This window comes from Candidatus Symbiopectobacterium sp. 'North America' (genome assembly GCF_015762685.1).
In the GTDB taxonomy this organism is placed as follows: Bacteria; Pseudomonadota; Gammaproteobacteria; order Enterobacterales; family Enterobacteriaceae; genus Symbiopectobacterium.
The window spans coordinates 1-57,671 of record NZ_PEHF01000054.1 but is presented as its reverse complement, the minus strand read 5'-3'; the positions used below and the strand labels follow the sequence as shown (position 1 = coordinate 57,671).

The following is a 57,671-nucleotide window of genomic DNA, read 5'->3' as shown; positions in this document are numbered from 1 at the left end:
ATGCCTGCGGCGAACCCGACAAAGAACAGAGAGCCTGATGTATGGCTGAAACCATGTGCATCGATCATCAACAACGGCAGCCAGTCATTGGCAGAACCTTCCGCCAGCGCCATCGCTAAAATCACTACGCCCAGAAGTACCAGACGCGTGTCTTTCAGTTCATGAATCACCTGCGCTTTATAGCTGCGGTTTTCACTGTGCTGCTCTGCCACAAGGGTGCTTGCCCACGGCATATGGGTAAATTGCAATGCAAGCGTCAGCGCAGTCAGGCCAATAATTATGCCAAAATGGAGGTTGATGCTGATGTTCAGTGCGGTCATCCCCATGCCGATCAGCGCGCCAACCAGCGTGCCCAGGCTGAAAAAACCGTGCAGTGTGGTCATGATGACCTGCTTGATATGCTGTTCAAACGCGGCACCTTCAATATTTAAACCAATATCAATCATGCCCAGCCCCATGCCAAACAGCGCCAGCGCACAAAACGCGACAGGTTGATTTGCCAGTAAAAGTGCTACCGCCAGCAGCAGGAAACCGATAGCCAGCAGCATAAAATCCGCCAGCGTAACGCGACGAATGCCGTACTTGTTGATCAGTTTTCCTGACCAGAGTATTCCCACCATGGAGCCGCAGGAAAAACCAAACAAAATCAATCCGAAAACTTCAGTAGACGCATGCTGCGTATCTCGTATCAACGGCGTTCGGGTGATACAGGAACTCCAGGCAAAGCCGGGCAAAAACATCAGAGAAAATAACGCCATTTTCTGGCGTAGAACGGATGAAGACATAACAACCAACCTTGCTCACATTATCGGGTAGCACAGTACGCACAGCAGTGAGTGTGATTATTGACCGGTAATGAATATTCACCACCAATAATCGTTTCTTGCGTGTCGTACATTTGTACGAAAGAGTGTTGCATATCCCTCTGCGGTTGTCAGCTATCAGGTATTTTTATTTGTTATGCCATGAGGTGAAAACACGCGGGTGCGATGAATGACCCGCGTGTTTGCCGCGTTACAGGCGTGCGATTGTGGCGGGTAACCCTTGCCGCACCGATGCGCCAGAAACCCAATCAAGCCAGGTATTGGGGATCTGGCGCGTAGGATCGGTAAAACCTAAATCATTGAGATTGATCCCTGCGCCTACCTGCGGATTGACGGGCAGTGCAACACCGTCCAGATAATGCTGCGCCGCGCCCATTTCCTTATGCCCATAGCAGTGTTCAATGGCGATAACGCCGGGCATGACGCCGCTTAATAGACTGATCTGGGCGATGGCGCTGCCGCCTGGCGTAGTGATGCGCGCCCGATCGCCGTGTTGCAGGCCATAACGCTGTCCATCCGCTGGATTGAGTGCCACCAAATTGCTTGGCTTAACCTGATGTAGCCGTGGGATCACCGCAGACGCGCTAGCCATGGTATTGGATTTAAACGAGATCAGCTTTAATGGCCAGTGAGTGGCAGGGTAGAGCTGTTCAATGGCGCGACCATCGGATAAGCGTGCGGGATACCAGGTTGGGCAGCCGCTGAAGCGTTCACCGGTAATGGCATGGCGATGAGAAGCGACCTGTGCGTTCCAGATTTGCAACGGTGTGTCCAGGCGATTACCCACGCTGTCATCAACGCGTCCGCTGGCATCGGGGGCGAAGCGGCCGCCGCGCGTGTAGATAAACGCCACGCGGTCAACTTCATCGGCGCGAAGCGTTTGTCTAAGCAACGGCATGATGCGATCGACGCCGCACAGTTGAATATCTTGTTGCGTCGCGGCGGCTACCGGTGCTTTACCGGCAAAAGCAATGTTGGCTGCAACGCGTAGGTAATAGTCTTCTGCACAATGCAGCGGGTAGCGATTGCCTTGCGTATCACTGAGGGCGTTTTCACCAAAACCGGGTAAATCGAGCCGTTTTGCTACGGCAATACAGAAGGCCTCCATGCCGATCGCTTGCCCATCGGCAGTGCTTGCGGTTGCTGGCGTGACGATGGGCCAACGTGCTGTGGAGGCTTTGCTGGCTACACCTGCCCAGGGAGCGCTGAATCCCCAGCTTTCAAAATTATGGGTGTCGGGCACCAGGTAGTCTGCCAGTGCGGTGGTTTCGTTCATGAAGGCATCAATGGCGATAAACAGCGGTAAGAGCGCCGGATCTTTCAAGCGGGTTTCCGCGACGCCGCGTAAGCCTGGGATGCCGTACATCGGGTTGGTCATGTTGGAAATCCAGGCCTTGAGCGGGTAGGGATAACCCTCCAACGCGGAACTGAGCAGTTCCGTCAGTTGCCCGGCAACGAACGGATACCAAGGCGCTTTAACCGGCCAGGGCGAGACGCCAGCGGCGACCTTTTTCCCGGTATTCATCGGAGGTTTCATAGGCGGTATTGCTGCGCGCAATATTGAGCCCTTTCGGCTTGACCTGACCGGGAAAGCTGACCAGGTTATAGCGCGGCCCGTCGCTGACGCCGTTGAACTGACCGCCGCCGAGGAGTACGCCGCCAGACAGGCTCATGTTACTGATTAGCACATTGAGCATCATGGTCGCCCAGGCTTTATAGAAACCGTTGCCCGCCATCATGCCGCCGTGGGTGATAACTGCCGCTTTGCGCCCATAGCGGGTGAAGGTTTCCGAAAGCTGCTGGATCTGTGCAACTGGCACACCGCATTGCGTGCTGTATGCCGCCAATGTCATCTGCTCCGACGCCTCTTTCAGGCGCTGGAAGCTGCTTTTCACCGTCATTTGACGTCCATCGTGCAGGGTGACCAGCTGATGCACCAGCAGCGTCGCCGTATCGCAGCGATCCGCCACAACCAGCGCACCGTTGGCATCAACCACGACGGGTATGGCCGGGGTTGTGCCGTCGTCGCGGAGGTGTGCGGTGGTGAGGTGCTGGCCTGCTTGTGGGTGATCTTCATCAACGATGACCAGATGCGTAGCATTGGTCCAGCTCTTTTCTCCTTGGCGCTGCATCGCCGCCACACTGGGAATGGCGAGGTAAGTGGATTGATAACGCTGGTTTTCAATGATCCAACGGATCATCCCCATGGCTAACGCTGCATCGCTGCCGGGATTGACTGGCAACCAGTGGCCGTTATCGTCTGCCAACACGGTGGTTAATGGCAGTGCCGGGGCGACCACCACGTAACGAAACGCTGCGCGCAGCCTTGCACTGGCTAACTGCCTGGCCTGACGTTTAAACGGGTTACCAGATTGTGCCGGAGACGTGCCCATGAAAAGCGCAAATTCGACGTTGTCCCAGTCTGGTTTTACATGCGGGTTTTTATCGAGATTGCCTAACAGGGCGCCTGAACCGGTGCGGTAGGCGAGGCCACAGTAAGCACCGTGTGCCCCGAAGTCCTTGCTGCCAAAGCTGTTTTGTGCGAAACGGCGCAGAAAGGTATCGCGCCCATCATCAGCGGCGTTTGTCACCAGTAGCTGATTGGTTTTAGGTCCGTAGCTGGGATGGCGCGGATCGATGGGAGTGTCGGGCGCATGGATGGTGCGTAGACCGTCAACCTGTCCTTCACCAAACAGATCGCCATCTTCGACAATTTCATTGATCAACTGTTCAAAACTGATCCGTTGCCATTTACCTTCGCCGCGCTTGCCAACGCGCTTCATCGGTTCGAGGATACGCAGCGGGCTGTAAAGGCTCTCTACCTGGGTGGCACCACGGGCGCAGACGGTAGAACGCCCATCAAGGCCGCTTTCGCCGGATAAACGAGCCAGCGCCTGAGCCATCGGGATGGCCGCGTCGATCTGGTGTTCGTACGACAGCGAATGATAAGGGTCGCCCGCGATGCGCAGTACTCTCCCCGATGTCCGATCGAGCCTGACGCGCACACCGCATTGCGTCCAGCAGCCGAAGCATTGTGTCATCGATACAGTTTGTTGTGGATTGGCTTGCCAACCGTTCAGGGCTAGCCCTTCCGGCTCCAACGCATTACCGACGATACGATCGCGGGTGATGGTGCCCGAAGTGCCCTTCATTAGACCATCAATGGCGCGCTTTGCGACATCGCGATAGCTTAACCCAAACGCGGAAAGTCCGCCGATCGTCAGGCCCACTTTCAGCCACTGGCGCCGTGTCAATTTAGCCATGTTGTTTTCTCCTTGCGAGCCAGCCGAGGGCTTATCGAACCATAATCAGCAGTGCTACCCAGAGTCCAAAGGTGCCGATAAGGGCTTGCAGGCCATCGGTGGTGCTCGGTAGCGTATAAGGGATGAGGTGCGCGTTATATTTAGGAACGGTTTGGACCTGAATCAGCAGTGTCCAACGAATCAGCCAGGCGAGGGCCATGGTACAGCAGACACCGTACAGCAGGATGCGCGTTGCCCGAGCCCGAAAGCTTACCGCGATGGCTAACACCGTTGTGCATAACCACAGCGCCCCCATGCACTGGCATACAGGCGCGCGGAGGCACTGTTTGTCAGCCAAAGGCGAACCGCGTTGCCAGAGACAGTATCGCCAGTTGCCCAAAGCGTAACGGTGCCTGCTAATACGAGGAGCGACAAAAGCTGTGCGCGCCCTAATCGGCGTCGCCACAGGTCGTCTTGTCGTATGGCGAAAATCAGTAAAGCGAACAGTGTTTGCAGTGCGCTCAGAAATAGGGTGATGGGAAAGGCATAGCTAAACCATATTGGCCGCGCTTTAAGAACAAAGGCTTCTCTGCCGGTGTAGATCAGCAATCCGATAGCGGCCAGTGCGCTGAAGAGCGCCAGCCAGCGCGTGGCAGCAAACGATTTTCCTGTCTGTGTGTTGTATTGTACTGCGATAAACCATAGTCCGAGTAACAGGGTAAACAGCGGTAAAAACACCGCCCCCACGGCATCCATGACCAGGGTGTTGGATAGGCGTAGAAATGCCACACGCGCGCGGGTTGGTGCAGATCGGCGGTCAGTGCCAAGGGGGCCGTAATGGCACAGGTCAGGGTAATGATGAGCGTGATATTTTCCAGCCGTGCGCTATGGGCATCGCCACGCCAGCGTAGGTCGCAGGCAAACAGCGCGCCGCAGGCGGCAATGCCAATAAAGAAGAAATACTGTACGGCCCAGGGTAACCAGGTGATGGATTGAGACTGAGTGACCAACTTTTCGATCATAATCTGTTATGTCATTTAAACCTCCTGATGCAGTGCAGGCTGCACACGCCCCAGTAGTGGGGTGACGAAGGCCTCATCAAGGCCGAGGTAAAACACGTGAGGCGCAGTACCCTGTTCCCGCATCAACACCTTGATGTCACTGTGATGTTGTGCCAGCATGCGGCTGATTTTGCTGTTGGGATCGCGCAGATTGCCGATGATGCGAGCGCCGCCGACGCAAGACTCAACGCAGGCGGGCAGTAATCCTGCTTCAAGGCGATAAACGCAAAACGTACATTTATCTACGGTCTGGGTCTCATGGTTAATAAAACGTGCGTCGTAAGGGCAGGCTTGTACGCAGTAGGCACAGCCAACGCAGCGTGTGTTATCCACTACCACGATGCCATCCTCGCGTTGAAAGGTGACTTGCACCGTGCATATGGGCACGCAATGCGGTTGATCGCAGTGGTTGCATAATCGCGGCAATAGCACATTGGTGACCGAGTGTGTCTCGGTTAACACCACCTGATACTGGCTAACATGGGTGCGCAAGGCGTCATGCGGGGCATGATTTTCAATGGCACAACTGACGGTGCAAGACTGGCAGCCAATGCAGCGGCGCAGGTCTATAAACATCGCATAGCGATGTTTATGGGAGCCCCCTTTGCGCAGAGGGGCTAATGTCATTCCAGCCTGTGCCAGTGGAACCAGCGATGCACCTGCGGTAATCATGCCTATACTTTGCAGAAATTGTCGTTTACTGCTGTCCATGGTGTTCTCCCATCACGTCGTAACGGCGTAACCTGTGTCACTCTGTCAGCCGGTGAGCGATGAATTAACAATGTCGATGATTTACAGTGTAAAATGGCGGCGGGTATGGCTCTATTGTGGTTAACCACATACCCGAAGCGTTGTTGATCTAAAACAACAATAACGACAGGGGCATTGCTTGGGAGGTGGGGTGAAACAGGTTGTGGTCGCGGTGTTGTGCCTGCTGCTGTGCCCAATGGTGCTGGCGGGAGAGTGAACTGTGGGGGTTTTAGCCATGCGCGGTGAGGCCAATACCCGGGAGCAGTGGCAAGCATTGGAACAGATGTTAAACCACGCGATTCCTGAAGAACGCTTTCATATTCAGCCGCTGGATTTGCGGCAAATGGCCGAGGCCGTCAACTAGCGAAGTGTGCAATTTCTGGTGACCAATCCGGCGCAATTTGTCCAGCTTAACAGCCATTATCATCTGCGCTGGCTGGCGTCGTTACGCTCACGGCGCGGAGGCATGGAGGGCGGGAACCTTATTGGCAGCGCCATTCTGGTACGGCGTGACAGTGATATTGTCAGCCCGCAAGCGCTGATAGGAAAAACAGTGGGCGCGATTGATACACAGGCGTTTGGTGGCTATTTATTAGGTTATAAAGTGCTTAATGACGCCGGGTTGCGGCCGGAACACGATTTCCAACTGCGTTTTACCGGGTTCCCTGCGGATGCCTTGCTGTATCTGCTGCGTGAGCGCGCCATTCAGGCCGCGATTGTGCCGGTATGCTTGTTAGAAAACATGGATGAAGAGGGGCTGATCAACAAGGCGGAATTTCGTCCGTTGCTGGCGCAAGCGCAGCCCTTTCCGTGTGTAACCAGCACGGCGCTCTATCCCAACTGGTCGTTTGCCGCTTTTCCTGAGGTGGATAACGTACTGGTCGATCGCGTGGCGCGCGCATTGTTGAATGCGCCCGAGACGGCGGAATATCAATGGAGTGCGCCAGCCTCCACCAACCAGGTTGAAGCGTTACTGCGTGACGTGAATCAACACCCGGAACAGCGGCGCTTATGGCTGGATATTAAAAGCTGGCTGATTCAGCACCAGCTTGCGATGAGCATCCTGGCAATGGTACTGGCGGTACTGACTGTGAATTATGTCTGGGTGATGCTGCTGGTACGACGGCGTGGCAAGCAGTTGGAAACGGCCAGTGCGCAATTGCATCAGCAGGAACAGGCCTTGACTACGGCGCGACAAATGAGCGTGCTGGGCGAAATGGCATCCGGTTTTGCTCATGAATTAAACCAGCCGCTTGCGGCGATACGCTACTATGCGCAAGGGGTGCTGATTCGTTTACGCAATGTGGATGCACACCATCCGCTGATCCCGGCGCTGGAACATATTGACGCTCAAGCGCAACGCGGCGGTGACACCCTGAATAATTTACGCATGTGGATGACCCAATCACAAGGAACGGCAGCAGGGGATTGGCAATCGGTGGCGGTGACTACGGCGGCACAGCATGTCTGGCACCTGTTGCGCATGGAACAACAATACCCGCAGGTTCGGCTCTGGTTGGATGTCGATAATGACTTGACGCTGAGGCTGCCGCCCGTGTTGCTGGATCAGGTCTTGGCGAATCTGATGCTGAATGCGGCTCAGGCAGGCGCACAGGATATCTGGCTTTGCGGGTGGCGTGATGAGGCCACCGTGGTGCTTGAACTTCAGGATAATGCGGGTGGCATGAGTGATAATGCACTCAGTCAGGCTTTTACGCCGTTTACCACCAGCAAAGCAACGAGCATGGGGTTAGGCCTGGCGATTTGCCAGCGTTTGATGCGGCAATGCGACAGCGAGATTACGCTGGAAAACCGTCTCAGTCCCAAAAATACGTAGGGGATATGCGCTACGCTTCATGATTGTTGACGGAGAGAATAAATGCCAATGATCCACCTGGTGGATGATGACGTTGCGGTGACCGAGGCATGCCAGTTTTTGTTAGAGAGTATGGACTATAGCGTGACCTGCTGGCACAGCGCGGAGCCCTTTCTTTCGCAGGCCGCACTGCATGACGTCGGCGTCGTGTTACTGGATATGCGCATGCCGGAAATGGATGGGCAGCAGGTCTACGCCGCCATGCGGCAACAGCGCAGCACGCTGGCCGTGATTTTTTTGTCCGGGCATGGCGATGTGCCGATGGCGGTCACACAAATCAAACAGGGGGCCGTGGATTTTTTGCAAAAGCCGGTCGCCGTTGCGCCGTTGACCACCGCGTTGGCCCAGGCATTTACCGTCTCTACCGACCTGTTTGTATGCCACCAGATCCGATGCTGTTACGCTGAACTGACGCCTAAAGAACGGGAACTGGCCAGTTATGTGGTGCAAGGGCTGATCAATCGGGAAATCGCGGAAAAGATGCATATTGCGCTGCGCACCGTTGAAGTGCACCGCGCCCGCGTGATGGAGAAAATGCAGGCGGACAGCCTTGCCAGTCTGGTCAACAAATTCTATAAAACCGCGCTGGCATAGCCGCCAGATTAACCGTCTGCGCGGGGTTATCAGTAATTCCTTTGTTTTGAGATCCGAGGCAAGCCTGGTCGCACTTGCCAAGGTATAAACGCCACTATCGTGTTTGGCCTGCGTTATTACAAACGCGTTATTTCCAAGCCAGTTGTAACATACCGAGTAATTGATCGTAGGTTAACTGCACTGGATTGGCTTTCATGGATGATGCACTGCTGGCCGCCAACGCAGCGGATTGCAACGCGTCCTGAGTGAGCCTAAACCAGCTTGGTGACGCCAGTCGCGGAGTGCCTCGAAGGCCTGCATCGGAGGAACACCGAACGCACTGGCAAACCAACGGCGTATTTCATCAAAGCGTACCAGTAACGTTGGATCGGTGACATGGGCATTATTCAGCATCAAGCCAAAGGGGAGCAGACTACCGCATAGTGCACCGTTTGGGGCATCGCATAATCCACTCAATGGACCCGCCAAGCCATGAATAACGCCAAGCCCGGCATTCGCCAGCGCCAGACCGCCACACAGGCTTACCCACGCCATGGTATCCCGGCTCTGTGGACATTCTTGTTTCATCAATTGCATTAACGCGCTGATGCCCTGCGGGATTGCGGCTCGACACAGAGCGTCCGTGTAAGGCGTTGCGCGATTGCATATATAAGGTTCAATCACCTGCGTCAAGGCATCCAGCCCAGAGGCGAGCGTCACACTGCGAGGCGTATTGTCTGTCAGAACTGGATCAATGATGGCGAGGTCTGGCAGCATGCGGTTATCACGCAGGCTGACTTTTCGACGGTGCGCAGGAACGTTGATAACGGCATTTTTGGTTACCTCGGCACCTGTCCCGGCGGTAGTGGGCAGCGCAACGAAGGTTAAGAGGGCTGACTCCAGTATTCGGCCATTACCGACCACTTCCAGATAGTCAATCAGCGGCCCGTGTGCTTTCATCAGTGCAGCGATTGCTTTACCTGCATCGATAACCGCGCCGCCGCCAAGGCTGACAACGGCATCTACCCCATACTGTCGCGCGAGTTCAACCCTTTGTTCAATGTTGGCAAGCGTGGGTTCGTGAGCGATCGTGAAGGTACTGACGCGCACCTGTGCCGCATGAAGTTTGTCGACAAGAAAAGCGGCGCGTTGCGGGTTGGATCCCTGAACCAGCAGGACGTGTTGCGCGCGCGGCCAGCCAGGTGGCGGCACCCGCAGCTTCTCCGCGTCCAAAACGAATTTCACCGGGGCTTACCACAGAAAATGACAGGGGCATTGAAAACTCCTTTATCGCGTCAACCTGCACACACCTGTGCGGCTCATTAAAATAAGTAATGTATCCATTTTCAAGCGGTTCACAAGCCAAATTGCTTAATTGTGCTCAACATGGCAGAAAATTTTCACAGTCTTGATGCCTGCTGGCGTGCGATGAAAAAGTGTAGGGGTGGCGGAATTATGCAATTTTGGCCTACGCTTATCTCTGTAACGTTTTTTTGTAAGATTTTCTGTATGGTTTGGTATTAAGGAGACTCTATGAAGTGTCCGAGTATTCCTGATGATGATCCACAAAGACTGAAAGCGCTCTGCGAATATGCGCTTGATCCTGGAGCTACCTTATCCAGTTTGTCGCCAGTCGTGCGCATCGCGTCCCGTATGTTCGATATGCCCATTGCCGCAGTCAATATGATCGGCAGCGATCGTGTGTTCTTTGCCGCGAGCCATGGGTTGGGTGATGGGTCTGTTGACATGACCCGAGATGCCTCTTTCTGTGCGCATGCCATTCTGACCGAAAACGGTATGATTGTGCGTGACGCCGAACGGGATGAGCGTTTTCATGATAATCCTTTGGTGACCGGGCCGAGCCATATCCGTTTTTATGCGGGTGTGCCGTTACGTTCCCCCGAAGGGTACGCACTGGGTGCGTTGTGTATTCTGGATAACAGTCCCCACCAAAACTTTACCGCTGAGGATCACGCTCGCCTGACCGAGCTGGCCAGAATGGCGTCCGATCGTCTTGAACTGCGACGCATTGAAGTAGCCAGCGAACATCGCGCCGAAATGGACACTACGGTATTGACGGGGGACGCACCGGTTATCCACTTTGATCGGGCCTTGCGCATTACCGGTTGGAACGAGGCGACATCACAGCTATGGGGCTACGCAGAGGATGATAGCGCCGAACTGGTGATCAGCGGCCTTTTTGTTTTGGTATTGATGAAAATACAGAATTCTGGAACGCCATCCGCCGTGTAATTGCAGACGGTACATGCAGTGAAACACCGCCTTTTGAGGTCAGTGGACGGCATAAAAACGGCAGCAAATTGTTCCTTGTTTTATCGCTGTTTTGTGAATGTTGTGGTGGCAATTTGCAGTTTACCGCCGCATTACGAGACATGACGCGTTATCGACAGGATAAAAAGGCCATTGCCATCAGTGCCGATTGCGATCCGCTAACCGGGCTGAGAAATCGACGCCGCTTTTATCGTTGTGTCGAAGACGCCGTATTGCGAGACCCTAATGCTGCCATCATGATGATTGATATTAACGGTTTCTCGGATGTCAATGCCGCTTTTGGGCATGCTGCCGGTGACGAAATTTTATGTGAAATCACCCATCGCCTGCTGACATCAACCAAGGAAACGCAGATTGTTGCGCGCATTGGCGGTGATGAGTTTGCTGTGCTGCTGCCGGATATTTACGAACAGGCTGAAGCTGGGTTTTATGCCCAGCAAATCATGTCGCATATCGCTCAGCCGATTCTGGTACAGGGCAGTCCGATAAGTATAACGGTCAGTGGGGACATTTCACTGGCACCGAAACACGGCTATGAAGCGCTGGAGCTGATTGCCAATGCCGATTTGGCCTTATCAAGGGCGAAGCGGACAGGGCGTAATCAACTCTATATCTTTACGCCGGAGTTGCGTCAGGAGTCAATGGCGCGCCGCCATCACGCCATGGAGCTATTACGTGCAACGGACAACAGCGAGTTTGTATTGTTTTATCAGCCGCAAATAAAACTGAGTGATGGCTCATTGTCCGGCGCGGAGGCGTTAATCCGCTGGGTATACCCCAAGCGTGGGCTATTACCTCCTTCGGAATTTTTAACCACATTAGCACGCGGACCAATGGCGGTTAGCGTGGGGTTCTGGATCCTCGATGAAGCCTGTGTGCAGGCGGCCTATTGGCGTCTGTGTGGTGCACCTGATTTTCGCATCGGCGTGAATTTGTTCGATGTGCAACTGACGACAGGGGATCTGGCCGCAGAGGTCGCGGACGTGCTGAAACGCCACGGTCTTCCCGCAGAAGCCCTGGAAATTGAATTAACGGAAAATATCGCCCTGAATAATAACAATGATTCAATCATGTCGGACACACTGCAAAAAATTCGTGATATGGGCGTTTCTATTGCCTTCGATGATTTTGGTACGGGCTATGCGTCGTTGAGTATGCTAAATCAGTACCCGGTAACGCGCATAAAAATTGATCGCTCATTTATTCAAAATTTGCTCACTTCACGACGCGATGCCTCTGTTGCTTATGCCATTCTTGATATTGCCCGTAATTTCGAGATTGAAACGATTGCGGAGGGAATCGAAACCGCAGAGCAGTGGCATGACTTACGCCAGCATGGCTGTCAGGAAGGACAAGGCTATTGGTTTGGTAAGCCGTTGGAGGCGCAAGCATTTGCCTCGAAATTCGGGCTTGTTCCGCAGACGTTTAGGCAGAAGGTTAATCCATAATCAGGCTTTTAGGGTAAAAGAGGGGAGTATTTACGATGATCCACATACTGTTTTGAATAAGATAAATTGCCTGCCTTAACACTACCTTCAATTTGTGCCCAGCCAGTGTGACCCAATGGCTGGGTGTTATTATTTTGGACCGTCCTTATTACAGCGGGTTTAGGCCTTGCGGTGCTGTTCTGGCGACGGGGGGTAATCTGGCGATACCAAACCCGGTGAAGCCGTATATCAGTGCGAAGAAGATCGCCGCATAGCATTGGATTGCCCATGGGACAAGATCCAATGTGCTAACCTCCAGGGTGCTGGCCATATACACCCCAGCCGAGGTCCAGGGCAGTAATGGCTCAGTCACTGTACCCACGTCCTTCACCGTTCGCGACAGGTTCTTGGTGTCCAGCCCCATACGCAGATAAGATTCCTTAAACAATTCAGCGGGAATAAGCAGCGCCAACTTCCCGTCACTGGTTGCTCCCGTGACCAATAGGGTGGTTGCCACGGTAGCCGCAATCAACTGACCCACACTGCGAATCGCCTTTAGCAACCGGTTAATGATTACGGTCAGGGCCCCTGTCAACGTTAAGGCCCCTGAAAAGGAAAATGCGCAAAGCACCAAGAGGATGGTGCTCATAATGGAGAACATCCCTCCACGATCGAGCAAACGGGGAATGTCGCTGATCAAGCCGGTTACCTCTGTACCCTGTGCGGCAAACATTGATGTGGTGAACCAGTGAATCAATGAAATACACCCTTGTTGCAGGGTAAATCCCTGTAGGCCTACGCCGATCCCTATTGCCAAGACAGACGCTGCCAACATAACGGGTATCACAGGGCGTTTGGTGATAGGCACCCCACAATACCAGGATGGGCGGCACGAGCAGGATCGCGTTAAAGTGATACAAACTCGCTATCGACGTTACAATTTGATTCACCTTATCCAGATTGGCCGCGTGGCTGGGGAGATGGGTATAGCCAAAAAACAGATAGACCCCGGCGGCTAAGGCAAAGCTCGGCAGGGTGGTATACATAAGATGGCGGATGTGGCCGTATAGATCGGTTTCAGAGACGATGGCGGCGAAATTGGTGGAATCAGACAGCGGTGACAGCTTATCGCCAAAATAGGCCCCTGAAACCACAGCACCCGCCGTGGCGGGTAAAGATACATCAAGGCCAGCGGCGACGCCCATCAACGCGACCCCCACGGTGCCCGCGGTGCCCCACGAGGTGCCTGTGCAAACCGACGTTGCGCAGGTGATAAGAAAGGCTGTGATAACGATATATTGAGGGCTGATCAGTTTCAGGCCCCAATACACCATGTAAGGGATCGTGCCACTTAACATCCAGGCTCCGATCATGCCACCGACGCAGATCAATATCAGTATCACGGGCATCGCTTTGGCCAGTTTCGCGACAATCGCGTCTATGATGTCTACCCAGTGGTAGCCTTGCCAATAGGCAAGGGCTGTAGCGACGGCAGCCGAAACCAACAATAGCGACTCGATCGGTAATTTATACTGACCATAACCAATAACCAACAACATGAGCATGGCAACGATGGGAAGCAGTGCCAATCCCAGATTAAGCTCCTTTTTGGCTTTCATTTCTTACTCCTTTAAGCATTGAAGAGGCCAGCCTAGTTAGGGTGAGGCAGCATAAATGTGATCCCGGACCGCTGTGGGTGTAACTGGTTTCATATGTTTAATCACTGCGACGCGATTCGCATTTTTCTGGCCTGCTCCGGGCTGACAAAAGCGGAATTAAGCCTGCTTGACCGATGCCCGAGGGATAAGCTCGGCACAATAGCCATTGTTTTGTGGTAGCCCGACGATACCGGCATTAAGTTGTAACGCCAGCGTCGTGGCACGGCGTGCCATTTTCTCAATGGGATTATGCATGGTGGTCAAGGTCGGGTGCAGATATTTGGCCCAGGCAATGTCATCGAAGCCCACCAAGGAGATGTCGTCGGGTACGCGAATCTGATGGTAGTGAAAGGTTCGCATGATGCCTGCGGCCATGACATCATTAAAGGTGACCAACGCAGTGAAGTTAAGCCCGGCCTGTAACAGTTTCTCTGCTGCTAGCTCACCCCCGTGTTCATTAAATGGAACGCTGATGATCCAGTCATCCGCTACCGGAATCCCAGCGATGCCCATGGCTTTGCGGTAGCCTTCGACGCGGTGAGTTCTATCATCGATGGGAATATCTGCCGTGATGCAGGCTATTTTCCGATGGCCATGTTGAATGAGCTGATTGGTTGCGGCCTGAGCGGCACTGACATTATCCAGCCACACACAGCGATTGGCGATGATCGGTAAATAGCGATTAATCACCACCAATGCAGGCGTATGGGCCGCATAGCGCAAGATATCCTCTTCATTCATTCGGGGCAGATGAGCGACAATGGCTTCACACCCCTGATTAATCAGTAAATCAAGCCCGGTTTTTTCCTGCTCGGCGCGATGCCCGCCGCTACAAACGACCAACTGTACTCTGGCTTTACGCGTGGTATCCTCAATGCCCCGCGCCATACGTGAGAAGAAGGGATCATCCAGGTTGCCGGTAAGCAGCCCGAGCGTCTTGCCACTCCTTTTCGCCATGGCGTGTGCGGTAACATTGTGCTGATAGTTGAACTCACGCATCGCCGTTTCAACCCGTTCGCGAGTAACCGGCTTAACGTAAACGTTGTTGTTGATCACTCGGCATACCGTTGCCGCAGAAACACCCGCATGGCGGGCTACATCCTTCATTGTCGCCATGATAACTCCCAGTCATTGCATTGAGAGCTACTTTGTTATCATAGTTAATTGCGCTAGCCCAACATCGCACCCTGTAATTTTTAATGGCTCATTGAGCTTTCGTTATTCAATTTTTTCAGCAGGGCGACAGCAACGGCTTCTGAACTGGCCGGATTCTGCCCAGTGATCAGATTGCCATCTTCCACGACGAACGGCATCCAGTCGGCACCTTTTTGGTAATGTGCGCCAGCAGCAATAAAGGTATCTTCGATTAAAAACGGGACAACATGGGTTAACTCAACCGCCTCTTCTTCGCTATTGGTAAAGCCGGTAACGTTACGTCCTTTGATGAGCAGCTCGCCCGTCGCGGAGGTAACCTTACGCAGTACGCCGGGTGCATGGCAGACAAAGGTCACTGATTTCCCGGTGCGATCGAACGATTCAATCAGTGCAATCGATGTTGCTGACTCCGCAAGATCCCATAGTGGGCCGTGGCCGCCAGGATAGAACACGATGTCAAAATCCTTGTGAGATACGGTTTCCAGTTTGACCGTTTGAGAAAACGCGTCCTGTGCGTCTTTATCAGCTTTAAAACGTGCTGTCAGCGCTGTCTGAAATTCAGGAAGATCGCTTTTGGGATCCAGCGGCGGCTGGCCACCGTCCGGGGAGGCGAGAACCACCTCAGCCCCCGCATCTTTAAAGACAAAGTAGAGTGCGGCAAACTCCTCCAGCCAAAACCCTGTTTTCTTTCCTGTGTTGCCCAGTTCGGCATGGGATGTCAGAACCATTAAAATTTTCATTGTTAACCTCGATAGTGCTGGTACAGGTGAATTAGTTGTTCAGGAAAGCTTCGGCAACAGCCGCTTTATCCTGATAAGGTGCGCGAAGACGAAGATTGGTCATTCCGGCGCTGTCCTGAACAACAACCGGTTTTGCATGACTAAAACGCCTGAAACCATGGATACCGTGATATTTTTGTCAGGGGTATAAATTAATTTATGGGTAAGCTATGTCATTGTTGCGTCTACGCACTTTCATAGAGGTGTACCGGCACCGCTCGATTTCGGGGGCGGCACGGGGGTTGAACCTGACTCAGCCTGCGGTCTCTCAGCACATCAGCGGCCTTGAGGTAGCCATCGGAAGGCCCCTGTTTGAGCGCCAACCGCAGGGGGTTAAACCGACTGTGGTCGCTGACGATCTGGCGGCGGATATCGGCAACAAACTGGATGACGCTGAATCCGCGCTCGCCACAGCAAGGGCAAGATCCATGGATGTTGCGGGAACGCTACAGATCATTGGTCATTCTGACTTTATGGCAGAGAAATTGGCGGGGGAACTGCTGCCATTACTGAAAAGTGGTATTCGCGTGCATCTGCATGCCAGAGATGGTCCGATGGTTTCCCAGATGGTGATAGAGGGGCACTGCGATTTGGGTATCACGGCGCATCCGGTCACCGATACGCGATTAAAGGGGGATGTCATTTTTACCGATCGCGTGATCGCGATTGCATCGCTAGCCCTTGCCGAACGCCTGAATAGCAGTGAACATTTTGGCCGGGATTTACTGAATGAGCCGCTGCTGGCTTACAATCTTGAGCTTTCACTGATCGAACACTGGTTGGGTAAAAACCCGATAAAATTCAGCTCGTTGCTTCCTACAATGGTCTGTCAGGATTTACGCAGTCAGAGAAGCCTGTTGTGTAAAGGATTTGGCTTGACGGTCATGCCGGAATTTTTGTGCCGTGCGTACCTTGATGAAGGTAAGCTGGCTAGTCTTAAAGCACCGGTGGGAGACACGGAAATTCGTTACAACCTGGTGTGGCTGCCGAGTGCTTTACGTCAGCCGCGTCTGGCACACACCCGACAGATTCTGCTGCACAGACTGGGCAACCCGGCTTAAAAGGAGAGCCGGTGAGGTAAAGACGCTGCGCACATTATTGAAGGACGATGAGCGAGAAAAACTCAGCATCGCCCTTGGTTTATGTGCTGTGCAGCACTACTCATTGCCCCATTGATTCAAAAACGTTGCTATCTCATCAATGCGCTGCTCGTTGATATGGGCCTCACGCGCCATTTCGTGCTGAGCCTGCTCACTGATCTCTTCATTATTCATTAAACGAGTGATCAGCAATTGGAAATAGTGCGCCAGAGCGTCACGCTCTGACTCGTTCACCAACGTGGCGGCTTCCGTCGAATACTCATCTACAATATCATAATATTTAAGGGGTATTTCATTGTTCATACATCGTCCCCACGGGGTAAGGTGTTTGTCAGTACCACCAACATTGTCTGGTCAGGTGGTGAAATGCAGTAAAGCCACAACAACCTACTGCGTCAGTTACCACATTAAATCATCGGGCACTTTAAAGTCGGCGTAAGGATCTTCTTCATCTTGCGCCTCCTGACTCAGCGCACTGTGTAAAACAATACTGCTCGCATCGCGCTGCGCAATTTTTTCGGCCACGCTCGCCGGGATAATTGCGTATTGGCTCTCACCCTTGCTATCAATAACCAGACGCGCGATGGCGAGACGGCCATTAATCAGCTGAGTTTGCGTCAGCTTATCTACAACCAACTTTTTGATTACATTGTTATCCGTGAAGTTGAAACCAATATCACCTTTTGCAATGTCGATTTTTTTCATTTCAATCAGTTGCTTCACCTGCGCTTTATACTCTTTAGATAACACAGCCTGCTTTTGTTGTTCGCTGAGCTGTTTATCACGTTCAAGCTGATTTTTTTTATTTTCCTCTACCGTGGCTCTGGCTTCACGTGCTTGAACGCGTGATTTTTTGGCCGTTCTTTCAACTTTGGCCATTTTTTTGCTGGTTACTAATCCCGCTTTCAGCATCTGCTCTTGTAAGGTGAGTTTTGTCATCGTCGTTTCGAAACCGTAGAAAAATTTGTGGGATTATACCTGTAATCGCCGAGGCTGTAACCGTGCGCAAAGCCTGATCGCTACGGCGTTTGAATCTGGAGGACGCCATCAGGGGCGCAATAAATACGGCAGCGAAATGGCTTCACACCTTGAGCAGTTTCACCGTGGCCTCAATGTCTATTTCATCTTCCGTGAAAATTAACGTCGAACCATGGAAGGTGGTGATCACCGATTTTTTCATCGCACGAACATCACTGGATTTAGCGGTTGATTTCGGCCTGATATTTCCCATTAGCGCGCCCACAGAAAGCACCGTATTTTCTTTATCAATGCGGGTATCGGCCGACACTTCTTCGCTGAATACCAGAAAGGATTTAATAGAGGTAAGCTTGATGCGCTCGCCTGCGATATAAATGTATTTGCTTTCCGGTTCGACTTTCACGGCATAAGCCGACAGACCCTTGTTATTGGTGGTGGGTTCGAAACTGACGGTCGCGCCTTTTTTAAGCAGATCCGGATTGGCGACCTTAATCACATGAAAATAACGATTATCGCCGTTTTCATCTTTGATAAATCCAAAACCTTTATCTTTAAACCAGGTTGTGATCGTTCCGTTCATAGCCATTACCGCCTACCTAATCGTTTATCACCTTATTTTTGCAGCGCTCAGTGTAAAGCACAATCCCTACGCAGACCACCTCTTTGGTTTGTCTCTTGATGATAAATGTCGGGTGTTATTGCCAAAGACAGGCTTCAGGAGATTGAAAACCGAGTGATAAATAGAACACTGAGGAACAAGAAATGGTGCGTTCTAATGGACTCGAACCATCGACCCCCACCATGTCAAGGTGGTGCTCTAACCAACTGAGCTAAGAACGCATTTTGTGAGGCTGGTAACTAAAGCAGCGGGCAATGCCCTGTGCTGCCGTGCGGGGCGCATAGTAGCGAGTGAACGTGGTGCTGGCAAGACGCAAATGCAACATTTATGCGGTTGAACCGCACGACTGCTGCGCTTGTGTTCACTTTGCGTTTTTTTCACCCAACGCCGGTGGCTTGCTGCCCCTTGCGTTGGGTGATATCAGGGCTAGCGCGCCGCGCGCGCCAGAATATCGCCGGGCGGTTGGCGTTGCAGATAACGGATACGTAGCACCATCATGATCGCGGCAGCAGTGAGCCCAATGATAAAGCCACACCAGAAACCGGCAGGACCCATGCGCGGCACCCAATAATCGGTCATTGCCAGCAGATAACCGCTGGGTAAACCGAGTATCCAGTAGGAGACGAACGTGATGTAGAAAATGGAACGCGTGTCTTTATAGCCAGGCAATACGCCGTTGCCGATAGCCTGCACCGCGTCTGAGATCTGATAAATCGCGGCCAGAAGCATCAACTGCGCCGCCATAGCGACCACTTCGGGATTCTTGTTATACAACAAGGCGATCTGTTCACGCAGCAACGCGGTGAAAATGGTGGTACAACAGGCCAGCATCACGCCGGTCGCGATGCCGGTGTAGGCCGCAACCCACACCGCCCAGTTCAGGCATGCCAAATTTGCCGTAGATAAAGATGTAGTTCAGCGGGATATTGATCAGCACGCCAATAAAGCTAATTACCATGCCCGGCTTGGTTTTGGATAACCCCTCACACTGGCAGCGCAGCACCTGATAGAACAGATAGCCCGGCACTCCCAGCAGCATCACGTGCAGATAGCCGATGGCAACATTCGCCAACTCCGGTGAGTCGGTATGCATCAAGGCAATAACGTGTTTGCCGTTATACAGTACTATCATGGTGATAACCGCAACGATCGCGTCCAAAATAAACGCCTGCTGAACCTGATGGGCGATGCGCGGGCGTCGGCCAGAACCGTTGAGTTGGGCTACCACTGGCGTGAGCGCCATTAATAAACTGTGCCAAACAGGATGACCGGCAACCACACGGAGGTACCGATTGCAACCGCCGCCATATCGGTGGCGCTATAGGCACCCGCAATAATGGTGTCAACGACACCCATGGACGTTTGGGAAACCTGCGCAATAATGACAGGAACCGCGAGCGTTAACAGGCTCCGCGCCTCTGACAAATATTTCTGCACGCAAACACCTTCCTTGAATTGTTAAAACGAAAAACTGACGTCGATACCGCCTCGCTTTCTGTTATACGGCAGCACGGCGAGGTGGCGCATTGCTTTTCCAGCAGGGGGGTTGGGATGAATGAAAGTAAACAACCGCAAGCGAGATAACGAGCACGAATAGCTTTTTAAGCCATCTATCTGAGATGGAAAATCAATCGATTACATAACATTATTCTATGTAACGGCTTGGCATAAGTAAACCAACTTCTTCGTAAGATATTGTGTCAATGGAGAGGTTCTGTTGCCTTATCGGATTTGTCAGGCGACAAAGGCGGGAATACGTTTGGTTTTCCAGTCGTTATGAGGCAAACTGCAAAATGATTTGTCAGCCTTTATTCCCTCACGGCGTGCCACTGTGGTGTAGGGGGAGAGACTGGCACAGTAGCATTCAGTTATTTCACTGATTTATTATGAGGCAAGCGTATGTTTACCGGTATTGTTCAAGGCACCGCGCCGGTGGTGTCCATCGATGAAAAAACGAACTTCCGCACGCATGTGGTAAAACTTCCTCCCGAATTACTGACCTGCCTGGTGACAGGTGCCTCGATTGCCAATAACGGCTGCTGTCTGACGGTGACGGCAATTGATGGCGATCGGGTCAGTTTTGATTTAATGAAAGAGACGCTGTGTCTGACCAACCTGGGCGATATCACGCCGGGCGATCTGGTGAATATTGAGCGTGCCGCAAAATACGGCGATGAGATTGGCGGACATGTTATGTCCGGGCACATTATGTGCACGGCCGAAGTGGTTAAAATTCTTACCTCGGAAAACAACCACCAGATTTGGTTCCGACTCTTCGATGAATCGCAGATGAAATATGTGCTGCAAAAAGGTTTTATCGGAATTGATGGCATCAGTCTCACGGTGGGTGAAGTGACTCGCAGCCGTTTCTGCGTGCATTTGATTCCCGAAACGCTGCAACGCACCACGCTCGGCCAGAAGCGATTGGGGAACCGGATCAATATCGAAATCGATCCGCAAACTCAGGCTGTGATCGACACGGTTGAACGTGTGCTGGCACAGAGTCAGGCACAAGAGGCTGCAACGGCAAATGCTGCGCAGAGCGCCTGAAGCCTGAGCTGAAAAGACGATAAAAAATGCCATACACCCTTGGCTGTACGGCGTTAAGCTGACCGAAATCAGCGCGCGAAACGCCCCGGCGCAGGCATTCAGGTAGTAACGGAACATACGGTTAAAACGCGGCGAATAACGGTCCGTTAACTGTGGCCAACTGGCGAGCGATCGTGCCAGGCCATCAAGGTTTTATCGTAATCGGCCCCAAAATTGTGCCAATCCTCCATCACCAGATAAGGTTCACTGCATGCGGCAATGTGGCGCACGGAGGGCAAGCAGCTGTTGGGAAAGATATATTTGTTAATCCAGGGGTCAACCTGCGAATCGGTTTTATTTGCCCCAATGGTATGCAGCAGAAACAACCCGTCGGGTTTGAGATTTTTGCTGACGACGCGAAAGTACGTATCGTAATTTTTCGGTCCAACGTGCTCAAACATGCCGACAGACACGATGCGATCGAAATGTCGGTTAAGGTCGCGATAATCCTGCAATTCAATGGTGACGTTGAGATCGCTACAGCGCGCCTGAGCCAGTTTTTGCTGCTCACGCGAGATGGTCACTCCGTAGACCGATACGCCATAATGGCGTGCCGCATAGGCGGCCAGACCGCCCCAGCCGCAGCCAATATCCAACAGTGTCATGCCTGGCTGAAGCTGAAGTTTTTCGCAAATCATGCGCAGTTTGGCCTGTTGCGCCTGTTCTAGGGTAGTGGCCTCTTTCCAGTAGCCGCAGGAGTATTGCATATGCGTGTCGAGCATCAGGCTAAACAGATCGTTGTCCAAATCGTAATGCTCCTCGCCGACGATCCAGGCTCGCTTGCGGGATTGCAGGTTAATCAAGCGCGCGGCGACAATGTGCAAAATGTCTTTAAGATGATGGGGGGCCTTTTTCTCAAGCCCTGCGCGTAGAATACGCCGAAAAAAACAGTCTAAACGATCGCACTCCCACCAACCGTCCATATAGCTTTCCCCGAGCCCCAGGGAGCCTTCACGCAGAACGCGCTTGTAGAAATCAGGGTTACGTACCCGGATATCAAACGGGCGTGAGCCATTGATTTTGATATCGGCGATAGCCAATAACGCGTGTACGATCCGGAACCAGGACGTGTTATGTTCTGCCAGTTCCTCTACATATGATGAACTCATAACTTCTCCCAACCTTGCCAGACAGCGCCGCAAGGAACAGCATAGACAGTCTCTCATCAACCCGAATGCTGCGGTTTGCGCGCTGCGTGTTCGAATCACGGGCAGGTTACCCATTGTTCAAATAGTAAGCGGTTGCATTCGTTCGCAGTCGTTTATGCTTGCCCGTTGCACAGCGGCAGCGGGCATAACATCCATAGTCTACTCTCTGGATACCCAGAGGGAATGAAGTGTCAACGCCGGTACGTGATAACACGTAGGGGAACATATCCTGATACGCAGTGCTGCGCTCGTTATTATAAGGATAAGTGTAGGGATATTGTCCGAATGAAAAACAGTGTATGACTGCTTCAATCAGAGGACAAGTCAAAATTGATTGATGCAGCCATAAAGAATTTACAAATCAAGGTACTATAAGAAAATCGTCTTAAACATCAACGGCGGTAGTCGCGGAAAGGGCCGTCACCCACTGAACGACGTTCGATAAGCGTTGGGTGAACTTCAATCATCTGCGCATCTTCTCGCTTACTGGTGATGCGATCGAGCAGCATGGTAAAAGCCGATTGGCCCAAACGCTCTTTTGGCTGGTGGATCGTGGTTAAGGCTGGCGTGAAATAACGTGCATGGCGAATATTGTCGTAGCCAATCACGGAAATATCTTGCGGTACGCGTAGTCCGAGCTCATCCGCCGCGCAGATGGCGCCCATGGCCATGATGTCACCGCCGCAGAAAATAGCGGTCGGGCGCTGTTTCTGCGCCAAAATCTGGTGCATGGCTTTGTAACCCGATTCCGGCTCGAAATCGCCCTGAACAATCCACTCATCGCGAACGGTGATATCCGCTTCCTGCAAGGCTTTGAGAAAACCCAGATAACGCCCGCTGCCCGTGTTGCGTTCCTGAATACCGGGAATGGCACCGATGTCGCGGTGGCCGCGTTCAATCAGGTAACACCCAGCCAGATATCCCCCTTCAAAGGCGTTATCAATGATGGTGTCAGTGAAATCGCTGTGTGCCTGACCCCAATCCATCACCACCATGGGAATGCTGCGGTAATCGGCCAACATGCTCAGCAGTTCAGGCGGATATTCCGCACACATTACCAACAGACCATCGACCCGTTTTTGCGCCAGCATGGAAAGATAGGCCCGCTGTTTTTCCAGGTTATTATGCGAGTTACACAGAATCAGGGTGTAGCCTTTTGCATAACAACTGTTTTCAACCGCTTCGATAATTTCCGCAAAGTAGGGTGCTTCGCTCGAGGTAGCGAGCAGCCCGATGGATTTGGTGTGGTTTACCTTTAAGCTACGAGCCACTGCGCTCGGGGAGTAGTGTAATTCCTTGATGGCTTCCCGCACGGCCGTTTTGGTTTCTTCGGCGACGAAACGTGTTTTGTTGATGACGTGAGAGACGGTTGTTGTTGAAACGCCAGCACGCTTTGCCACATCTTTGATCGTTGCCATCTAAACATGACTCCTGAACCTACTTGTTACGGCAGTATATAGTTTGTTAATCGTTTGCTTTTGCGTAATGTTCTCTTTCCGATGGTATAAACAGGATATCAGAAGGAGACTGCCGAAATACTTTGTACCTAAAGGGGACGCGTTGATCCCATCGAAGATGACATGTTCGGACACCGACGCAGCGCACGGTAAACTGCTAATTCTGGCTGATTTGCCGCGAAAGTGAAAGGGATAATTGATTTAATTAGTGCAGCCGGGATCGGAGATTTTCCCTATAAAATGTGTAACAATGCTTTTTTAGCGCCATTGTGCTGCGGGTAGTTGTGTGCAGGAAAGAACGGGGCATCCAGTGCGGCGGCAATTTTCACGCGTTTCTGTGTTTCAAGGAGATAGAATGAATACTGATTTGAAAATGTCATTACTGACCACGGTTGGAGCGTTAGTCATGATCATGGTATTTAGCTTTGTTGCCGTGTTGAACTGATCGCGATTAAAATAAAGACCAGGCTGCATAGGCATAACCTGGTCTTTATTATCGCTAACGCGTCTCGATGTGGCGATTAACGAATCGTTTGTGGTGTCACCACGCGACGTGCACCAATGTAGTGTTCCTGCCAGTAGTCTTCACTCAACTTACTGATCTTGATATCGGCACCGGTTCGCGGTGACTGAATAAACTTGCCATTGTCGAGATAAACCCCGACATGATCGGCGGTGCCGCGACCATTGATGCGAAAGAACACCAGATCGCCAATCTCCAGTTCACCCTTATTGATGGGCGCAGCATCGCGCAGGTGATACATTTCATTGGCGGTGCGTGGGATAGGAATCTTCACCACATCTTTATAGGCATAATAGACCAGACCGCTACAGTCGAAACCGGTGTAGGGCGAGTTACCACCCCATTGATAAGGTTTACCGATCTGACTCATCAGCTTGTTCATCGCCGTCATTTTTGCATGCTGATAACGGCGCTTATGCGCTTCACTGAGCACCAACTCTTTGCCCGCTTTCTTGGCACCCGGTTTTATCGTCGCTGTTTTCTTCTCAGTGGCATCAGCGCCTTTTTTGAGCCCCTTTACCAGTTTTGCGGGGGTTGCGCTATGGTAGCGCGATGACGTGGTTTTTGACGCAGTGCCCTTGGTCTCAACGTCGGCAGAGATCTTTTTATTGGCGGTCGTTTTAGTGGGTTTGGTGTTTTGCGCTATTTTAGTTTTTTTCTCAACGGTCTTTTTTTCAACGATCTTTTTTTCAGGCTGCGCTTTGGCTTTTTCCTGCGTCGCCTTTTTCTTCGGTGGTTCTGGTGGGGGTTGTGGTTTTTTAGCGGTTTTGGTGGTCTGGTTTTTTTTCAGGTGTTTGTCATCCGTGCTGGCGCTGGCTTTCTTCTCCGCATTGGTGTGCGAAGCTGCCTGGGCAACATTAACAAACAGATGGCTGAAGAAAACAAAGATCAGAGTAATAAATATGCGCATGATAAAAGAGACCGAATACAATCCTTAACTCGCTCAATTCGAAAAGTATTCACGAAAACGGCATGAGAAAAAAGCAGGAAATCACCTTTTCGCTTAACAGAATCATTAGAAAGCGTTAATAATTGTTTTCCCGCTGTAAATATCATCATTTATTGCGGCATATTTCACCGAGGGTGACTGAGGGGGAACAGCGACAGGAAAAACCCTACAAAAAATGGCGTTTTTTTGTCATGACTGCTCTCGCTACAATGAAGCAACGGTATATGTGCTTTGCAATCGCTTGGATAACAAAGCACATACACGACAATGGTGCGATAATACCTCGTTACATAATGATGCCGTGCGATCCCTTCGACAGGAAGAGGGTACCGTGATGGCTCGCAGAAACACCGTTTGAGGAAGCAAAAAGCATGACGACGACAACGATTGAAAAAATTCAGCGCCAGATTACAGAAAACCCGATTCTGTTATACATGAAAGGTTCCCCGAAGTTGCCGAGCTGCGGTTTCTCTGCCCAAGCCGTGCAAGCGCTGTCGGCGTGCGGTGAACGCTTCGCCTATGTGGACATTTTACAAAACCCGGATATTCGTGCCGAGCTGCCAAAATACGCTAATTGGCCGACCTTTCCTCAACTGTGGGTTGACGGTGAACTGGTTGGCGGATGCGATATTGTCATTGAAATGTATCAACGTGGCGAATTACAGCAACTGATTCAAAGAAACCGCAGACAAATACCGTGAGCCGCAGGACGGAGACAGCGCACAGTAAATCGAGCCTCTTGGTGGGCATACCGCCGGTATTTGAGGTAAAAGAGGGGACCCAGCACCGTGGTCCCCTTTTATTTGGGAATAAAACCTGTTTATGGTCGTACTCGGGGTACTTAGTCCGTTTGGTCTTCCTGGGGCAATGGCCAACCGCCCAGCCGCTTCCAACGATTAACCAGTTCGCAAAATAGCGCCGTGGTTTGTTGTGTATCATAAAGCGCTGAGTGTGCCTGCGCGGAGTCGAAGGCGATGCCAGCGGTCATGCAGGCCTTCGCCAATACGGTTTGTCCCAGCACCAATCCACTCAGCGCGGCAGTGTCAAAGGTGGCAAAGGGGTGGAACGGGTTGCGCTTCAGCCCGCAGCGTTCCGCTGCCGCCATCAGAAAGCCGTGATCAAAATTGGCGTTGTGGGCGACAATAATCCCGCGATTACAGCCCCTGTCTTTAATACCTTTACGCACCATTTTGAATATTTCATGTAGGGCTTCGTATTCAGAGACGGCACCGCGCAACGGATTGTGGGGATCAATGCCGGTAAATGCCAGCGCAGCGGGATCAAGCAGCGCGCCTTCGAATGGCGCGACGTGAAAATGCAACGTCTCATCAGGCTGTAACCAACCGTCTTCATCCATTTTCATCGTGATGGCGGCAATTTCCAGCAGTGCGTCAGTTTTCGCGTTGAATCCTGCGGTTTCAATATCAATAACAACCGGGTAAAACCCGCGGAAACGGCCACTCAGTGCGTTCAGGTTATTTTTATCAGCCATGTTCTCTTTAATCATTTACTAAATGCAGCGCGCATTATGGCAAATTCCCACCACCAATGCAGTAAACCTGATGCCTTGAGCACCCTGAAGGGGAGAAGTGCGCAATGGAATGAGCACCACGTAAGAGAGAAGGGGAGGGAGAAAGCCAAAAAAAGCGGCGGGCAGATACCGCCTCAGAGCATCGCCTGACAATCACTTGCCGAGCCCGTTTCCGGATTGCGCTTTTTCAATCAGCTCAATCTTGTAACCATCGGGATCTTCGATAAAGGCAATAATTGTGGTGCCGCCCTTAACCGGGCCAGCTTCACGCGTCACTTTTTCGCCTGCTTGACGAATTCGCTCGCAGGTTGCGGCAACGTCTTCAACCGCCAGCGCAATGTGCCCGAAAGCATTACCCAAATCGTATTTATCAACGCCCCAGTTGTACGTCAGTTCAATGACGGCCCCTTCGCTCTCTTCGGTATAACCCACGAAAGCGAGCGTGTATTTGTATTCGGTATTTTCACTGGTTCGCAGCAAACGCATCCCCAGTACCTTGGTGTAAAAATCGATTGAGCGTTGTAAATCCCCAACACGCAACATGGTATGAAGTAAGCGCATAATATCCTCGATTGACTACTGTGGTTGACCGCCATCACAAAGGCGACAGCGCAAAGGCTCGTTACAAAGTATACCGTTGTAACGGGATTGAGTCCAAGCCCTTGATGTAGAAGGTACACTCAGAGTGCTGCAGTGGACAAAAATCACATTTATACCATAACTTTGCGGTATATTAATGACAGGCCAAATAAATAGTGTCGCTAGAGAAATCTTCGGCGCTACAATATATAATACTGAGTATCGTTTACAACCTGCGCCGCTCTACACCTAAAGCTTGCCATTGTCGCCCTGTAACGCTTCAATGAACGTGATGGGTAGCGGAGGTGCAGTGCCTGAACAACTTGAGCTTTTTGCTGTTCCCAATCCTTGTCGTGGCGTGTGCCAAACGGATGCGCGCGGTTATTGTCTGGGTTGCTTCCGTAGTCGCAGTAAGCGTTTCTTCTGGGGGCAGATGAGCGATACGCAAAAACAGGACGTGCTGAGGCTTTGCCGGCAGCGCGAGAAACGGATGGTACGTTCGGAAAAGGCTACACTGAATAGCGAGTGGCAGCAGCCTTCGTTATTCAACGATGAGTAGTGCGGCTACGGCCCTAATAACTGATGTTGCATAATGCAGAGAGAACAACTCTTTTGCACCGTTAGGCGTTGAGATAATTTCCTCAAAGTGTATATATTTGGTATAACAGCAATGTGGCTACCGCCATTATGGATAAATTATTAAGCAAGGCGCCTTTTTCATTTTTTTAAAATCAGAGTTGATTGCAATCCAGGGATATAACTTAGTACGCTAATAATAAGGAGATGTTATGGAATTGCCGTTGGGTTCTGATTTGGCCAGATTGGTTCGCGTGTGGCGATCATTAATTGATTTTCGCCTGAAACCGCTGGAATTAACACAGACGCATTGGGTTACGCTGCATAATATATACCAACTGCCTCCGGGGCAGTCGCAGATTCAATTGGCAAAAGCCATTGGCATCGAGCAGCCATCACTGGTAAGAATCTTGGATCAGTTGGAAGAGAAAGGGCTGATTACTCGAAGTATTTGTGCGCACGATCGGCGTGCAAAACGCATCGCGTTGACCGATGCGGCAGAGCTGATCATCCAGGCGGTGGATGATGTGATAAGCCAAACGCGTGGTGAGATCTTGCTGGGTATTTCGGTACAGGAAGTCAGTGCACTGACTGGCCTTGATTGCGCGCCTAGAGAAAAATATTCTCGCATTACATGAGAGCCATGAAAGCCATCATTGATGTATCACCAGACACAATAATGCGTAGGTAGAATAAATGTCCATCAAGCCGAATTGAATAATGCACTGTATTCAAACATGACATCACGCCACGATCCTTTACCTGATCCCTATTTCTGGTGAATTATTGATGCCGTGTGGATGTTTTTTTACTGAAAAAAGCGGGTGAGGTTTTAGCCTAGGCAGGTGATATACCTTTTGACATTTTTTTTAAATGATGTGCTATTTTTCGTTAAAAACGTGTTGTACCCGACGTGTTTTGTGTTAATGCAATTATTTGTTCAGCATGCCTGTACGATTGAGGCTGCATTGTGTCCGAATGAACTTTTAATGTGAAGTGACATTATTGATCTAAGAAATAATGCAGGTTATCACCACCGTGCCGGTGGTGATAACAGAAAATAGAGGCGTGTTTATCGTGGTGCTACAGTCACGTTTTGGCCGTTGCTGGACATGGCAACACGTTTGCCCACGCTGAAACGGGTATCGCCCTGGCGTTGCACAACCATGATGGTGGTACCATCATCACGACGGATTTCCAACTCGACGCCTTGAACGCGGTTCATCGCACCTTGTGCACTTTGCCCCGCTACACCACCCGCCACCGCGCCTGCTGCGGTTGCCAGTGAACGACCCGTGCCACCACCGATGGTGTTACCCAGGAACCCACCCAGTACTGCGCCACCAATTGCGCCCATGGCGCCATTCTCATCGCCAGCCTGAATCTGTACAGGTCGTAATGAAACGATGGTGCCATAAGTTACAGTACGAACCTGTTTGGCTTCAGAGGCGCGATAAACGTCACCGTAAAGCGAACTGGTGTTGGCGCAGCCCGCCAATGTCATACCGGCTAAAGTAATCACAAGTAAACGCTTCATCATATATAAGACTCCTGTAATCGCAATGTGTCAGCTTTCCGTTACTGAAGGCTAACGTGGTAATGCTTATCAAACGGTCACTGCGAAACGCTAAATTGGCCGTTGCGCACAACTCACCCTAATATAATAGGATTATACCCGTCATACTTCGCGTTGCAGGTGTGTTGGCTGCGCTCACTCACCCGAATCACTTACCTGAGTAAGCTCATCGGGATTGATGAACCTCATCCCTGAGGTTCACCCTTCGGGCTAGCGCAAGCGCTGTGCAAATTTGTTTCAGACAACTTTGTCTCTCACTTGCCGCCTTCCTGCAACGCGAATTATTTAGGATATATATTGATAATGAAAAATGGCTAAAGTTCCTTGCTGCTACTATTCTCTTTCATCCTATTGGCGCATATGCTCATTTTATAGCAAAAAACGGCCTTTTTTTCCTCAAAATAAACGCGCATTCAAAGAATAGGATGTCGAATCCGCCGTAGAATTAAGAATACCTGAGCCGTTCGCCCGCTAGCCATGTTATTTTGTAAACAAGTGCAGCTTAGTTTATGGGGATTTTGTGTGCGTGTACAGTACGGGATGGGAAATACACCGTTATGAAATCAGGCAGATACATCGGAGTGATGTCGGGCACCAGTCTGGACGGTGTCGATGTGGTTCTTGCAGCGATTGATGAGCACACGGTCGCGCAGCAGGCGAGCTATTGTCATCCAATGTCGTTGGCATTGAAGCAAGCGATTCTGGACGTATGTCAGGGGCAGGCAGTAACGCTGTCAACGTTAGGTCAGTTGGATACACGCCTCGGCAAGCTGTTTGCCGAAGCAGTGCTAATACTGTTGAAACAGACTGAACTCGATGCCAGCGATATCGTGGCGATCGGCTGCCATGGACAAACGGTGTGGCACGAACCGGTCGGTGACGCGCCTTGTACGCTGCAAATCGGCGATAACAACCAGATTGCAGCGTTGACTGGCATCACTACGGTGGGCGATTTTCGCCGACGTGACATCGCGCTTGGCGGGCAGGGTGCGCCGCTGGTGCCGGGTTTTCACTATGTGTTGCTGATGCACTCGGATGAACGTCGCGTAGTGCTCAATATTGGGGGGATTGCCAACATATCCCTGCTGTCGCCTGACTGTCCGGTACGTGGCTATGATACCGGGCCAGGAAACATGTTGCTGGATGCCTGGATCTGGCGTCGTCAAGGGCAACCCTATGATAAAGACGCGCAGTGGGCGGCAACCGGACAGGTTAACGTCTCCTTGCTACGCCGCATGCTGGCCGATCCCTATTTCGCTTTACCTGCCCCTAAAAGCACCGGGCGCGAATACTTTAATCTGGGCTGGCTGGAAAAGCAGCTTGCCGGTTATGGCACCCTTGCGCCTCAGGATGTGCAGGCCACACTGGCGGAGCTAACCGCCGTCAGCATTGCCGACCAGGTGCTGTTAACGGGAGGCTGTGAACGTGTGCTGGTGTGCGGCGGCGGGGCGCGCAATCCCCTGTTGATGGCGCGTCTGTCCGCATTGATGCCTGGCATTGAGGTCAATACCACCGATGAATGTGGCGTGAACAGCGACGATATGGAGGCGCTGGCTTTTGCCTGGCTCGCTGCGCGCACCTTGTCGGGATTGCCCGGTAATCTGCCGTCAGTGACCGGTGCCAACAAAGCGACGATATTGGGGGCGATTTTTCCCGTTCTGAACGACTAATCAGATTTTGCTGAGAGGTCGTTGTAAAACCCGTTGTTACACTGTTTTTTTCCGTGACTCGACAGGCTGTGTCGTGGTCATGTGGAGATAACTTTCAGACTGGTAACAACGGGAACGTAACAATGAAAATACTGCTATCGGGCCGCGCTGGCGTGCTGTTAGGGCTTATGATTCTGTCCGGCTGTAGCGGTTTTAACCGGCAGACACCGGTAAAAACGCTGCATTATCAGTGTGGCACCCTGCCGCTCACCGTGACGCTGAAACAGGATATCCAGCCTGCGGAAGTGCATTTCCTGCTGGATGGCGAGCGCCTGCAACTTCCGCAGGTGGTTTCTGCCTCAGGTACCAAATACAGCAATAACCGGTATACCTTCTGGAGCAAGGGGGAGCGCGCCTTTATCGAGCGTAGCGGACACATCATTGCGGATGATTGCCTCCTACAGAATGCGCCTTGACGCAACGTGTTACATTGAGATTTTCCCGCTGTGGGCGCAGAATGGAATGATGATTTTCGTCCCGGCACACCACAGGATGTTATGACACAGGACAACACTTCACTTCCCTCCGCCGCATTTCCGACTAAAGATGAAATTGCGGACGTAAGACGCGAATATACCCGTGGCGGTTTACGCCGCAATGAATTGACCGCCAATCCACTTGATTTGTTTGATAAGTGGCTCAAGCAGGCATGCGATGCGCGCCTGTCCGATCCTACCGCGATGTGCGTTGCTACCGTCGATGAGCAGGGCCAACCATACCAGCGCATCGTGTTGCTCAAACACGTCGATGAGCAAGGTATGGTGTTTTACACCAATCTGGGCAGTCGCAAGGCACAGCATCTGGCGCTAAATTCGCGTATCAGTTTACTGTTTCCCTGGCACAGCCTGGATCGCCAGGTGATTGTGACGGGGCATGCTGAACGGTTATCCACCATCGAGGTGTTGAAATATTTCCACTGCCGGCCGAAAGAGAGCCAGATAGGCGCTTGGGTTTCACAACAATCGAGTCGCATATCGGCCCGTGGCGTGCTGGAAAGCAAGTTTTTAGAACTGAAACAAAAATTCATGAAAGGCGAGGTGCCGTTACCGAGTTTTTGGGGCGGATACCGTGTGGTCATTGATACTGTTGAATTTTGGCAGGGCGGGGCGCACCGCCTGCATGACCGCTTTCTCTACCAGCGCGACGGTGATAACTGGCAAATCGATCGTCTTGCACCCTAAGTGCTGCGAATTGTAGCAATTATCCCCTTTAAATACTGGCGCTCCCCTCAGGGGCGCTTTATTCCATGACGTTACGTTATTTCCCTTGGAATACGGTTTTTTAAACATCGTTTATTTTACGAAAATGGAGCTATTGATGGCGAGTGGTAACCTGATTCAACAATTGCAAGAGCGGGGCCTGGTTGCTCAGGTAACGGACGAAAACGCGTTAGCAGAGCAGCTGGCACAGGGGCCAATTGCACTGTATTGCGGTTTCGATCCGACCGCTGACAGCTTGCATTTGGGGCATCTGGTGCCGCTGTTGTGCCTGCGTCGCTTCCAGCTTGCGGGACACAAGCCCGTGGCATTGGTCGGTGGGGCCACGGGCCTTATCGGCGATCCGAGCTTCAAAGCCACAGAGCGTAAACTCAATACCAGCGAAACCGTGGGCGAGTGGGTTGAGAAGATTCGCGATCAGGTGTCGCCGTTCCTGGATTTTGATTGCGGCTACAATAGCGCTGTCATGGCGAACAACTATGACTGGTTCGGCGGCATGAACGTGCTGACTTTCCTGCGCGATATCGGTAAGCACTTCTCTGTTAATCAGATGATTAACCGCGAAGCGGTGAAACAGCGTTTGAACCGTGATGATGTGGGTATCTCTTTTACCGAGTTTTCTTACAACCTGTTGCAAGGCTATGATTTCGCGGCGTTGAACGAAAAATATGGCGTTGCGTTGCAGATCGGCGGCTCTGACCAATGGGGTAATATTACCTCCGGGATCGATCTGACCCGTCGCTTGCACCAGAATACGGTGTTCGGCCTGACCGTTCCGTTGATCACCAAATCAGACGGCACCAAATTTGGTAAAACTGAAGGCGGCGCAGTCTGGTTGGATGCCAAGAAAACCAGCCCGTACAAATTCTACCAATTCTGGATCAATACTGCCGATGCGGATGTTTATCGCTTCCTGAAGTTCTTTACCTTCCTCAGCATTGAAGAGATTACGGCGTTAGAAGAAGAGGACAAAAACAGCGGTAAGGCGCCGCGCGCCCAGTATGTGCTGGCAGAAAACGTCACGCGAATGGTGCACGGCGAAGTGGGTCTGCAAGCGGCGCTGCGCATTACTCAGAGCCTGTTCTCAGGTGCACTGAATGCGCTGACAGAGAATGACTTTGCCCAGTTGGCACAGGATGGCATGCCGGTTATTGAACTGGGACGTGATGCTGACTTGCAGCAGGCGTTGGTAACGGCTGAGCTGGTCCCTTCTCGTGGTCAGGCGTGTACCATGATCGCCTCAAATGCGGTGACCATTAACGGCGAAAAACAGTCTAATCCTGAATATGCCTTCGCGGACAGCGATCGTCTGTTTGACCGCTATACGCTGCTACGCCGTGGTAAAAAGCACTACTGCCTGATTTGTTGGACGGCATAAGAAAACAGCATGCACAAGGGAGCGAAGGCTCCCTTTATTCTTGGTAATACTCCGAGGTCAGTGATAAGCAAGGTCAGGTTGTTGATAAATGAAAAACATTCTTTCTATTCAGTCCCATGTGGTTTTTGGACATGCAGGGAACAGTGCCGCAGAGTTTCCGATGCGGCGTATGGGCTCAAACGTTTGGCCGCTCAATACGGTGCAATTCTCCAATCATACGCAGTATGGGCAGTGGACCGGCAGTGTGATGGACGCCAGTCATTTGACCGACATTGTGCAGGGGATTGCCAATATTGACAGACTGGCGCGCTGCGATGCGGTGTTGAGTGGCTATATCGGTTCCTCCGAGCAGGGCGCCAGTATTCTGGATATCGTCCGTCAGGTTAAAGCGGCGAATCCGCAGTCGATCTATTTTTGCGATCCGGTGATGAGCACGCCCGAGAAAAGGTTGTTTTGTGGCACCCAGTGTTTCGGGTTTCCACTGTAATCAGTCGCTGCTGGCAGCCGATGTGATTGTGCCGAACCTGCGGGAACTGGAACTTCTGGCTGGTGTGACGGTGCACAATGTGGATGAGGCCGTTGCCGCAGCGCGTCAGCTCTGTGAACGCGGACCGAAAATCGTGTTAGTTAAACACCTCAGCCGCGCAGCACGCCGTGCTGACAGTTTTGAAATGTTGCTGGTTACTCCTACTGACGCCTGGCATATCCGCCGTCCGCTGGTGGAATTCGAACGTCAGCCTGTTGGTGTAGGTTATTTGACCAGCGGCCTGTTACTGGTGAACCTGCTCAAAGGAGTTGCGTTAGATAAGGCGCTGGAGCACACCACGGCAGCGGTATATGAAGTAATGCTAGTGACCAAGGAGATGGACGAGTACGAACTGCAATTGGTGGCGGCACAAGATGGCATTGCCAACCCACGTCATCATTTTCAGGCGGAACGCCTCGGTTAATGGCGCGTTAGGCGGCACCCTTGGGTGCCGCACTCTCTCTTACCCTTTCAATCGCTCAACCTTCAATGCCGTCAATACTGCCGGGCGTTCTGCAATATGGTCGAGATAAGCAGCCAGTGCCGGATGATAGCGGAACATATCGAGCTTTAACGACTGCGCCCACCGCATCACGGTAAACAGATAGGCATCCGCGACGGAAAAACGATTTCCCACCAAATAGTTTTGTTCACTGAGCACGATGTTGATATAGCGGAAACGAACCTGAAGGTATTCCTGTAGCAGTTCCTTGTAGGTTTCTGGTGTGCCTGGGCGAAAAATGGGGGTAAACGTTTTGTGCAGTTCGGCGGAAATATAGTTGAACCACTCAACACAGTGATAACGCGCCATGGTGCCTATCGGTGCAATCAGGTTGGATTCGGGCACTTTATCTGCAATGTACTGCGCGATGGCGACGCCTTCCGTGAGCACTGTACCATCATCCAATTGAAGTACCGGCACCATCCCTTTCGGGTTGATAGCCGTAAGATCCTTACCGCCAGACGTTTTTTTCTTTTTAATATCGACACTTTCTAACGTGAAATCTTGACCGGCCTCGCGTAAAACAATGTGGGGAAAAAGAGAACAACTTCCTGCTGTATAATACAACTTCATGAACAGCTCCTTCTTATCATTAGATTAGGACATGGAGAGCGGAAGACCCTTTCCACAAAGTGATGCGCCAGACCGTGGTGTGTTTCAAACGCCCCAACCACCCTCTATCGTGCCCGAAATCAATTCAACAAGGTGTACGATCAGTCGCAATTAGATTGTGATATAAAAAATTCATATTACTGACAATAAGTAAACGATGTTTTTACGCACTTGTACTCGCTTTTGCCTGAATGTGTCAGAAACGCCCGATTTATAACGATGATTGCAGTGATAGCTGAATACCCCCTTGTTACTAAAACGTTATTTTTTGTTTGTGTTATCTTTAAACAAGACCGTATGAAGCAGCGGGATATCTCTCTTCTGTGACATGGCGGTGTAATAATATCGATAACCTGTCAAGCCATTGAGAGGCAGCATGTCACAGGCGCTACACAACGCCTATCTGGATAGGCTCAATGTCCGGCAACAGACTTATCACTACTACAGCCTGTCACAGGCTGAAAAATCGTTAGGCTCATTAAAAAAATTACCGAAGTCTCTGGCTGTGCTGCTGGAGAACTTGTTGCGTTATCTCGATGGCGAGACGGTGCAACAGGCGGATCTCGACGCGGTATCTGCGTGGTTGGAACACGGCCATTCGGATCGCGAAATTGCATACCGTCCTGCACGCGTGCTGATGCAGGATTTTACCGGCGTACCTGCCGTGGTGGATTTGGCGGCAATGCGCAATGCAGTGCACCGTCTGGGAAGAGAGGTTAACAGTGTGAATCCGCTTTCACCCGTCGATCTGGTGATAGATCATTCGGTGACGGTTGACCATTTTGGCAATCCGCAGGCGCTGGTAGAAAACACGCGGCTTGAGATGACGCGTAACCATGAGCGTTACCAGTTTTTACGCTGGGGGCAAAAGGCGTTTCGTCATTTCCGTGTGGTGCCACCGGGCACTGGAATTTGCCATCAAGTCAATCTGGAGTATTTGGCTAACGCCGTGTGGTGTGAAACCGTAGAGGACAAAACCATCGCCTATCCTGACACGCTGGTTGGTACTGATTCACATACCACCATGATCAACGGGTTAGGTGTACTGGGGTGGGGCGTTGGTAGTATTGAAGCCGAAGCCGCCATGTTAGGGCAACCGGTTTCGATGTTGTTGCCGGATGTGGTGGGTTTCAAACTCAGCGGAAAGCTGGGGGAGGGGATCACGGCAACCGACCTGGTGCTTACCGTTACGCAAATGCTGCGTAAGCACGGTGTTGTCGGAAAATTTGTTGAATTTTACGGCGATGGACTGGATAACCTGGCCCTGGCGGACCGGGCAACCATTGCCAACATGGCACCCGAATATGGTGCCACCTGCGGCTTTTTCTCACTCTGGCCTATTTGCGCTTAACCAACCGCAGCGACGAACAGATAGCGCTGGTAGAAGCTTACAGCAAAGCGCAGGGGCTGTGGCGGCATCCGGGGGATGAACCCCGTTTTACCAGCCAACTGGTGTTGGATATGGGGACGGTGGAAACCAGTCTGGCGGGTCCAAAGCGCCCACAGGATCGCGTCGCGTTGGCACAGGTGCTCGCCGCGTTTACCTCCAGCCGCGAACTGGATATTAGCAGTGGAAAAGCGGGGGCCGACGCAGTTGACGTGACAGGGTTGGATGAAACCTTCTCGCTACGGCAGGGCGCTGTCGTGATTGCAGCGATCACCTCGTGCACCAATATCTCCAATCCCAGCGTGTTGATGGCTGCGGGGTTGTTGGCAAAGCACGCGGTAGAGCGCGGTCTGCGGCGTAAACCTTGGGTGAAGACCTCGCTGGCACCCGGTTCTAAAGTGGTTCCGGATTATTTCGCCAAAGCAGGCTTAATGCCTTATCTCGATGCTCTGGGTTTTCAACTGGTAGGGTATGGCTGTACCACCTGTATTGGTAACTCAGGGCCATTGCCGGAACCAATAGAGCAGGCGATTAAAGCCGCCGACTTGACTGTTGGTGCCGTTCTCTCGGGCAACCGTAACTTTGAGGGTCGCATCCACCCGCTGGTGAAAACCAATTGGCTGGCCTCGCCGCCGTTGGTGGTCGCTTATGCATTGGCGGGCAATATGACGCTCGATTTGACCCGCGATCCGCTGGGCGTAGGGCACAACGGTGAACCGGTGTTCTTGAAAGATATTTGGCCCTCGGCGAAGGAAGTTTCCGACGCGGTGCAGCATGTCCGCGTTGACCTGTTTCATAAAGAGTACGCTGCTGTTTTTGAAGGTACGCCCGAGTGGCAGGCGATAGACGTAGGGGATAATCCCACCTACGAATGGCCGCAGGATTCTACCTATATTCGTGAAACCCCGTTTTTTACCACCATGGGCAAAGACCCCGATCCGATACAGGATATTCACGGGGCGCGAATTCTTGCTCTGCTGGGGGATTCGGTTACCACTGACCATATTTCTCCTGCGGGCAGCATCAAAAAAGAGAGCCCGGCGGGCCGTTACCTGCTCGATCGCGGGGTCAGCGTGGAAGATTTTAACTCCTATGGTTCACGTCGGGGTAACCATGAGGTGATGATGCGCGGCACGTTCGCCAATGTACGCATCCGCAATGAGATGGTGCCGGGCACGGAAGGGTGCTACACGCGGCATATCCCCTCACAAAACGTTATGGCCATTTACGATGCGGCTATGCGCTATCAGGATGAACAGGTAGCGTTGGCGTTGATTGCTGGAAAAGAGTACGGCTCGGGTTCCAGCCGCGACTGGGCGGCAAAAGGGCCGCGGTTGCTCGGGGTCAGAGTGGTGATAGCGGAGTCGTTTGAGCGTATCCACCGCTCGAACTTGATTTGCATGGGGATCTTACCGCTGGAGTTTGCCCCCGGCGTGACGCGTAAAACCCTAGGGCTGGCGGGTGAAGAGAGTATCTCGATAGCGGGCCTGCAAGCCTTGACGCCGGGTGCTACGGTGGACGTCACCCTCACGGATAGTCAGGGACACGCGCAGGTTATTCAAACTCGATGCCGTATCGATACCCGTAATGAGCTGACCTATTATCAGCACGGCGGTATTTTGCACTACGTCATTCGCAAGATGTTGTGATGGGTAGTAGGCGGAAATATCGGGGCCCGAAGGCCCCGATAGCAACGTCAGCGTGTTGTTGATAGCGGCAAGTCGCTATAGACACACATTAACGCGTAGGGAGATCCAACATATGGCCCATTTTGGCCGCTTTGGTTGCTAGATAGCGCTCATTTTTAGGGTTGCGTCCCACGACTAACGGCACTCGTTCAACAATGTTGATGCCTGCATCATTGAGGATTTTTACTTTTTGCGGATTGTTGGTCAGCAAACGTACTTCATTCACGCCCAACAGCTTGAACATATCCGCACATAGCGTGAAATCGCGCTCATCAGCTGCAAACCCGAGTTGATGATTTGCTTCGACGGTATCGGCCCCCAGGTCTTGTAACGCATAGGCACGAATCTTGTTCAACAAGCCGATATTACGCCCTTCTTGTCGGTGATAGAGCAGCACACCACGCCCCTCTTCAGCAATATGGCCCAATGCGGCTTCCAGTTGGAATCCGCAATCGCAGCGCAAGCTGAACAATGCATCACCGGTTAAACATTCGGAATGGACACGTGCTAGAACAGGCGCTGGACCGGAGATATCACCGAAAACCAGCGCGAGGTGATCGTGTCCTGTGGCTAACTCTTCGAATCCTACCATGAGGAAATCGCCCCAGGGGGTGGGTAATTTTGCTTCGGCCACCCGTTTAAGCTGCATTTTACATCTCCAACACAAAAGATTGCGCACATCCTACTGCCGGATAACGCAATTAACCAGTAAAAACGCCATTGCGCAATAAAACCAAACGCAAACCGTGCAGGTGCTCTGCATGTATTCATCAGGTTTGTACCACAGCACGATACTTGTACAGCAGCACAGGTACTGATATAACGATGGAGTAGTTTACGTTCCATTGACGAAGGCGGGGAGATTTCGTGATAAATTTATGAAAAATTTGCGATTTACACCCACTCTTTAACCGTGTTTTTCTGCGTTTGTGAGTGAAAGATGAAACAGGGGAAGCTATGTACGACATTGCCAAACGCACTGCCCCCGGTGCGGGAGTTTTGCTGATATTGCCCGTTGCCGTAGGGTTGAGCGGCTGGCAATGGCAACCCGAAACACAGGGACTTTGGCTGCGCGGACTGTTCTGGGTCACGGAAACGGTGACGCGCCCCTGGGGGATAGTGACCAGCGCGCTGTTGGCGCTCTGGTTTCTGTGGTGCTTACGTTTTCGTTTCAAACCGGCCCTGGGCGTGCTGGTAATCATGGCGCTGACTGTACTGGTAGGTCAGGGCCTGAAGTCGTTAATTAAAGAGCGGCTTCAGGAACCGCGCCCCTTTGTGGTCTGGTTGGAAAAAGCGTATCAGGTCGATGAACGCTATTTCTATTCTTTGCCACGCCCCGAGCGTGCGCGGCTGGTGGCGGAACAACTGAGCGCACAGACGCAGATACCTGAATGGCTGCGCACCCATTGGCAATTTGAAACGGGTTTTGCCTTCCCGTCGGGGCATACCCTGTTCGCGGCAACCTGGACGTTACTGGCGGTAGGGTTGTTGTGGGCGCGGCGGCACTATAAAACCGTGGTGGTATTGATGGTGTGGGCATCGGGGGTGATGGCCAGTCGTTTGGCGTTGGGCATGCACTGGCCGCAGGATTTGATCGCGGCGACCCTGATGAGCTGGGTGTTGGTAGTGCTGGCTTGTACGCTGGCACAGCGCTGGTGTGGTCCATTAACGCGATCGCCTCAGGAAAGGCAAAGTGATGATGACGTGAAAAAGGGGCATCAGTGACCCCTCCTATGATGTCAGGCATTGCGGTTCATACTGTGAGCCTTTCTGCTGTTTCAGGCAGATGGGCCGTGGTCAGGGATCATTACTTGCGACGCATATCTTTGAACAGCCTGATACGTCAAATCGTCTCTGTGACTAATACACATTACTGTAAACGAAAGCCGGTCCCTGCGGTGCAGAAATCCCCATGGTGCATAACGGCGGGGATACGGGCCACGTTAAATCATGTGATCGCCAAAGATGGTACCACATTACAAGATGCGCTAGAGAGTTTACATCTGAGGTTGAACGTCACCCTGGGTCTCAGCACACCATCGTCAAAGGTAAAACGGTGCAATTGCCTTACGACCCAACCGAAATTGTTATGTTGGAAAAGTGGGGAACGGAGTACCGCATGGTCAATGCGATTGAGGGGGTAGCCTCACACATTGACGGTTATTATATTTTATCATCCCTGTCGATGCGCCCTACAAGATCCAGTGCGCAGCGCTAGCCTGCCCTGAAGAACCGATAAGCAGGCTCCCCCTTAAAGGACACTCTTCTTTTGTGAATGCCACCAAGGTGCATTTCGCTGGGGTGCTAAAATTTGCTCAACAGCAGTTGGCTTTTTGGAGTAATGCCAGCGGCCATTTCATGCCTCCGGCGGAAGCCCGCCACGCGCTCTTGCCCTATATAAAATTGCTTTTGCCTGAATCGCGTTTTGTCGAACATCGCTTTTTGTTATCGGGTTGTTCAAAAACAGGCGGTGCTGCCGCTCTCGTCTGGTGCTACCTCAGCTAGCCGCGTCCTTTCTCCGGCTATAATGGATAATTCTATGGGGTTTAGCGCCAACATTTGGCATAATCATCAGGTTAAGGCGATATCACAGGAACAAGAACGTGAAATACTTGCTGATCTTCTTATTGGTACTGGCGATATTCATCATTTTCATTACATTGGGGGCGCACAACGAGCAAGTTGTCACCTTCAACTATCTGCTGGCGCAGGGCGAATATCGTGTTTCCACGTTACTTGCGACGCTGTTTGCAGTAGGGTTTGTGCTGGGGTGGGTGATCTGCGGTTTATTCTACCTGCGATTGCGCATCACCTTGGGCCGTGCGCAACGTAAAATCAAACGCCTGGAACAGCAACAGTCTGTAACAGAGAGCGAAACGCCGCCCTCTGCACCTTCTGTTTCCCACTAAGGATCCTCCTCTATGTTAGAACTGCTGTTTCTGTTATTGCCGGTGGCCGCCGCATACGGGTGGTACATGGGCCGCAGAAGCGCGCAGCAGGACAAGGATCAAGAAGCCAACCGCTTATCGCGAGAGTATGTGACAGGTGTGAATTTTTTGCTTTCTAATCAGCAGGATAAAGCGGTGGAGCTGTTCCTTGATATGATCAAGGACGAGAGTAACACCTTCGAGGCGCATCTGACGCTGGGTAACCTGTTCCGCTCACGCGGTGAGGTCGACCGTGCTATTCGCATTCATCAGGCATTGACGGAAAGCGCCTCGTTATCGTTCGAACAGCGCCTGCTGGCGGTGCAGCAACTGGGGCGTGATTATATGGCCGCCGGGCTGTATGACCGTGCTGAAGAGATCTTCACCCAACTGGTGGATGAAGAGGATTTTCGTCGCAGCGCGCTTCAACAACTGTTGCAGATCTATCAGGCTACCAGCGACTGGCAGAAAGCGATCGATATTGCGGAAAAACTGGTCAAACTCGGCCAGCCGCAGTTGAATACGGAAATCGCCCATTTCTACTGCGAACTGGCGCTGCAAGCGATGAGCAGTGACGATCTAGATAAGGCGTTGACGCTATTGAAAAAAAGTGCAGCAACGGATAAAGCGTGCGCTCGGGCGTCAATCATGATGGGACGCATTCATATCGCTCAGGAGCGCTATGCGCCTGCGGTAGAGGTGCTCCAGCAGGTTCTGGAACAAGATAAAGCCTTTGTCAGTGAAACCCTGCCGATGCTGGAAACCTGTTACCAGCACTTGCCTGCGTCGGAGGCATGGGAAGATTTTCTCAAACGCTGTGTTGAAGAGAATACCGGTGCCAGCGCCGATCTGATGTTGGCGGATATCCTGGAGCGCAAAGAAGGGGCTGAGGTGGCACAGGTTTACATCAACCGCCAGTTACAGCGTCACCCGACAATGCGTGTTTTCCATCGTCTGATGGATTTCCACCTGAGTGAAGCCGAAGATGGTCGAGCCAAAGAGAGCTTGCTGGTGCTACGCGATATGGTGGGAGAACAGATACGCACCAAACCGCGCTATAGCTGCCAGAAGTGTGGCTTCACCTCGCAATCTCTATACTGGCACTGTCCTTCGTGCCGCTCATGGGCCAGCATTAAACCGATTCGTGGTCTGGACGGACAATAGCGTGAGGAGTGCATTATGCTATTGTCTATTTTATAAAACGCGATTTAGTTACAACATGCTTATTGTTTGAAACACATTCACGGTGAACACCGCGCGAAATGCAGCGCTGTCCGGCAGGGCTGCTGGGCTTTCGCGGGAGAGAAGAGTAGAATGCGGCGGAAAATTTTTATACGCGGACCAATCTCACTCCACGGATTCAATCGCCAAGCAAAACTGAGGGCCACATGAGCGAACACATCACCCCACCGCATGCCGTTACGTCGCCAATCGTTGTCGCATTAGACTATGCTGACCAGAATCAGGCGTTGGCGTTTGTCGATCGCATCAACCCACAGGATTGTCGGCTGAAAGTGGGCAAAGAGATGTTTACCCTTTTCGGTCCGCAATTTGTTAAGGCGTTGCAGAAGCGCGGTTTTGACGTTTTTCTCGACCTCAAGTTTCACGATATCCATAATACGGCCGCACATGCGGTGGCGGCTGCGGCAGAATTAGGTGTGTGGATGGTCAACGTCCATGCCAGTGGTGGTAGGCGGATGATGGAAGCGGCAAAAGCGGCATTGCAACCCTTTGGTGCCGATGAGCCGTTGCTGATTGCTGTTACTGTATTGACCAGCATGAAAACCGACGATCTGCTGGCGTTAGGCATCACTGCGGCACCGGCGCAGCAGGCTGAGCGCCTCGCGGTGCTGACCCGTGATTGTGGATTGGACGGTGTGGTGTGTTCTGCACAGGAAGCGCAACGACTGAAGCAGGTTTGTGGTAGCGCGTTCAAGCTGGTCATGCCGGGTATTCGCCCTGCGGGCAGCGCTAGTGGCGATCAGCGTCGCATTATGACGCCGGAACAGGTGCAGGCGGCAGGGGTTGATTATATGGTCATTGGGCGTCCGATCACCCAATCTGCCGATCCGGCGCACACGCTGGCGCAGATTCGGCATTCGTTGTTGGTGGGGGGGCAGGCATGAGTGAGAGTAACAGTCGGTTGGTCTATTCCACCGACACCGGACGCATCAAGGAAGAGCCCGCTCCGTTAACGCGTGCCAAAGGAGACGGCGTGGTGCGCATTCAACGGCAAACCAGCGGACGCAAAGGAAAGGGCGTATGCATTATCACGGGTCTCGATCTGGATGATGGCGCACTCACCGCGTTGGCCGCAGAGCTAAAAAAGAAGTGTGGCGGTGCTGTTAAAGAAGGCAGCATTGAGATTCAGGGCGATAAGCGCGATCTGCTAAAACAGCTATTGGAAGCGAAGGGATTGAAGGTCAAGCTAGCGGGCGGTTAATACAGAATCTGACAGCAGGGCGTCCCCTGCTGTCACTCGCCATTAATCGACCTGATGACCAATAATGCCGCCAATGGCCGCACCACCCAGCGTGCCGCCACCGGTCAGGATTGCCCCTCCGACTGCGCCAGCCCCAGCGCCAATGGCGGTATTACGATCGCGTTTGGACATGTTGGAACAGCTGCTGAGCGTCATGACGAGTGCTACAGCAAGGGCTGTAACGACGAAACCTTTTTTCACAACCATGGTGATCTCCTGATGTTTTCGCCCGCGACGGCGGGAAAATATCGCATTACACGATATTTGCACTATTTAATCTGACCTTGTCGGTCATCTCTCTCTTTCTATCTGTATAATCGTCGGAAGTCCTCTGGATAGGTGGAAAAATCCTAATTGCTTCGCGCGAGGTTTGCCGTAAATGCTGTTCGTGCCATAACGGTGAGCACGGTGATAAATGATTTCCCGGTCATAAAGGGTAATGCGCAGCGTAGCAGGGTTTTTAGCCAGTTAGCCCATAGGTGCGGCACTCCGACTCCCCGACAATATCCTATCGGATGAAAGGGGGCGAATGATGTTAGCAGAACTCAAACAGCAGGTGCTGGAGGCGAATCTGGCGCTGCCAGCGCATCACCTGGTGACCTTTACCTGGGGAAATGTCAGTGCAGTCGATCGTCAGCAGAGGCTGATGGTCATCAAACCTTCGGGGGTGGCTTATCCGGTGATGACCGCCGAAGATATGGTGGTGGTGGAACTTGCAACCGGGCGCGTGGTTGAAGTAAGCAAGAAGCCTTCATCGGATTCAGATACACACCGCGTGCTCTATCTGGCGTTTGATCAGATTGGTGGCATTGTGCATACGCACTCACGCCATGCGACCATTTGGGCGCAGGCGGGCAAAGATTTGCCGGCCTTTGGTACCACCCATGCCGATTACTTTTATGGCGCAATCACTTGCACCCGTCTGATGACAGACGCGGAGATAGACGGCCGCGCACGAGCCTTTTGCTTGGGGAAAAGACGCTGATACCGCGGTGCACAACGCGGTGGTACTGGAAGAGATCGCCTATATGGGCATCTTCACCTGCCAACTGGCACCAGACGTTTGCCCGATGCAGCAGCAACTGCTGGATAAGCACTACCTGCGCAAGCGCGGTAAAAACGCCTATTACGGGCAATAACCTTAAATCAACCCACCGCGTGGATAACTGACACGGTGGGCTGCAATGCGATCCCACACTGGTCTAATGCGTATTAGCGCATCTTCAATTTGACTGACTGGCAGCGTAAAAGGGACGCGTAAAAAGCGTTCAAAAGCCCCCTTCAATCCCAAAACGCGGCCCTGCGCCAATCCGTATCCCCAGGGTTTCTGCATTGGCTGCCAACATGGTGGAGACGGGTTGTGGCAGCTCTGCCCACCAACAGAGGCCACCGCTGGGCGTATTCAACTGCCATTCAGGAAACTGGCGCGCAATGGCGTCACCGGTCTCGTCCCGCTGCTGACGCAATCCAGCGCGGCGTGCAGGCAAAATCTGTTCTGCATCCTGCAACAGTTCCGCGCAGGCCAGCTGTTCCAATAGCGGAGAGCCCAAATCCACGGTATCGCGCATCTGTATCAGTGCAGCGATGGTCCGGGCGCTGGCTCGAATCCAGCCGAGTCGCAGTCCGCCCCAAAAGCTTTTGCCCGCCGAACCTAGCATGATGACGTGTCCGCTGTCATCAAAGGCGGCCAGCGGCGGTGGCGGTGGCACGTCGTACCACAGTTCCGACATGGTTTCATCCATCACCATCGGCGTGCGCGTGCGTGCTGCGATCTCCGCCACAATCTGGCGCGTGGCGCTGTCCATGCAGCGACCGGTGGGGTTGTGATAATCGGTGATCAGGTAGGCGAGACGCGGAGCTGCCTGAGCAATCGTGATGGCAAGACCATCGGTATCCCATCCCTGATCGGGGAGTGCTACAGGAATCGGGCGACAGGCAGCGCCTTTTATTGCACCAATCGCATGAGGATAGGTAGGGTGTTCAATAATTACGCGGTCGCCCGGGCCGGTCAGCAGTCGTAGCAGCAGGGTAAAACCGCTGACCGCTCCGTTTACCACCATGATTTGATCCGCCGTAGTGGGTAGACCGCGAGCGTTGTAGCGCTGCGCAGTCGTGGCAACCCGGCAGCGTCATAGCCGCTGTGTTCAAGGTACTCTGGCAACTGAGACAGGGCGCGGGTATATGCCTGATGGATCTCAGGACCCGCGGGCAGGGCGGCGCAGGAGAGATCGACCGCAGGCTATCTGCTAACTGGCGATAAGCCGGAGTGCGTGATTCGGGTTGCTGCCAGTTACCGAACAGACGCTGTAATGAGGCCGTGCAGCCATGGTAAACTCCCTGACAGATTAAAAAGCCACTTTCGATAAACTGGACCTTAAAATAAAGTCCATTTTGCGTCAAGGTAACACAACTTCCTTGATGACGTCACCCTGTTGGTGACGAAGGGTTAATGGTGGGGTGAAGTACTATGGCGTATCGGCTTGGGTTATTGTATGTGGGATTAGCGCTGTACGGCATGGCAATCGCCATGATGATCCGGGGAAATTTAGGGGTGGACCCGTGGGATGTGTTTCACCTCGGGTTAGCGCAACATCTGCCACTGAGTATGGGCACCATTATCATCCTGATGGGCGCGTTGGTGCTGCTGCTGTGGATCCCGCTACGCCAGCGGCCGGGATTGGGGACCATCAGTAACGTTATCGTGATTGGGCTGGCAACCAATGTGGGATTGGATTTACTGCCAGAAATCGAACACCTCGGGGCACGCACGGCGCTGTTGATCGGGGGGGCATCACCAACGGGCTAGCTACTGGCATGTATATCGGTGCCGGTTTTGGTCCTGGCCCTCGTGATGGCTTGATGACCGGCATTGTGGCGCGTACCGGATGGCAAATTCGCTATGTGCGAACCGGAATTGAGCTGACGGTGCTGGTGGTGGGGTGGATACTCGGCGGCACGGTCGGCGTAGGTACGGTAGTGTATGCCTTTGCGATTAGTCCGCTGATCCAACTGTTTTTACCCTATTTTGTCGGGCAGTCGCGCGAACGTGCCCTGCAACCGTAGGCCTAATCCTAGTATCACAATGGAAAAAAATGCCCGTCATTGCTGACGGGCATGGGCACACAGCACCGTTAATGAGGCGGTTAACGGTGCGTTGTTTCTTCACGTAAGATAACAGCCACTTCTTTTGCCGTCGGCGTCTCGCTTGCCAGCGCACGGCGAATCACAAAAAAGGCAGAAATGAGCATGGTAACTGCTACCAGCATAAAGAACCCGCATAGTGCGGCGTTGATCTGGTTGCTGAACACAATGGTTTCCATGCCTTTGATGGTCTTGGCTGGCGCGATCAACGTGCCTTGCTCAATACCCTGCGAGAAGCGTTTAGCCTGAGCCAGAAAACCGATACTGGCCTTTTCATGGAAAATTTTCTGCCAGCCGGCTGTCATCGAAGTGATAAACAGCCAGATGGTCGGCAGTATGGTCACCCAGGCGTAGCGCTGCTTCTTCATTTTGAACAGCACAACGGTGCCAAGAATCAGCGCCATGGACGCCAGCATCTGGTTCCCGATATCAAACAGCAGCCACAAGGTGTTAATCCCACCGAGAGGATCGATAACGCCCTGATAGACAAAGAAGCCCCAACCGGCAACCGCCACCGTGGTGCCCGCCATGTTACCCAGCCAGGAGTGGCTCTTGCCCATGCCAGGAACAGCGAGGCCGACCAGATCCTGCTCCATGAAACGGCAGGCGCGGGTACCGGCATCGACGGCAGTCAGAATGAACAGCGCTTCAAACAGAATGGCGAAGTGATACCAGAATGCCATCATGGCCCGACTGTTAAACATTTCGGTGATGATATGCGCCATGCCCACCGAGAAGGTCGGTGTCCCCCTGGCACGTGACAAAATAGAGGCTTCGCCTACGTCTTTGGCTATTTCACTCAGCGCTTCCGGTGTGATCATAAAGCCCCAGCCGTTGATCACCTGTGAGGCTTGTTCAACGGTGATACCGATCAGAGCAGACGGTGAGTTCATGGCGAAATAGAAGCCCGGATCGATAACCGAAGCGCAAATCAGCGCCATGATCGCCACAAACGATTCCATCTGCATCGCGCCATAACCAATCATGCGAATGTGACTTTCGTGTTCAATCAACTTAGGCGTGGTACCGCTGGAGACCAACGCGTGGAACCCGGAGATGGCACCGCAAGCGATGGTGATAAACAGGAAGGGGAACAGGCTACCGGAGAACACCGGCCCGCTACCGTCAATAAAGCGTGTCACAGACGGCATTTTCAGTTCTGGCGTGGCGAACACAATACCCACAGCCAAACCGACAATAACCCCAATTTTCAGGAACGTAAAAAGATAGTCGCGTAGGGCCCGCAGTAGCCATACCGGCAGCACCGAAGCGATAAAGCCGTAAATTACCAGCGCCCAAGTCAGCGTGGTGCCTTGCAGGGTGAAGAAGGGGCCCCAGTGCGGATGGACAGAGATGTCGCCGCCGTACACGATGGCCATCATCATCAACACAAAACCGATCAATGAGACTTCAGCAATTTTGCCGGGGCGCAGAAAACGCATATAGACGCCCATAAACAGCGCAATCGGGATAGTCGCTGCAATGGTAAACCCCCCCAGGGGCTGTGTGCTAGCGCTTTGACCATCACCAGAGCCAGTGCGGAAAGGATGATTATCATCACACCCAGTGCACCCAGCATCGTCACCACACCCGCAAAGGTGCTTAACTCTTGTTTTGCCATTTCCCCGAGCGAACGGCCATCGCGGCGCGTCGAGATAAACAGGACCAGAAAATCTTGTACCGCACCGGCGAACATTACCCCGACCAAAATCCAGATCGTGCCCAGTAGAAAGCCCATCTGCGCGGCGAGAATCGGACCAACCAACGGACCCGCCCCGGCGATAGCGGCAAAGTGGTGACCAAACAGCACCCACTTGTTGGTGGGAACATAATCCAACCCGTCATTGTGACGTTCAGCCGGCGTGACACGACGGTCGTCCAGTTCAAACACTTTTTTAGCAATAAACAGACTGTAAAAGCGGTAGGCAATGCTGTAGCAGGATACGGCTGCAATGGCCAACCACACGGCATTCCACGGCTTAAGGCCAGCATCGCGAAGGCGATAGCCCCCGCTAATGCGACCAACAGCCAGATCACTATGCTTTTGACATTATTCATGACAACGGCTCCTTCGTTACCCAACTAATGGGGCGAGAGTTTTGCTGGCTTTTAAGGCGTGACGCCATGGCAAACGGCGCAGCCCTTAAAAACATATTGTATTTCAGCGTGATGTGCGGCAGGTGCAGATGAGAAAATGTGAGCAAGAGTGAATTTTTGTAAATTAAATTCAGTTTTGGCTAATGATGATAGGGGAGGGGAGAATCTGATGCGGAGAACATCGGTGTCGCCAACCCGCAGGCTGGCGACACCAGAGGTTTATGCTACGGGTTTGGCAATGATACTGCGCGTTTCCATGCGCACGTCGGTCAATACCACATCCAGCGTATCGCTTTGGCGGTAGACCACTTCACCTTTGACGGAGACCGTGCCGGTTTCCTGGCTGCTGACTAACTCATCGCGTACTGCGTGAATAAACGAAGCCGGGATAAAGGCAACGGCACCGTTGTCCAGCAAACGCACACGCAGACCACCGCGCGTCACATCGATGATCTCGGCGCGGAAGCGGGCATCAGTCCCGGCTTTCGGTTTTAGGAAACGAGCATACAGCCAGTCACCGACGTCACGCTCGGCCATCCGGTTTAAACGACGGCGCTCCGCCATTTGTTGCGTGATGTCATCTTGCAGTTTCTCAGCGGGCTGTTGGCAAATAATTGCTTTCAGCAGGCGATGGTTGATCATGTCACCAAACTTACGGATGGGCGAGGTCCAGGTGGCATACGCGTCCAGCCCCAAACCGAAATGCGGTCCTGGCGTAGTGGAAACTTCGGCGAAGGTTTGGAAGCGGCGAATGCGGCTGTCTAAAAATGACGTCGGCTGCGCATCCAGCTCTCGGCGCAGTTTGCAAAAACAGTCCAGGGTCAACAACGCAGCAGCGTCCGCTTCAATGCCGTTGTTGCTTAACACCATCACGGCCTGATCGACCTGGGTTGGCTCGAAACCGTTGTGAACGTTGTAAATGCCGAAGCCCAACTTCTCTTTAAGCATGCGTGCGGCGCAGATATTGGCGGTGATCATGGTTTCTTCGACGATACGATTAGCGATGCGACGTTGTTCAACTACGATATTCAGCACATCGCCCTGCTTACCGAGCAGGAAACGGTAATCAGGACGATCTTTAAACACCAGCGCATGGGTGGCACGCCACGCACTGCGGGCCAGACCGATGCGGTGCAGCAAACGGATTTGCTCGGCAACGGCATCGTTTTCCGGCTGCCATTCACCCTGTTGCTCCAGCCAGTCTGAAACGTTGTCGTAAACCAGTTTGGCCTTGGATTCTACCCAGGCGGCAAAGAACTGCACATCATCGCCCAGTGTACCGTCGGCCGCGACGGTGACGCGGCACACCACTGCCGGACGGCGCTCTTGCGCGCGCAGCGAGCAGAGATCGTCGGAAAGCACGCGTGGCAGCATCGGAATATTGAATCCCGGCAGGTAGTTGGTAAATGAACGTTGACGCGCCAGCGTATCCAGCGTACTGCCCGCTTCCACATAGGCGGTAGGGTCGGCAATGGCGATAGTTAGTTCCAGTGTGCCGTCGCCGTTGTCTTTGGCATACAGCGCATCGTCCATGTCTTCAGTACTGGCGCTATCGATGGTAACAAAGGTCAGTGCCGTCAAATCTTCGCGCGTCAGATTGCCGTCATTGAGCGTCAATTCTCTGTCCATTTCTGGCGCTGTACGCTCAAGATCGTGACGTGACAACGTCACCCACCACGGCGCCAGCGGGTCGTCGCCGGTGGTGATGTATTGCGTTAATTCAGCATGGAAGCTGCGATCGCCTTTGAGCGGATGGCGACGCATTTCCGCCACAGCCCAATCGCCATCCTGAAAGGTGTGATTTACGTCGCGTCCAGTACGGCAGGGGATCGCCTCTTTCAGCAGCGGATGATCGGGCAGGATGGCAAAACGGTCGTCCTTTTTCTGCACACGGCCAACAAAGCGCGTCAAAAAGGGTTCAATCAGGGATTCCGGCTCTGCGATTTCACGATCTTTATCGGTGTGCAGCGTCGCAACGATACGATCGCCATGCATCACCTTCTTCATCTGCGGTGGTGGAATAAAGTAGCTTTTTTGTGCGTCGACTTCCAAAAAGCCGAACCCTTTATCAGTGCCTTTCACTACGCCTTCAGCACGAGGAGTTTGGGAGTGAAGTTGCTGTTTTAGCTGGGCAAGCAGCGGATTATCTTGAAACATAATGAGTAAAAGAGATGTCCAGATGCGGTTATTAACGACACTAATGAATGGCAGACAGTTTTACGCGAAACCCGTGCTGGCGGCAAGCGTGATGTATATCAATGAGACCAATCTTCGCGTTTTGAGAATAACCGCTAATGCATCGCGTAACGGGAGTGGAACGCAGGCGTCCCGGTCAGTGCCGAGACGCCAGTGTATCAGGAGATATGTCGCTCAGTTTGTATATCGCTCTGGCTGCGGGTTATGACCACGGGCACCGATTTTGAGGTCGGTGTAAAGGTTTCATAACCTACGCTTGAGAGTGGTACTAACGGATTGGTTTCCGGGTAATAGGCGGCCAGATTGCCGCGAGGAATATTGTAGCTGACCAGTCGAAATCCACTCACCTTACGTGTGATGCCATCGTTCCACAGCGTCTCGATATTCACGTTGTCACCGTCAGCCAACCTCAGTGCAGCGATATCCTGCGGATTGATAAACAGCACCTCGCGTTGCCCGTAAACGCCGCGATAGCGGTCATCAAGGCCATAAATGGTGGTGTTGTACTGATCCTGCGAACGCAGGGTTTGCAGCGTAAAAGGAGCCTGCTGCGTGCCAAGCTGCGCGAACAGGGTTTTCGGCAGTTCGGCGGCGCAGAAGTTGGCTTTATGATTCGGGGTGTTAAAGCGTAACTCAGCCGCCGCATTGCCCAGATAGAACCCGCCGGGCTGTTCGCAATGGGCGTTGAAATCGTTTCGATTTATCAGGGATTGAAGTTGGAAGTGGCGTCGCTTAAGCATGGCGTGAGCGGCGTATTGCGCATTGGCGCGGTGCCGAAATCGGGAATGGTGCTTCCGCAACTGTTGGCCGCTGCTCATGAGATCTACCCACAGCTCGACTATCAGGTCTCCTTGTTCAGTGCGGACCAGCTTCTGGAAGCGCTCAATGCCCACACGGTTGATATCGGTCTGGGATTTTTCGAGCTTGCCACGCTCAAAGAGCTGACTTTTCAGGCGGCTCCCGTACACCGCAGTGAGATTTCGCTGGTTTACCATCCGCAAGCATTCCCACAGATGGTCGGAGAGACGCCGCTGGCATTAGCGGATTTGGCGGATGTGCCGTTGTGTCTGGCTGAGCCCAGCCGCTATTTTCGGCGTTATCTCGATGGACACTTTCGTGAGTCAGGCGTGACGCCGAAGGTCAAAGTGGAAAGTGCCTCGGTGATGCAATTGATGCAGAGCGTCTTTTTAGGATTGGGCTGCGCCGTCGTGCCTCAAGGGAGCCTGTTGCCGGAAATGACGCCCGCACTGCGTTTTCGCCCACTCACACTGCCACCGATGCAGCGTCAGGCGGCGCTGGTTGTGGCTCCGGTTGGCAAAGTTACTGCCTGGCACAAAATTTCTTTGTTTTCGCACAGACGTGGCTGGCAGAAAACGCGGGTTGAGTTGGGACGAAAAAAAACCACCGGATGCCGGTGGTTTTTGCCAATAGCGGTTGGAAATTAATCCAGTTCCAGCTCATTCATTGCGGCGATGTTGAAGCCGCCATCCACGTGCAGGACTTCACCTGAGATACCCGCAGCCAGATCCGAGCACAAGAACGCAGCCGTATTGCCTACGTCTTCAATGGTGACCACACGGCGTATAGGCGTCACCGCCTCGCAGTGGGAAAGCATTTTCTTGAAATTTTTGATGCCAGACGCCGCCAACGTGCGGATCGGGCCAGCGGAAATGGCGTTAACACGCACACCTTGCGCGCCCATGGCGTTAGCCATGTAGCGAACGTTGGCTTCCAGAGAGGCTTTGGCCAGACCCATCACGTTGTAGTTCGGAATAGCGCGCTCGGCACCGAGGTAGGAGAGTGTGACCAGCGCGGAGTTCGGGTTCAGCATGGCGCGGCAGGCTTTTGCCATCGCCACGAAGCTGTAGGAACTGATATCGTGCGCAACGCGGAAACCGTCACGGGTCACGGCGTCGACGTAATCACCATCCAGTTGATCGCCCGGGGCGAACGCGATGGAGTGGACAAAACCGTCAAAGGTCGGCCATACGTTAGCCAGTTCGGCAAACAGCGCTTCAATGCTGGCATCTTCCGCAACGTCACACGGCAGTACTATGCTGGAACCCAGCTCTTGTGCGAAGCCTTCAACACGCGATTTCAGCTTGTCGTTCTGGTATGTAAACGCCAGTTCAGCGCCTTCGCGTTGCATCGCCTGTGCGATACCGAATGCAATTGAGCGGTTACTGGCAACACCCGTTACCAAAATGCCCTTACCGGTTAGAAAACCCATAGCAGTAATCCTTGTGATTATAGTTGCTGCGAACGCCTGCACAGAATGCGTTAATCAGGGCGTTCGAAGTGAGTAAACCGGGCGATTCTAGCATGGTTGCCCCCCGTGGGGTACTCCGAGCAGTATCGCCCGCGCGTTTGCCACGATGTCGCGCTAGCGAATCCGGCTAAAACTGCGCTCTGTCACGGCGCCAGGCATCGGCACTGAGCGCTTCGCCAAAGTGGCTGGCAATCAGGCGTTTGGTCAAATCGTGCAGCGGCGCGGCCAGCACATCTGCGGTGCTGCCTCGCTCGACCACTTCACCGTCGTGCATTACCACGATCTGATCGCTGATGTGCTTCATCATGCCCAGATGCTGAGTGACATAAATATAGGAGATCCCTTGTTCTTCCTGAAGTTCCAGCATCAAATTAATGATTTGCGAGCGCATCGACATATCTAACGAGGCCAGTGCCTCGTCAGCCACGATCACCTTGGGCTGCAAGATCAACGCACGTGCCAATCCCACGCGCTGTTTTTGGCCGGGAGCCAGTGCCTGCGGGTAGTAGTAGGCGTGATCAGGGCGCAGGCCTACCTGTTGCAGCGTCTGGTTGATCATTTTTTCCCGCTCGTGACCGTTCAATGTGGTATTCAACCGCAGAGGCATATCAAGCAGTTGGCCAATACGCTGGCGTGGGTTGAGCGCATTGCCCGCGTCCTGAAAAATCATGCGCACCTGCTGGCAGCGGAAGCGATAATCGCCGTAGCACAAAGGATGATCGTTAATCAGCAGTTCACCGGAGGTCGGTGGGATGACCCCCACCAGCATTTTCGCCAGGGTCGATTTGCCGGAGCCGTTCTCACCGATAATCGCCAGCGTCTGCCGTTCGCGCAGCGTGAAACTCACGGATTTCACGGCTTCAACGTGTTGGCGGTGAAATAACCCGGTGTGGTAGCGGAACGTTTTGGTCAGGTTGCGCGCTTCGAGCAGAATGTCATCCATCATTGCTCCTCCGTATTAAGCGGGAAATGGCAGGCGAACCAGTGATTTTTGGTCGATACCAACAGCGGTGTTTGCATGCATTTTTTCTGCGAGTAGGGGCAACGCGGACCGAGAAGGCAGCCTACCGGCAGATACTCTAGTGACGGAATAGCGCCCGGCAGCGTGTTAAGTCTGCTTTTGTGCGGCAACGAACGCCCGAAATCGGGCATGGCGCGGATCAGCGCCTGGGTGTAAGGGTGGTGTGGCGCGGAGATCAACTCTTCGCTTGGCGCGCTTTCCACCGTTTGTCCGCAGTAAAGCACGTTGATACGATCGGCCCACTTGCTCATAGTTTGCAGGTCATGACTGATCAATAAAATGGTGGTGTTATTGTTCTGATTAAGTCGCGACAGTAGCCGGAAAATCTGCGCCTGCGTGGTTGACTCCATCGCATTGGTCGGTTCATCGGCGATCAGCAGACGCGGCTGGTTAGCCAAGGCGATGGCAATCATTACCTTCTGGCATTCACCCTCCGTCAATTCATAGGGGGAAATGCGCATGATATCTTTGTGATCTTTAATGCCGACCCGGTGCAATAGTTCAATGGCGCGGCGTTTGCGCCACTGAAAGCGTTGCCACCAACGACCTTTGTAGGTCCAGCCTGGAATGGCAAGCATCAGCTGTTTGCCAATGTGCTCAGAGGGATCGAGACAGGATTGCGGCTCCTGAAAAATCATCGACACGTTGTGTCCCACCAGCTTACGCCGTGCACGGGGTGAGAGTTGCAGCAAGTCGATATCATCAAAACGGAAGCGGTCAGCTGTCACCCGCCAGTTATCTTTGGTTACGCCGCAGATGGCTTTAGCAATAAGGCTCTTGCCCGATCCAGATTCGCCCACCAGGCCGCGGATTTCCCCTTCGGTCAGGGTAATGCTGACGCGATCGACGGCCTTGACCGGACCGTCAGGCGTAAGGAATTCAATGGTCAGATTACGAATATCAAGTAGTGCCATGGTTCGTCTCCGCCATTAATCCATTTGTGACAGCAGGGAACGGCGGATGCCATCGCCCAGCAGATTCACAATCAGTACGCTGAGGGTAATGGCCACGCCCGGCAACATCACCGTCCAGGGCGCGGCATACACCAGTTCCAGAGAATTGCCTAACATGGCACCCCATTCGGGTGTTGGCATCTGAGCGCCCAGATCGAGAAAGCCCAGTGCTGAAATGTCCAAAATGGCGATAGAGCGCGCGCGGGTAAACTCGGACACCAGCACCGGCTCGATATTGGGTAACACCACGTACCAAATGATATAGCGGGTTGATGCGCCGTCTAATCGGGCGGCGATGACATATTCCTTATCCATCTCATCGTGCACGGCGGTGTAGAGCGTTCTCACCATGCGCGGCAGCAGCGCCAGCCACACGGCCAGCATAGCGTGCGTCAAATCCGAGTCGATAAAGGCGATCACCACGATAGCCAGCAGCAATGACGGTATTGATAGCAACGTATCGAGAATATGGTTCAATAATGCGGAGCGCAGGCCGTGCGTGACGCCAGCTAATGTGCCGAGCACAATGCCGCATAGGTGACGATCAGCGCTGAACCGACGGTCGCGGCAGCACCGGTCAATAACCGGCTCAAGAGATCGCGCCCCAGATCGTCTGTACCGAGAAAGAAGGACACCTCACCGTAATGTGACCAGGAAGGTGGCATCAATTGATAGCCCAGAAATTGCTGATCGACGGCATAAGGGGCGATGGCAGAACCAAACAGACACAGAAACAGCAGCGCCAAAAAGCCGTACAGCCCAATCATCGCCAGCGTATCGCGATGGAAAAATTGCCAGATATCCCGCACGCGGCTAGGCAGGCGCTTTTCACTGTAAACGTTATCGAAGGGCATATGATTTCATTTGAACTGCTCTTGATGCATGTGGTGTTACTCTACTTATATCAATTATATCATTACCTTGGATCAGAAAAGTACCGAGACAAAGTAGAGGTAATCTCTGATTTACACGGGCTGAATATCAGGCTCGTGATTTCCTGTGGCACTGCTTTTTTACCGATAGCGCTGGGGAAAGAAGTCCCTAGCGTTAAGCATAGGTGATTATCCTTCTATATCACTGTCGCAGGCAAGAGAACACAGGTAGCAATTTCGAACCTGGAGCACCGAAGGTCATGACCCGCGTCGCCGACGCTCTGAATGTTGTTTACTGCTCCACATTTATTCTTTCAAAAAATGGCGCATTCTTCTCTTTGATTTTATAAAAAGAAAATTCTGTGTAGTTAATATCTGTATATCCTTTAACCAGCATCTTTCCTTCTTTAAGGTCAGACAAACTTGTCCATACGGTATATTCTGTTTGTGGCGTTTTCGTCTCTCCCTGCACATTTCTTTCATCCACAGTAATACCTTTAATACGGTCAAATCTGTTCATAATATGCGCTAGCGTATTCATTGCGAGTTGCGAATTTACCGGCTTTTGTGCATAGGTCGTATAAAATACACCACGAATGAATCGACCTACAGAGGTGTCTGAAGAAGGCAGTGCCGAAATGGCAATACCGCTGTCGGGTTGACTGACTGGCATATTCCCAAACGTTGAGTGAGAACGATCAACATTGGTTAGTTGTGTATAGTTATTCAGATTCTGCAAGTGCCAAGAGAAATCAGGTCCATTTGTCATAACTCGAGTCGGGTTATCATAAACCTTTAACTTACCATCAACTGCTTCAACAACTATACTGCCGCCATTTTTATCATAGAAAGCATAATGAAAGGGGGCTTTAATATTACCAAATCCTTTAATGACAGGGGCGCGGAACTTCGTCTTTTCTACAGCTTGTTTTATTTCACTAACACTTGAAAATTAAGATAAAGCCCATTCGCCTATCGCGGTGACAGGGATGGCATCTTTATATTCATTGGGTTTTAAATCATCAAGTTCAGTGCTATTTATCATATTGGCGCTGAATGAAAGTCCCCCACTGTTCATCCCTTGGAAAATGTTATAAATATCACCATCATCATATACCTTGGTGCTGATGGCCAGTATTTTATAATGAGACTGATAACGAACACCATTTTTTCCGTCGGGCATTTTTTTCTGGAAAACCGTGTTTTCAGGATAATACGTTATCCAAGAAGGGAGGTCCGTCGTTAACTCAAGCGTACGGCCATGATATAAATTATTATTCATATCTAAAATTATTATTTTAATTATATCAGGATCGTTGATTATTTCGAGTATCCGTTTACTCATCATATGACCTGCACGGTTGGTAGGCTAAATAACTTTGCATATTACCGCTCCACTTTAGCCAGCCCATGTTGATTACCGGGAAACGGT

The 57,671-nt window shown here is 52.4% G+C and carries 37 protein-coding genes, 1 tRNA gene and 19 pseudogenes (1 of these 57 running past the window's edge); 25 read left to right on the top strand and 32 right to left on the bottom strand.

Annotation, left to right across the window (positions count from 1 at the left end; all coding sequences use genetic code 11):
- From CS369_RS12430 to ttrB, 5 genes and pseudogenes are all read right to left on the bottom strand, one after another.
- Positions 1 to 785, bottom strand: the 5' portion of a protein-coding gene (locus tag CS369_RS12430; RefSeq protein WP_196907328.1) for an MFS transporter. It extends 409 nt beyond the left edge of the window; 785 of the gene's 1,194 nt are visible here — the first part of the coding sequence; the start codon lies at positions 783 to 785; the stop codon falls past the left edge of the window.
- Positions 786 to 1,014: 229 nt separating this feature from the next.
- Positions 1,015 to 4,087 (bottom strand): annotated as a pseudogene (ttrA, locus tag CS369_RS12425) (tetrathionate reductase subunit TtrA).
- Between the two features lie 31 nt (positions 4,088 to 4,118).
- Positions 4,119 to 4,424: a hypothetical protein gene (locus CS369_RS25215; protein ID WP_374191059.1), complete on the bottom strand. Its 306-nt coding sequence runs from the start codon at positions 4,422 to 4,424 to the stop codon at positions 4,119 to 4,121.
- Positions 4,349 to 5,088, bottom strand: a pseudogene (gene nrfD / locus CS369_RS12420) (NrfD/PsrC family molybdoenzyme membrane anchor subunit). The gene CS369_RS25215 and the pseudogene nrfD overlap by 76 nt, the downstream one beginning before the upstream one ends.
- A gap of 15 nt (positions 5,089 to 5,103) precedes the next feature.
- A complete protein-coding gene (ttrB, locus tag CS369_RS12415) occupies positions 5,104 to 5,838 on the bottom strand; it encodes a tetrathionate reductase subunit TtrB (protein WP_196907327.1) in 735 nt (244 codons plus the stop codon).
- Between the two features lie 259 nt (positions 5,839 to 6,097).
- Between ttrB and ttrS the strand changes: the two are divergent.
- Positions 6,098 to 7,714 (top strand): annotated as a pseudogene (gene ttrS / locus CS369_RS12410) (tetrathionate respiration histidine kinase TtrS).
- A 42-nt stretch (positions 7,715 to 7,756) separates the two neighbouring features.
- A complete protein-coding gene (gene ttrR / locus CS369_RS12405) occupies positions 7,757 to 8,347 on the top strand; it encodes a tetrathionate respiration response regulator TtrR (protein WP_196907326.1) in 591 nt (196 codons plus the stop codon).
- Positions 8,348 to 8,474: 127 nt separating this feature from the next.
- Here ttrR and CS369_RS12400 read toward each other — a convergent pair.
- Positions 8,475 to 9,602, bottom strand: a pseudogene (locus CS369_RS12400) (iron-containing alcohol dehydrogenase).
- 257 nt (positions 9,603 to 9,859) lie between these two features.
- On the opposite strand from CS369_RS12400, the gene CS369_RS12395 reads away from it, so the two are divergent.
- A complete protein-coding gene (locus CS369_RS12395) occupies positions 9,860 to 10,579 on the top strand; it encodes a GAF domain-containing protein (protein ID WP_196907325.1) in 720 nt (239 codons plus the stop codon).
- A 113-nt stretch (positions 10,580 to 10,692) separates the two neighbouring features.
- Positions 10,693 to 12,066, top strand: coding sequence for a bifunctional diguanylate cyclase/phosphodiesterase (locus CS369_RS12390; RefSeq protein WP_196907324.1), 1,374 nt, complete (start codon positions 10,693 to 10,695; stop codon positions 12,064 to 12,066).
- 148 nt (positions 12,067 to 12,214) lie between these two features.
- On the opposite strand, the pseudogene nhaC reads toward CS369_RS12390, so the two are convergent.
- The 3 genes and pseudogenes from nhaC to CS369_RS12375 form a co-directional block, all read right to left on the bottom strand.
- Positions 12,215 to 13,664 (bottom strand): annotated as a pseudogene (nhaC, locus tag CS369_RS12385) (Na+/H+ antiporter NhaC).
- Between the two features lie 156 nt (positions 13,665 to 13,820).
- Entirely contained in the window at positions 13,821 to 14,819 is a 999-nt protein-coding gene (locus CS369_RS12380) for a LacI family DNA-binding transcriptional regulator (protein ID WP_196907323.1), read from the bottom strand.
- Positions 14,820 to 14,899: 80 nt separating this feature from the next.
- Entirely contained in the window at positions 14,900 to 15,598 is a 699-nt protein-coding gene (locus CS369_RS12375; protein WP_196907322.1) for a type 1 glutamine amidotransferase domain-containing protein, read from the bottom strand.
- Between the two features lie 209 nt (positions 15,599 to 15,807).
- On the opposite strand from CS369_RS12375, the gene CS369_RS12370 reads away from it, so the two are divergent.
- Complete coding sequence (locus CS369_RS12370; protein ID WP_196907321.1) at positions 15,808 to 16,698, top strand: LysR family transcriptional regulator; 891 nt, start codon at positions 15,808 to 15,810, stop codon at positions 16,696 to 16,698.
- Between the two features lie 96 nt (positions 16,699 to 16,794).
- Here CS369_RS12370 and CS369_RS12365 read toward each other — a convergent pair whose 3' ends face one another.
- From CS369_RS12365 to CS369_RS12345, 5 genes and pseudogenes are all read right to left on the bottom strand, one after another.
- A complete protein-coding gene (locus tag CS369_RS12365; RefSeq protein ID WP_196907320.1) occupies positions 16,795 to 17,040 on the bottom strand; it encodes a YmjA family protein in 246 nt (81 codons plus the stop codon).
- 96 nt (positions 17,041 to 17,136) lie between these two features.
- A complete protein-coding gene (locus tag CS369_RS12360; RefSeq protein WP_196907319.1) occupies positions 17,137 to 17,676 on the bottom strand; it encodes a DUF2058 domain-containing protein in 540 nt (179 codons plus the stop codon).
- A gap of 142 nt (positions 17,677 to 17,818) precedes the next feature.
- Complete coding sequence (locus tag CS369_RS12355) at positions 17,819 to 18,301, bottom strand: cold shock domain-containing protein (RefSeq protein WP_196907318.1); 483 nt, start codon at positions 18,299 to 18,301, stop codon at positions 17,819 to 17,821.
- 177 nt (positions 18,302 to 18,478) lie between these two features.
- Positions 18,479 to 18,555, bottom strand: a tRNA-Val gene (locus tag CS369_RS12350).
- A gap of 205 nt (positions 18,556 to 18,760) precedes the next feature.
- Positions 18,761 to 19,771, bottom strand: a pseudogene (locus tag CS369_RS12345) (MATE family efflux transporter).
- Positions 19,772 to 20,233: 462 nt separating this feature from the next.
- On the opposite strand from CS369_RS12345, the gene CS369_RS12340 reads away from it, so the two are divergent.
- Positions 20,234 to 20,884, top strand: a complete 651-nt coding sequence (locus CS369_RS12340) for a riboflavin synthase subunit alpha (protein ID WP_196907332.1) — start codon at positions 20,234 to 20,236, stop codon at positions 20,882 to 20,884.
- A gap of 72 nt (positions 20,885 to 20,956) precedes the next feature.
- Here CS369_RS12340 and cfa read toward each other — a convergent pair.
- Positions 20,957 to 22,032: pseudogene (gene cfa, locus CS369_RS12335) on the bottom strand (cyclopropane fatty acyl phospholipid synthase); the annotation flags it as partial.
- A 431-nt stretch (positions 22,033 to 22,463) separates the two neighbouring features.
- Complete coding sequence (gene purR, locus CS369_RS12330; RefSeq protein ID WP_196907317.1) at positions 22,464 to 23,489, bottom strand: HTH-type transcriptional repressor PurR; 1,026 nt, start codon at positions 23,487 to 23,489, stop codon at positions 22,464 to 22,466.
- A 394-nt stretch (positions 23,490 to 23,883) separates the two neighbouring features.
- On the opposite strand from purR, the gene CS369_RS12325 reads away from it, so the two are divergent.
- Entirely contained in the window at positions 23,884 to 23,973 is a 90-nt protein-coding gene (locus tag CS369_RS12325) for a YnhF family membrane protein (RefSeq protein WP_196907316.1), read from the top strand.
- A gap of 76 nt (positions 23,974 to 24,049) precedes the next feature.
- On the opposite strand, the gene CS369_RS12320 is transcribed toward CS369_RS12325, so the two are convergent.
- The gene (locus CS369_RS12320) at positions 24,050 to 24,961 is read right to left on the bottom strand and encodes a C40 family peptidase (RefSeq protein ID WP_196907315.1); all 912 of its coding nucleotides are present in this window, start codon (positions 24,959 to 24,961) and stop codon (positions 24,050 to 24,052) included.
- A 410-nt stretch (positions 24,962 to 25,371) separates the two neighbouring features.
- Here CS369_RS12320 and CS369_RS12315 point away from each other — a divergent pair.
- A pseudogene (locus tag CS369_RS12315) lies at positions 25,372 to 25,729 on the top strand (Grx4 family monothiol glutaredoxin).
- Between the two features lie 112 nt (positions 25,730 to 25,841).
- Here the strand turns inward: CS369_RS12315 and rnt are convergent.
- Both rnt and gloA read right to left on the bottom strand, forming a co-directional pair.
- On the bottom strand, positions 25,842 to 26,492 hold the full coding sequence (rnt, locus tag CS369_RS12310) for a ribonuclease T (protein WP_196907314.1): 651 nt from the start codon (positions 26,490 to 26,492) through the stop codon (positions 25,842 to 25,844).
- A gap of 192 nt (positions 26,493 to 26,684) precedes the next feature.
- Positions 26,685 to 27,092: a lactoylglutathione lyase gene (gene gloA, locus CS369_RS12305; protein WP_196907313.1), complete on the bottom strand. Its 408-nt coding sequence runs from the start codon at positions 27,090 to 27,092 to the stop codon at positions 26,685 to 26,687.
- Positions 27,093 to 27,420: 328 nt separating this feature from the next.
- Between gloA and CS369_RS12300 the strand changes: the two genes are divergently transcribed.
- Both CS369_RS12300 and slyA read left to right on the top strand, forming a co-directional pair.
- Positions 27,421 to 27,669: a DUF1289 domain-containing protein gene (locus CS369_RS12300; protein ID WP_196907312.1), complete on the top strand. Its 249-nt coding sequence runs from the start codon at positions 27,421 to 27,423 to the stop codon at positions 27,667 to 27,669.
- 229 nt (positions 27,670 to 27,898) lie between these two features.
- A pseudogene (gene slyA, locus CS369_RS12295) lies at positions 27,899 to 28,346 on the top strand (transcriptional regulator SlyA).
- Between the two features lie 412 nt (positions 28,347 to 28,758).
- Here slyA and CS369_RS12290 read toward each other — a convergent pair.
- Complete coding sequence (locus tag CS369_RS12290) at positions 28,759 to 29,226, bottom strand: glycine zipper 2TM domain-containing protein (RefSeq protein ID WP_196907311.1); 468 nt, start codon at positions 29,224 to 29,226, stop codon at positions 28,759 to 28,761.
- Positions 29,227 to 29,819: 593 nt separating this feature from the next.
- On the opposite strand from CS369_RS12290, the gene anmK reads away from it, so the two are divergent.
- The 5 genes and pseudogenes from anmK (at position 29,820) to pdxY (ending at position 34,516) form a co-directional block, all read left to right on the top strand.
- Entirely contained in the window at positions 29,820 to 30,932 is a 1,113-nt protein-coding gene (gene anmK, locus CS369_RS12285; RefSeq protein WP_196907310.1) for an anhydro-N-acetylmuramic acid kinase, read from the top strand.
- A 122-nt stretch (positions 30,933 to 31,054) separates the two neighbouring features.
- The gene (locus CS369_RS12280) at positions 31,055 to 31,387 is read left to right on the top strand and encodes an MliC family protein (protein ID WP_196907309.1); all 333 of its coding nucleotides are present in this window, start codon (positions 31,055 to 31,057) and stop codon (positions 31,385 to 31,387) included.
- An 81-nt stretch (positions 31,388 to 31,468) separates the two neighbouring features.
- Positions 31,469 to 32,152: a pyridoxamine 5'-phosphate oxidase gene (gene pdxH / locus CS369_RS12275; protein WP_196907308.1), complete on the top strand. Its 684-nt coding sequence runs from the start codon at positions 31,469 to 31,471 to the stop codon at positions 32,150 to 32,152.
- Positions 32,153 to 32,288: 136 nt separating this feature from the next.
- Positions 32,289 to 33,566 (top strand): tyrosine--tRNA ligase, encoded by a 1,278-nt coding sequence (tyrS, locus tag CS369_RS12270; protein WP_196907307.1) that lies wholly within the window; start codon positions 32,289 to 32,291, stop codon positions 33,564 to 33,566.
- Positions 33,567 to 33,654: 88 nt separating this feature from the next.
- Positions 33,655 to 34,516: pseudogene (gene pdxY, locus CS369_RS12265) on the top strand (pyridoxal kinase PdxY).
- A 39-nt stretch (positions 34,517 to 34,555) separates the two neighbouring features.
- On the opposite strand, the gene gstA reads toward pdxY, so the two are convergent.
- Positions 34,556 to 35,167, bottom strand: a complete 612-nt coding sequence (gstA, locus tag CS369_RS12260) for a glutathione transferase GstA (protein ID WP_196907306.1) — start codon at positions 35,165 to 35,167, stop codon at positions 34,556 to 34,558.
- A gap of 415 nt (positions 35,168 to 35,582) precedes the next feature.
- On the opposite strand from gstA, the pseudogene acnA reads away from it, so the two are divergent.
- A pseudogene (acnA, locus tag CS369_RS12255) lies at positions 35,583 to 38,242 on the top strand (aconitate hydratase AcnA).
- Between the two features lie 88 nt (positions 38,243 to 38,330).
- On the opposite strand, the gene ribA reads toward acnA, so the two are convergent.
- Positions 38,331 to 38,930, bottom strand: coding sequence for a GTP cyclohydrolase II (ribA, locus tag CS369_RS12250; protein ID WP_196907305.1), 600 nt, complete (start codon positions 38,928 to 38,930; stop codon positions 38,331 to 38,333).
- 308 nt (positions 38,931 to 39,238) lie between these two features.
- On the opposite strand from ribA, the gene pgpB reads away from it, so the two are divergent.
- From pgpB to yciH, 6 genes are all read left to right on the top strand, one after another.
- Positions 39,239 to 40,006, top strand: a complete 768-nt coding sequence (gene pgpB / locus CS369_RS12245; protein ID WP_196907304.1) for a phosphatidylglycerophosphatase B — start codon at positions 39,239 to 39,241, stop codon at positions 40,004 to 40,006.
- Between the two features lie 546 nt (positions 40,007 to 40,552).
- Complete coding sequence (locus CS369_RS12240) at positions 40,553 to 40,786, top strand: hypothetical protein (RefSeq protein ID WP_196907303.1); 234 nt, start codon at positions 40,553 to 40,555, stop codon at positions 40,784 to 40,786.
- Between the two features lie 98 nt (positions 40,787 to 40,884).
- The gene (locus CS369_RS12235) at positions 40,885 to 41,190 is read left to right on the top strand and encodes a LapA family protein (RefSeq protein ID WP_196907302.1); all 306 of its coding nucleotides are present in this window, start codon (positions 40,885 to 40,887) and stop codon (positions 41,188 to 41,190) included.
- 12 nt (positions 41,191 to 41,202) lie between these two features.
- Positions 41,203 to 42,372 carry a lipopolysaccharide assembly protein LapB gene (gene lapB, locus CS369_RS12230; RefSeq protein WP_196907301.1) on the top strand — a complete coding sequence of 390 codons (1,170 nt, stop codon included), beginning with the start codon at positions 41,203 to 41,205 and terminating at the stop codon, positions 42,370 to 42,372.
- 224 nt (positions 42,373 to 42,596) lie between these two features.
- Positions 42,597 to 43,334, top strand: a complete 738-nt coding sequence (pyrF, locus tag CS369_RS12225; RefSeq protein WP_196907300.1) for an orotidine-5'-phosphate decarboxylase — start codon at positions 42,597 to 42,599, stop codon at positions 43,332 to 43,334.
- A complete protein-coding gene (yciH, locus tag CS369_RS12220; protein WP_196907299.1) occupies positions 43,331 to 43,651 on the top strand; it encodes a stress response translation initiation inhibitor YciH in 321 nt (106 codons plus the stop codon). Before pyrF ends, yciH begins: the two co-directional genes overlap by 4 nt.
- Positions 43,652 to 43,693: 42 nt before the next feature.
- Here the strand turns inward: yciH and osmB are convergent, their stop codons facing one another.
- On the bottom strand, positions 43,694 to 43,897 hold the full coding sequence (gene osmB, locus CS369_RS12215) for an osmotically-inducible lipoprotein OsmB (RefSeq protein WP_196907298.1): 204 nt from the start codon (positions 43,895 to 43,897) through the stop codon (positions 43,694 to 43,696).
- A gap of 325 nt (positions 43,898 to 44,222) precedes the next feature.
- Between osmB and CS369_RS12210 the strand changes: the two are divergent.
- Positions 44,223 to 44,829: pseudogene (locus CS369_RS12210) on the top strand (class II aldolase/adducin family protein).
- Between the two features lie 2 nt (positions 44,830 to 44,831).
- Here the strand turns inward: CS369_RS12210 and CS369_RS12205 are convergent.
- A pseudogene (locus CS369_RS12205) lies at positions 44,832 to 45,926 on the bottom strand (PLP-dependent aminotransferase family protein); the annotation flags it as partial.
- A 231-nt stretch (positions 45,927 to 46,157) separates the two neighbouring features.
- On the opposite strand from CS369_RS12205, the pseudogene CS369_RS12200 reads away from it, so the two are divergent.
- Positions 46,158 to 46,753: pseudogene (locus tag CS369_RS12200) on the top strand (YitT family protein).
- Between the two features lie 80 nt (positions 46,754 to 46,833).
- Here the strand turns inward: CS369_RS12200 and CS369_RS25210 are convergent.
- From CS369_RS25210 to CS369_RS12185, 3 genes and pseudogenes are all read right to left on the bottom strand, one after another.
- A pseudogene (locus CS369_RS25210) lies at positions 46,834 to 48,797 on the bottom strand (carbon starvation CstA family protein).
- A 350-nt stretch (positions 48,798 to 49,147) separates the two neighbouring features.
- On the bottom strand, positions 49,148 to 51,085 hold the full coding sequence (locus CS369_RS12190) for an exoribonuclease II (RefSeq protein ID WP_196907297.1): 1,938 nt from the start codon (positions 51,083 to 51,085) through the stop codon (positions 49,148 to 49,150).
- A 197-nt stretch (positions 51,086 to 51,282) separates the two neighbouring features.
- Positions 51,283 to 51,819 (bottom strand): annotated as a pseudogene (locus tag CS369_RS12185) (molybdopterin dinucleotide binding domain-containing protein); the annotation flags it as partial.
- Here CS369_RS12185 and CS369_RS12180 point away from each other — a divergent pair.
- Positions 51,805 to 52,508: pseudogene (locus CS369_RS12180) on the top strand (LysR family transcriptional regulator substrate-binding protein); the annotation flags it as partial. The pseudogenes CS369_RS12185 and CS369_RS12180 sit on opposite strands and share 15 nt — an antisense overlap.
- Positions 52,509 to 52,565: 57 nt before the next feature.
- Here the strand turns inward: CS369_RS12180 and fabI are convergent.
- The 5 genes and pseudogenes from fabI to CS369_RS12155 all read right to left on the bottom strand — a co-directional run bounded on the left by fabI (position 52,566) and on the right by CS369_RS12155 (position 57,587).
- Positions 52,566 to 53,354 (bottom strand): enoyl-ACP reductase FabI, encoded by a 789-nt coding sequence (gene fabI, locus CS369_RS12175; RefSeq protein WP_196907296.1) that lies wholly within the window; start codon positions 53,352 to 53,354, stop codon positions 52,566 to 52,568.
- 166 nt (positions 53,355 to 53,520) lie between these two features.
- Complete coding sequence (gene sapF, locus CS369_RS12170) at positions 53,521 to 54,336, bottom strand: putrescine export ABC transporter ATP-binding protein SapF (RefSeq protein ID WP_196907331.1); 816 nt, start codon at positions 54,334 to 54,336, stop codon at positions 53,521 to 53,523.
- Positions 54,336 to 55,328: a putrescine export ABC transporter ATP-binding protein SapD gene (gene sapD, locus CS369_RS12165; RefSeq protein ID WP_196907295.1), complete on the bottom strand. Its 993-nt coding sequence runs from the start codon at positions 55,326 to 55,328 to the stop codon at positions 54,336 to 54,338. The genes sapF and sapD overlap by 1 nt, the downstream gene beginning before the upstream one ends.
- Positions 55,329 to 55,343: 15 nt before the next feature.
- Positions 55,344 to 56,221 (bottom strand): annotated as a pseudogene (sapC, locus tag CS369_RS12160) (putrescine export ABC transporter permease SapC).
- A 310-nt stretch (positions 56,222 to 56,531) separates the two neighbouring features.
- A pseudogene (locus CS369_RS12155) lies at positions 56,532 to 57,587 on the bottom strand (linear amide C-N hydrolase).
- Positions 57,588 to 57,671 lie beyond the last annotated feature (84 nt).

What these genes read in the sequence shown, in the direction of transcription:
- ttrB (WP_196907327.1), bottom strand. Translation starts at nt 5,838, where the DNA reads ATGGACAGCAGTAAACGACAATTTCTGCAAAGTATAGGCATGATTACC.
- ttrR (WP_196907326.1), top strand. Translation starts at nt 7,757, where the DNA reads ATGCCAATGATCCACCTGGTGGATGATGACGTTGCGGTGACCGAGGCA.
- CS369_RS12395 (WP_196907325.1), top strand. Translation starts at nt 9,860, where the DNA reads ATGAAGTGTCCGAGTATTCCTGATGATGATCCACAAAGACTGAAAGCG.
- CS369_RS12380 (WP_196907323.1), bottom strand. Translation starts at nt 14,819, where the DNA reads ATGGCGACAATGAAGGATGTAGCCCGCCATGCGGGTGTTTCTGCGGCA.
- CS369_RS12375 (WP_196907322.1), bottom strand. Translation starts at nt 15,598, where the DNA reads ATGAAAATTTTAATGGTTCTGACATCCCATGCCGAACTGGGCAACACA.
- CS369_RS12370 (WP_196907321.1), top strand. Translation starts at nt 15,808, where the DNA reads ATGTCATTGTTGCGTCTACGCACTTTCATAGAGGTGTACCGGCACCGC.
- CS369_RS12365 (WP_196907320.1), bottom strand. Translation starts at nt 17,040, where the DNA reads ATGAACAATGAAATACCCCTTAAATATTATGATATTGTAGATGAGTAT.
- CS369_RS12360 (WP_196907319.1), bottom strand. Translation starts at nt 17,676, where the DNA reads ATGACAAAACTCACCTTACAAGAGCAGATGCTGAAAGCGGGATTAGTA.
- CS369_RS12355 (WP_196907318.1), bottom strand. Translation starts at nt 18,301, where the DNA reads ATGGCTATGAACGGAACGATCACAACCTGGTTTAAAGATAAAGGTTTT.
- CS369_RS12340 (WP_196907332.1), top strand. Translation starts at nt 20,234, where the DNA reads ATGTTTACCGGTATTGTTCAAGGCACCGCGCCGGTGGTGTCCATCGAT.
- purR (WP_196907317.1), bottom strand. Translation starts at nt 23,489, where the DNA reads ATGGCAACGATCAAAGATGTGGCAAAGCGTGCTGGCGTTTCAACAACA.
- CS369_RS12325 (WP_196907316.1), top strand. Translation starts at nt 23,884, where the DNA reads ATGAATACTGATTTGAAAATGTCATTACTGACCACGGTTGGAGCGTTA.
- CS369_RS12320 (WP_196907315.1), bottom strand. Translation starts at nt 24,961, where the DNA reads ATGCGCATATTTATTACTCTGATCTTTGTTTTCTTCAGCCATCTGTTT.
- rnt (WP_196907314.1), bottom strand. Translation starts at nt 26,492, where the DNA reads ATGGCTGATAAAAATAACCTGAACGCACTGAGTGGCCGTTTCCGCGGG.
- gloA (WP_196907313.1), bottom strand. Translation starts at nt 27,092, where the DNA reads ATGCGCTTACTTCATACCATGTTGCGTGTTGGGGATTTACAACGCTCA.
- CS369_RS12290 (WP_196907311.1), bottom strand. Translation starts at nt 29,226, where the DNA reads ATGATGAAGCGTTTACTTGTGATTACTTTAGCCGGTATGACATTGGCG.
- anmK (WP_196907310.1), top strand. Translation starts at nt 29,820, where the DNA reads ATGAAATCAGGCAGATACATCGGAGTGATGTCGGGCACCAGTCTGGAC.
- CS369_RS12280 (WP_196907309.1), top strand. Translation starts at nt 31,055, where the DNA reads ATGAAAATACTGCTATCGGGCCGCGCTGGCGTGCTGTTAGGGCTTATG.
- pdxH (WP_196907308.1), top strand. Translation starts at nt 31,469, where the DNA reads ATGACACAGGACAACACTTCACTTCCCTCCGCCGCATTTCCGACTAAA.
- tyrS (WP_196907307.1), top strand. Translation starts at nt 32,289, where the DNA reads ATGGCGAGTGGTAACCTGATTCAACAATTGCAAGAGCGGGGCCTGGTT.
- gstA (WP_196907306.1), bottom strand. Translation starts at nt 35,167, where the DNA reads ATGAAGTTGTATTATACAGCAGGAAGTTGTTCTCTTTTTCCCCACATT.
- ribA (WP_196907305.1), bottom strand. Translation starts at nt 38,930, where the DNA reads ATGCAGCTTAAACGGGTGGCCGAAGCAAAATTACCCACCCCCTGGGGC.
- pgpB (WP_196907304.1), top strand. Translation starts at nt 39,239, where the DNA reads ATGTACGACATTGCCAAACGCACTGCCCCCGGTGCGGGAGTTTTGCTG.
- lapB (WP_196907301.1), top strand. Translation starts at nt 41,203, where the DNA reads ATGTTAGAACTGCTGTTTCTGTTATTGCCGGTGGCCGCCGCATACGGG.
- pyrF (WP_196907300.1), top strand. Translation starts at nt 42,597, where the DNA reads ATGAGCGAACACATCACCCCACCGCATGCCGTTACGTCGCCAATCGTT.
- yciH (WP_196907299.1), top strand. Translation starts at nt 43,331, where the DNA reads ATGAGTGAGAGTAACAGTCGGTTGGTCTATTCCACCGACACCGGACGC.
- osmB (WP_196907298.1), bottom strand. Translation starts at nt 43,897, where the DNA reads ATGGTTGTGAAAAAAGGTTTCGTCGTTACAGCCCTTGCTGTAGCACTC.
- CS369_RS12190 (WP_196907297.1), bottom strand. Translation starts at nt 51,085, where the DNA reads ATGTTTCAAGATAATCCGCTGCTTGCCCAGCTAAAACAGCAACTTCAC.
- fabI (WP_196907296.1), bottom strand. Translation starts at nt 53,354, where the DNA reads ATGGGTTTTCTAACCGGTAAGGGCATTTTGGTAACGGGTGTTGCCAGT.
- sapF (WP_196907331.1), bottom strand. Translation starts at nt 54,336, where the DNA reads ATGGATGACATTCTGCTCGAAGCGCGCAACCTGACCAAAACGTTCCGC.
- sapD (WP_196907295.1), bottom strand. Translation starts at nt 55,328, where the DNA reads ATGGCACTACTTGATATTCGTAATCTGACCATTGAATTCCTTACGCCT.